This is a genomic window from Bradyrhizobium sp. LB11.1, from assembly GCF_040549385.1.
Lineage (GTDB): Bacteria > Pseudomonadota > Alphaproteobacteria > Rhizobiales > Xanthobacteraceae > Bradyrhizobium.
This window is the reverse complement of the sequence record NZ_JBEPTH010000010.1, coordinates 164,531-221,802: the sequence shown is the minus strand read 5'-3', so window position 1 is coordinate 221,802 and position 57,272 is coordinate 164,531. Positions and strand designations below refer to the sequence as shown.

55 protein-coding genes and 1 tRNA gene (2 of these 56 running past the window's edge) are annotated in these 57,272 nt (G+C 61.9%); 30 read left to right on the top strand and 26 right to left on the bottom strand.

Annotated elements, in window-relative coordinates; genetic code table 11:
• Positions 1-945, top strand: the 3' portion of a protein-coding gene (locus ABIA96_RS25435) for a CaiB/BaiF CoA transferase family protein (RefSeq protein ID WP_354139779.1). It extends 255 nt beyond the left edge of the window; the window shows 945 of its 1,200 coding nt (coding positions 256-1,200); its start codon lies beyond the left edge, outside the window; it ends in the stop codon at positions 943-945.
• 33 nt (positions 946-978) lie between these two features.
• On the opposite strand, the gene ABIA96_RS25430 is transcribed toward ABIA96_RS25435, so the two are convergent.
• Together ABIA96_RS25430 and ABIA96_RS25425 are read right to left on the bottom strand one after the other, a co-directional pair.
• On the bottom strand, positions 979-1,656 hold the full coding sequence (locus tag ABIA96_RS25430) for a glutathione S-transferase family protein (RefSeq protein WP_354139778.1): 678 nt from the start codon (positions 1,654-1,656) through the stop codon (positions 979-981).
• Position 1,657: 1 nt separating this feature from the next.
• Positions 1,658-2,401, bottom strand: a complete 744-nt coding sequence (locus tag ABIA96_RS25425; protein ID WP_354139777.1) for an SDR family NAD(P)-dependent oxidoreductase — start codon at positions 2,399-2,401, stop codon at positions 1,658-1,660.
• Positions 2,402-2,593: 192 nt separating this feature from the next.
• Between ABIA96_RS25425 and ABIA96_RS25420 the strand changes: the two genes are divergently transcribed.
• Genes ABIA96_RS25420 through ABIA96_RS25395 form a run of 6 tightly spaced genes read left to right on the top strand, consistent with a single transcriptional unit; the run spans position 2,594 to position 9,627 of the window.
• Complete coding sequence (locus tag ABIA96_RS25420) at positions 2,594-4,243, top strand: class I adenylate-forming enzyme family protein (RefSeq protein WP_354139816.1); 1,650 nt, start codon at positions 2,594-2,596, stop codon at positions 4,241-4,243.
• A 19-nt stretch (positions 4,244-4,262) separates the two neighbouring features.
• On the top strand, positions 4,263-5,000 hold the full coding sequence (locus tag ABIA96_RS25415; protein ID WP_354139776.1) for an SDR family oxidoreductase: 738 nt from the start codon (positions 4,263-4,265) through the stop codon (positions 4,998-5,000).
• 15 nt (positions 5,001-5,015) lie between these two features.
• The gene (locus tag ABIA96_RS25410; RefSeq protein WP_354139775.1) at positions 5,016-6,197 is read left to right on the top strand and encodes an acyl-CoA dehydrogenase family protein; all 1,182 of its coding nucleotides are present in this window, start codon (positions 5,016-5,018) and stop codon (positions 6,195-6,197) included.
• Positions 6,198-6,218: 21 nt separating this feature from the next.
• Entirely contained in the window at positions 6,219-7,349 is a 1,131-nt protein-coding gene (locus ABIA96_RS25405) for an acyl-CoA dehydrogenase family protein (protein ID WP_354139774.1), read from the top strand.
• A gap of 52 nt (positions 7,350-7,401) precedes the next feature.
• Complete coding sequence (locus tag ABIA96_RS25400) at positions 7,402-8,589, top strand: acetyl-CoA C-acyltransferase (RefSeq protein ID WP_354139773.1); 1,188 nt, start codon at positions 7,402-7,404, stop codon at positions 8,587-8,589.
• Positions 8,590-8,643: 54 nt separating this feature from the next.
• Positions 8,644-9,627: an NAD(P)H-dependent flavin oxidoreductase gene (locus tag ABIA96_RS25395; RefSeq protein WP_354139772.1), complete on the top strand. Its 984-nt coding sequence runs from the start codon at positions 8,644-8,646 to the stop codon at positions 9,625-9,627.
• A 32-nt stretch (positions 9,628-9,659) separates the two neighbouring features.
• On the opposite strand, the gene ABIA96_RS25390 is transcribed toward ABIA96_RS25395, so the two are convergent.
• The gene (locus ABIA96_RS25390; RefSeq protein WP_354139771.1) at positions 9,660-10,862 is read right to left on the bottom strand and encodes a multidrug effflux MFS transporter; all 1,203 of its coding nucleotides are present in this window, start codon (positions 10,860-10,862) and stop codon (positions 9,660-9,662) included.
• A 100-nt stretch (positions 10,863-10,962) separates the two neighbouring features.
• Positions 10,963-12,159 (bottom strand): acetyl-CoA C-acyltransferase, encoded by a 1,197-nt coding sequence (locus tag ABIA96_RS25385; protein ID WP_354139770.1) that lies wholly within the window; start codon positions 12,157-12,159, stop codon positions 10,963-10,965.
• Positions 12,160-12,826: 667 nt separating this feature from the next.
• On the opposite strand from ABIA96_RS25385, the gene ABIA96_RS25380 reads away from it, so the two are divergent.
• From ABIA96_RS25380 to ABIA96_RS25365, 4 genes are all read left to right on the top strand, one after another.
• On the top strand, positions 12,827-14,422 hold the full coding sequence (locus tag ABIA96_RS25380) for a class I adenylate-forming enzyme family protein (RefSeq protein WP_354139769.1): 1,596 nt from the start codon (positions 12,827-12,829) through the stop codon (positions 14,420-14,422).
• A 92-nt stretch (positions 14,423-14,514) separates the two neighbouring features.
• A complete protein-coding gene (locus tag ABIA96_RS25375) occupies positions 14,515-15,714 on the top strand; it encodes an ABC transporter substrate-binding protein (protein WP_354139768.1) in 1,200 nt (399 codons plus the stop codon).
• A 70-nt stretch (positions 15,715-15,784) separates the two neighbouring features.
• A complete protein-coding gene (locus ABIA96_RS25370) occupies positions 15,785-16,885 on the top strand; it encodes an NADH:flavin oxidoreductase (protein ID WP_354139767.1) in 1,101 nt (366 codons plus the stop codon).
• 190 nt (positions 16,886-17,075) lie between these two features.
• The gene (locus tag ABIA96_RS25365) at positions 17,076-17,867 is read left to right on the top strand and encodes a crotonase/enoyl-CoA hydratase family protein (protein WP_354139766.1); all 792 of its coding nucleotides are present in this window, start codon (positions 17,076-17,078) and stop codon (positions 17,865-17,867) included.
• Between the two features lie 197 nt (positions 17,868-18,064).
• Here ABIA96_RS25365 and ABIA96_RS25360 read toward each other — a convergent pair whose 3' ends face one another.
• The gene (locus tag ABIA96_RS25360) at positions 18,065-20,440 is read right to left on the bottom strand and encodes a glucose/quinate/shikimate family membrane-bound PQQ-dependent dehydrogenase (protein WP_354139765.1); all 2,376 of its coding nucleotides are present in this window, start codon (positions 20,438-20,440) and stop codon (positions 18,065-18,067) included.
• Positions 20,441-20,688: 248 nt separating this feature from the next.
• Between ABIA96_RS25360 and xylB the strand changes: the two genes are divergently transcribed.
• The 13 genes from xylB (at position 20,689) to ABIA96_RS25295 (ending at position 34,630) form a co-directional block, all read left to right on the top strand.
• Positions 20,689-22,134 (top strand): xylulokinase, encoded by a 1,446-nt coding sequence (xylB, locus tag ABIA96_RS25355; protein WP_354139764.1) that lies wholly within the window; start codon positions 20,689-20,691, stop codon positions 22,132-22,134.
• A gap of 126 nt (positions 22,135-22,260) precedes the next feature.
• Complete coding sequence (locus ABIA96_RS25350) at positions 22,261-23,784, top strand: sugar ABC transporter ATP-binding protein (RefSeq protein WP_354139763.1); 1,524 nt, start codon at positions 22,261-22,263, stop codon at positions 23,782-23,784.
• Positions 23,777-24,817 carry an ABC transporter permease subunit gene (locus ABIA96_RS25345; RefSeq protein ID WP_354139762.1) on the top strand — a complete coding sequence of 347 codons (1,041 nt, stop codon included), beginning with the start codon at positions 23,777-23,779 and terminating at the stop codon, positions 24,815-24,817. Before ABIA96_RS25350 ends, ABIA96_RS25345 begins: the two co-directional genes overlap by 8 nt.
• 101 nt (positions 24,818-24,918) lie before the next feature.
• Positions 24,919-25,866, top strand: coding sequence for an ABC transporter substrate-binding protein (locus ABIA96_RS25340; protein WP_354139761.1), 948 nt, complete (start codon positions 24,919-24,921; stop codon positions 25,864-25,866).
• A gap of 217 nt (positions 25,867-26,083) precedes the next feature.
• A complete protein-coding gene (gene fcl, locus ABIA96_RS25335) occupies positions 26,084-27,040 on the top strand; it encodes a GDP-L-fucose synthase (RefSeq protein ID WP_354139760.1) in 957 nt (318 codons plus the stop codon).
• Between the two features lie 63 nt (positions 27,041-27,103).
• Complete coding sequence (locus tag ABIA96_RS25330) at positions 27,104-27,556, top strand: DUF2231 domain-containing protein (protein WP_354139759.1); 453 nt, start codon at positions 27,104-27,106, stop codon at positions 27,554-27,556.
• Positions 27,553-28,887 (top strand): PQQ-dependent sugar dehydrogenase, encoded by a 1,335-nt coding sequence (locus ABIA96_RS25325; protein WP_354139758.1) that lies wholly within the window; start codon positions 27,553-27,555, stop codon positions 28,885-28,887. Before ABIA96_RS25330 ends, ABIA96_RS25325 begins: the two co-directional genes overlap by 4 nt.
• Before the next feature lie 285 nt (positions 28,888-29,172).
• Positions 29,173-30,000, top strand: a complete 828-nt coding sequence (locus ABIA96_RS25320) for a 3-oxoadipate:acetyl-CoA acetyltransferase (RefSeq protein WP_354139757.1) — start codon at positions 29,173-29,175, stop codon at positions 29,998-30,000.
• Positions 30,001-30,146: 146 nt separating this feature from the next.
• The gene (locus ABIA96_RS25315; protein ID WP_354139756.1) at positions 30,147-31,352 is read left to right on the top strand and encodes an MFS transporter; all 1,206 of its coding nucleotides are present in this window, start codon (positions 30,147-30,149) and stop codon (positions 31,350-31,352) included.
• A 168-nt stretch (positions 31,353-31,520) separates the two neighbouring features.
• Positions 31,521-32,216 (top strand): outer membrane protein, encoded by a 696-nt coding sequence (locus ABIA96_RS25310; RefSeq protein ID WP_354139755.1) that lies wholly within the window; start codon positions 31,521-31,523, stop codon positions 32,214-32,216.
• Positions 32,217-32,421: 205 nt separating this feature from the next.
• Positions 32,422-33,651, top strand: coding sequence for a CaiB/BaiF CoA transferase family protein (locus ABIA96_RS25305; protein ID WP_354139754.1), 1,230 nt, complete (start codon positions 32,422-32,424; stop codon positions 33,649-33,651).
• Between the two features lie 273 nt (positions 33,652-33,924).
• On the top strand, positions 33,925-34,140 hold the full coding sequence (locus ABIA96_RS25300) for a hypothetical protein (RefSeq protein WP_148778652.1): 216 nt from the start codon (positions 33,925-33,927) through the stop codon (positions 34,138-34,140).
• Between the two features lie 97 nt (positions 34,141-34,237).
• On the top strand, positions 34,238-34,630 hold the full coding sequence (locus ABIA96_RS25295; protein ID WP_354139753.1) for a RidA family protein: 393 nt from the start codon (positions 34,238-34,240) through the stop codon (positions 34,628-34,630).
• 4 nt (positions 34,631-34,634) lie between these two features.
• On the opposite strand, the gene ABIA96_RS25290 is transcribed toward ABIA96_RS25295, so the two are convergent.
• Entirely contained in the window at positions 34,635-35,297 is a 663-nt protein-coding gene (locus ABIA96_RS25290; RefSeq protein WP_354139752.1) for a TetR/AcrR family transcriptional regulator, read from the bottom strand.
• Positions 35,298-35,514: 217 nt separating this feature from the next.
• Here ABIA96_RS25290 and ABIA96_RS25285 point away from each other — a divergent pair, with 217 nt between their 5' ends.
• Together ABIA96_RS25285 and ABIA96_RS25280 are read left to right on the top strand one after the other, a co-directional pair.
• A complete protein-coding gene (locus ABIA96_RS25285) occupies positions 35,515-36,750 on the top strand; it encodes an acyl-CoA dehydrogenase family protein (RefSeq protein WP_354139751.1) in 1,236 nt (411 codons plus the stop codon).
• A gap of 124 nt (positions 36,751-36,874) precedes the next feature.
• Positions 36,875-37,933 (top strand): phosphotransferase family protein, encoded by a 1,059-nt coding sequence (locus tag ABIA96_RS25280; protein WP_354139750.1) that lies wholly within the window; start codon positions 36,875-36,877, stop codon positions 37,931-37,933.
• A gap of 292 nt (positions 37,934-38,225) precedes the next feature.
• On the opposite strand, the gene argE is transcribed toward ABIA96_RS25280, so the two are convergent.
• Together argE and ABIA96_RS25270 are read right to left on the bottom strand one after the other, a co-directional pair.
• Positions 38,226-39,413 carry an acetylornithine deacetylase gene (argE, locus tag ABIA96_RS25275; protein ID WP_354139749.1) on the bottom strand — a complete coding sequence of 396 codons (1,188 nt, stop codon included), beginning with the start codon at positions 39,411-39,413 and terminating at the stop codon, positions 38,226-38,228.
• A 496-nt stretch (positions 39,414-39,909) separates the two neighbouring features.
• Positions 39,910-40,695 carry an SDR family NAD(P)-dependent oxidoreductase gene (locus tag ABIA96_RS25270; protein WP_354139748.1) on the bottom strand — a complete coding sequence of 262 codons (786 nt, stop codon included), beginning with the start codon at positions 40,693-40,695 and terminating at the stop codon, positions 39,910-39,912.
• A gap of 134 nt (positions 40,696-40,829) precedes the next feature.
• On the opposite strand from ABIA96_RS25270, the gene ABIA96_RS25265 reads away from it, so the two are divergent.
• Complete coding sequence (locus ABIA96_RS25265) at positions 40,830-41,528, top strand: histidine phosphatase family protein (RefSeq protein WP_354139747.1); 699 nt, start codon at positions 40,830-40,832, stop codon at positions 41,526-41,528.
• A gap of 68 nt (positions 41,529-41,596) precedes the next feature.
• Positions 41,597-42,364, top strand: coding sequence for an SDR family NAD(P)-dependent oxidoreductase (locus tag ABIA96_RS25260; RefSeq protein WP_354139746.1), 768 nt, complete (start codon positions 41,597-41,599; stop codon positions 42,362-42,364).
• A gap of 80 nt (positions 42,365-42,444) precedes the next feature.
• Here the strand turns inward: ABIA96_RS25260 and ABIA96_RS25255 are convergent, their stop codons facing one another.
• On the bottom strand, positions 42,445-43,662 hold the full coding sequence (locus ABIA96_RS25255; RefSeq protein WP_354139745.1) for a serine hydrolase domain-containing protein: 1,218 nt from the start codon (positions 43,660-43,662) through the stop codon (positions 42,445-42,447).
• A gap of 166 nt (positions 43,663-43,828) precedes the next feature.
• On the opposite strand from ABIA96_RS25255, the gene ABIA96_RS25250 reads away from it, so the two are divergent.
• A tRNA-Trp gene (locus ABIA96_RS25250) sits at positions 43,829-43,904 on the top strand.
• Between the two features lie 21 nt (positions 43,905-43,925).
• On the opposite strand, the gene ABIA96_RS25245 is transcribed toward ABIA96_RS25250, so the two are convergent.
• The 6 genes from ABIA96_RS25245 to ABIA96_RS25220 form a co-directional block, all read right to left on the bottom strand.
• Positions 43,926-45,122, bottom strand: a complete 1,197-nt coding sequence (locus tag ABIA96_RS25245; protein WP_354139744.1) for a tyrosine-type recombinase/integrase — start codon at positions 45,120-45,122, stop codon at positions 43,926-43,928.
• A 476-nt stretch (positions 45,123-45,598) separates the two neighbouring features.
• Complete coding sequence (locus tag ABIA96_RS25240; RefSeq protein WP_354139743.1) at positions 45,599-47,338, bottom strand: AAA family ATPase; 1,740 nt, start codon at positions 47,336-47,338, stop codon at positions 45,599-45,601.
• 270 nt (positions 47,339-47,608) lie between these two features.
• Positions 47,609-47,995, bottom strand: coding sequence for a hypothetical protein (locus ABIA96_RS25235; protein WP_354139742.1), 387 nt, complete (start codon positions 47,993-47,995; stop codon positions 47,609-47,611).
• On the bottom strand, positions 47,996-48,379 hold the full coding sequence (locus ABIA96_RS25230) for a hypothetical protein (RefSeq protein WP_354139741.1): 384 nt from the start codon (positions 48,377-48,379) through the stop codon (positions 47,996-47,998). It lies immediately after the preceding gene.
• Positions 48,376-48,675, bottom strand: a complete 300-nt coding sequence (locus ABIA96_RS25225; RefSeq protein WP_354139740.1) for a hypothetical protein — start codon at positions 48,673-48,675, stop codon at positions 48,376-48,378. Before ABIA96_RS25225 ends, ABIA96_RS25230 begins: the two co-directional genes overlap by 4 nt.
• A 16-nt stretch (positions 48,676-48,691) precedes the next feature.
• Entirely contained in the window at positions 48,692-49,183 is a 492-nt protein-coding gene (locus tag ABIA96_RS25220; protein WP_354139739.1) for a hypothetical protein, read from the bottom strand.
• A 122-nt stretch (positions 49,184-49,305) separates the two neighbouring features.
• On the opposite strand from ABIA96_RS25220, the gene ABIA96_RS25215 reads away from it, so the two are divergent.
• Positions 49,306-49,830: a hypothetical protein gene (locus ABIA96_RS25215; RefSeq protein ID WP_354139738.1), complete on the top strand. Its 525-nt coding sequence runs from the start codon at positions 49,306-49,308 to the stop codon at positions 49,828-49,830.
• A 90-nt stretch (positions 49,831-49,920) separates the two neighbouring features.
• Here ABIA96_RS25215 and ABIA96_RS25210 read toward each other — a convergent pair whose 3' ends face one another.
• The 11 genes from ABIA96_RS25210 to ABIA96_RS25160 form a co-directional block, all read right to left on the bottom strand.
• A complete protein-coding gene (locus ABIA96_RS25210) occupies positions 49,921-50,619 on the bottom strand; it encodes a hypothetical protein (protein ID WP_354139737.1) in 699 nt (232 codons plus the stop codon).
• 53 nt (positions 50,620-50,672) lie between these two features.
• Positions 50,673-51,101, bottom strand: a complete 429-nt coding sequence (locus tag ABIA96_RS25205) for a Panacea domain-containing protein (RefSeq protein ID WP_354139736.1) — start codon at positions 51,099-51,101, stop codon at positions 50,673-50,675.
• Between the two features lie 187 nt (positions 51,102-51,288).
• A complete protein-coding gene (locus ABIA96_RS25200) occupies positions 51,289-52,914 on the bottom strand; it encodes a terminase large subunit (protein WP_354139735.1) in 1,626 nt (541 codons plus the stop codon).
• 3 nt (positions 52,915-52,917) lie between these two features.
• Entirely contained in the window at positions 52,918-53,253 is a 336-nt protein-coding gene (locus ABIA96_RS25195; RefSeq protein WP_354139734.1) for a phage head closure protein, read from the bottom strand.
• On the bottom strand, positions 53,253-53,669 hold the full coding sequence (locus ABIA96_RS25190; RefSeq protein ID WP_354139733.1) for a phage terminase small subunit P27 family: 417 nt from the start codon (positions 53,667-53,669) through the stop codon (positions 53,253-53,255). The genes ABIA96_RS25195 and ABIA96_RS25190 overlap by 1 nt, the downstream gene beginning before the upstream one ends.
• The gene (locus tag ABIA96_RS25185; RefSeq protein WP_354139732.1) at positions 53,666-53,980 is read right to left on the bottom strand and encodes a head-tail connector protein; all 315 of its coding nucleotides are present in this window, start codon (positions 53,978-53,980) and stop codon (positions 53,666-53,668) included. Before ABIA96_RS25185 ends, ABIA96_RS25190 begins: the two co-directional genes overlap by 4 nt.
• The gene (locus tag ABIA96_RS25180) at positions 53,980-54,261 is read right to left on the bottom strand and encodes a hypothetical protein (protein ID WP_354139731.1); all 282 of its coding nucleotides are present in this window, start codon (positions 54,259-54,261) and stop codon (positions 53,980-53,982) included. Before ABIA96_RS25180 ends, ABIA96_RS25185 begins: the two co-directional genes overlap by 1 nt.
• 366 nt (positions 54,262-54,627) lie before the next feature.
• A complete protein-coding gene (locus ABIA96_RS25175; RefSeq protein WP_354139730.1) occupies positions 54,628-54,972 on the bottom strand; it encodes an HNH endonuclease in 345 nt (114 codons plus the stop codon).
• Positions 54,973-55,112: 140 nt separating this feature from the next.
• Entirely contained in the window at positions 55,113-56,252 is a 1,140-nt protein-coding gene (locus ABIA96_RS25170; protein ID WP_354139729.1) for a phage major capsid protein, read from the bottom strand.
• 7 nt (positions 56,253-56,259) lie between these two features.
• Positions 56,260-56,793, bottom strand: coding sequence for an HK97 family phage prohead protease (locus ABIA96_RS25165; RefSeq protein ID WP_354139728.1), 534 nt, complete (start codon positions 56,791-56,793; stop codon positions 56,260-56,262).
• Positions 56,790-57,272, bottom strand: partial view of a phage portal protein gene (locus tag ABIA96_RS25160; RefSeq protein WP_354139727.1) — the 3' portion only. Its footprint extends 747 nt past the window's final position; the window shows 483 of its 1,230 coding nt (coding positions 748-1,230); the start codon falls outside the window, past its right edge; the stop codon is at positions 56,790-56,792. The genes ABIA96_RS25165 and ABIA96_RS25160 overlap by 4 nt, the downstream gene beginning before the upstream one ends.

The following is a 57,272-nucleotide window of genomic DNA, read 5'->3' as shown; positions in this document are numbered from 1 at the left end:
AAGCTGGTCGCGCAGGCCGATGTCCTGGTGCAGAATTTCAGGCCCGGCACGATGGATCGCCTCGGTCTTGGCGTCGATGCGTTGCGCCAGCGTCATCCGCGCATGATCTATGTCTCGATCAGCGGTGTCGGCGATACCGGACCGTATGTGAAGAAGCGCGTTTACGACCCAATCATTCAGGGCCTGTCGGGCTTCGCCGATATCCAGTCGCAGCCGGTCACCAACCGTCCGCAGATGATCCGCACCATCGTATGCGACAAGACCACCGCCGTATTCACCGCGCAGGCTGTGGCAGCGGCGCTCTATGCCCGCGAGAAGACGGGGCAGGGTGATCATATCCAGGTCGCGATGCTGGATGCGATGATCTCGTATCTATGGCCCGAAGGCATGATGCAATACACAGTCGTAGGTGCCGAGACCGCGGCGGCCGATCCTAACGATCGACCGGATCTCGTATTCAAGACCAGCGACGGATACATCACCGCCGGTACCATCTCGGATTCCGAATGGCAGGGGTTCTGCCGGGCCTCCGGCGATCCCGAGCTTGCCAAGGATCCCCGATTTGCGACGCCGTCGGCACGCTCGGTCAACGCTACGGCACGCATCAACAAGATGGCGGAATATATCGGCCAGCACACCACGGCCGAATGGCTGGAGCGCCTGGATGCCGCCGACGTCCCTTGCGCGCCGATCCTGCGGCGCGGCGAAATCATTCACAATGAACAGGTGGTGGCGCGCGGTATCATCGCGGAGTTCGATCAGCCAAAGGTCGGGCGGGTGCGGCAGCCGAAGCCGGCCGCACGGTTCGAGGTCAACGAGGCCGCAATTGGCGGGCCTGCTCCGAGGGTCGGCGAGCACTCGCGCGACGTGCTGCGCGAACTCGGTTACGACGACGGCGCCATCGACGAGATGGTCGCCGAACGCAGCGTCCGCGTAGCGGTCTAACTCAGATTTGCGTGCGCGAGCGGCGGGTGGATTCTAAAGTTTCGCCGGCGCCGGCGTGACCGGTGCCATCGGGACATTTGCCGCGACGGCGCGCTGAAAGGCGTCCCGTTTCCTGATGCGCTCGAGATAGGGCTGAGCGTTGTCGCAAATGCCGACGCCATAGGCGATGGCCCACTCAAGGCAGGTCGTAAGCAGGATGTCGGCGCTGGTAAACCGCTCGCCCATCAGGAATTGTCGGCCATCTGCGAGCGCGACTTCGACATGGCGCAACTGCTGGCGAAAATATTCGCCGGCCTTGGCAACGACCTCGGGCGCAATTCCATAGATCGGACCGAGCGCATCGGCCCGATGGCGGCGCATCACGTAGAGGCTGGTTGAATCCAGCTCTGCGACGATAAAGAAACACCACTCCAGCCAGGCGGCATAGTCGCGGTTGGTTTCCGGAATCAGCGAGCGTTCTGTCGTGGAATACATTCGCGACAAATAGGCAACGATCGCCGCGCTCTCGCCGATGCAGAAGTCGCCGTCCTGAAGCAGCGGAATCTTCTGGCGCGGATTGAGCTTGGTGTACTCGGTTGTCTTGGTCTCGCCCGTTCGCGGCCCAATGGGCTTTGTCTCGTAGACGAGGCCCAGTTCGTGCATGGCCCAATGCGGACGAATGGTGCGGCTTGTCCCGACGCCCCACAGGGTCAGGTTTGGTGTCGCGCTCATGCTACCACTTCTCCACGGACGGACGAAGATCGAGCTCGTGGGTCCAGCCATCCCTGCTTTGCTGGTGGGTGAACCAATAGGCATCGGCAATGGACGACGTTTTGGTCAGGCTATCTGCGGGAATTTCGCTTGCCTCGATCCCCTTCGCCGCTTTCATGCGCTGATGAATAGCTTCGCTGTCGACGCCGGCATCGATCAGGAGATGCACGACATGAATATTCTTCGGTCCGAGCTCGCGCGCCATTGCCTGAGCCACTGCGCGAAGGCCGAACTTCGCCGATGAAAATGCAGCAAACCCAGGCCCACCGCGCACACTGGCCGTCGCGCCCGTAAAGAAGATGGTGCCGTGTCCGCGCGGAAGCATGACGCGCGCAGCCTCACGTCCGACCAGGAATCCGCCGTAGCAAGCGAGTTCCCAGGCTTTGAAGAACAGCTTCTCTGTCGTGTCGAGCAGCGGCTTGTTGACGTTCGAGCCGGCATTGTAGAGGCAGACCTCGATGGGCCCGAGATCGTTCTCGATCCGTGCGAATATGCCTTGGACCTCAGCTTCCTGGCGGGCATCGACGCTGAATGCGTGAACGTCATGCCCCTCAGCCCTCAGCTCGGCGACAAGTCCCTGCGATTTGGACGCATCACGCCTGCAGATGCAGACCGTATAGCCGCCCTTGGCAAATCGGCGGGCGACCGCTGCCCCAATGGCGTCGCCAGCGCCCACAAGTATCGCTACACCGCGGTTCGCAGCCATTCCGTCTCTCCCATTCAAGTTCTTATTTGATACTATAATGCTAGCTGCCTCGTGGCGCATTGTAAACGATGGTCTTTGACGTCGAGCATACAAATATCAGGCAACTTAGTTGCCTCTTCGGGCCTTTGGAATCCGCGACGGTGAATTAGAGATTGACGAGTTCTAAAAAAGAACGTTATGTAATTGCTCAATGTGCCGCATTGCAGAAGCAGGCGCAATTGGGTCGGGAGGTCAGTCGTGGCGGAGCTTTCGGAGGCGATCAATCTCGACGCGATAGCTGTCGGCTTGCCGAGCCGAATCCATGAAGTATTGGCAGGACCTGTTGCCAAAGCTCCCGGGCGAGTAGCGCTGGTCGAGGACGGGGCTTCCTGGACCTATCGCGATCTGGAGCAGCGCGTCAGCGAGATCGCGATCGTCCTCTCGTCGCTGGGGATCAGGCCGGGCGATCGGATGATCATTGTCAGCGAAAACTGCATAGCACTTGCCGCCCTGCTGCTGGCGACGAGCCGGCTCAATGGCTGGGCTATCGTCGCTAACCCGCGATTGTCTGCTCGCGAGCTGGACCAGATCCGCGACCATAGCGGCGCCCGTCGAATGTTTTTCACGTCAGGTATTTCGAAGGACGCCGCGGCTCACGCCTCGCGCTATGGCGCGGCGACCCGGCAAATAGGCGCGCTGGGAGAGATTGGTGTCGGCCCGCTGAACGAAAGTTCGACCGTCGAGCCGGTCGAGGCCGATCCCGCAAAACAAATCGCGGTGTTGATCTACACGTCGGGGACGACGGGTACGCCGAAGGGCGTGATGCTTTCACATGACAACCTGCTGATCAGCGCAAAGACCACGGCGCATTTCCGCAGGATGAACGAGGACGACAAGATTTATCTGGTATTGCCGATCTCCCATATCGTCGGCATCTCGCTCCTGATCATGACGTTGATGGTCGGCGGCACGGTGCGGATGGTCAGCAAATACGATCCTGCCGCGACCGCCAAAGCGATCGCGGAGGAGGGTGTTACCATCCTCAATGGTGTGCCTGCCACCTATCAACGCCTGCTGGAATACAAGAACGTATCTGGTGCGGGGCAGCTCGCCCGAGGCTCGTTACGCTTGATCGCCGTCGCCGGTGCGCCTCTCGATCTGAATCTGAAATCGCGGGTCGAGGAAGAGTTCGGCCTTCCGTTACTCAACGGCTACGGGATCACCGAATGCTCGCCGGGAATTTCAGGCGTACGTTTCGATGCGCCACGCTCCGACCAGGCGGTCGGTACGCTACTGCCGGGCGTGGAGGCGCGGGTGCGAACACTCGACGGATTTCCGACGGCAAGAGGTGAAGTCGGCGAGCTGCATGTTCGCGGGCGCAACGTGATGCTGGGCTATTATCGCGCCCCCGAGCTTACCGCGAAGGTGATCGATAGTGAGGGCTGGTTCAACACCGGCGATCTCGCGCGTTTCGATGGCGATTGTCTGTACATCGTCGGCCGCACCAAGGAAATGATCATCCGTTCCGGTTTCAACGTCTATCCTGCGGAAGTCGAAGCGGTCCTCAGTTCACACAAGGACGTCGTTCAGTCTGCCGTGGTCGGTCGTGCCGCAGACGGCAATGAGGAGATCGTTGCTTTTGTGCAATTGCTGCCGGGATCCCGCACGACGCCGGAGGATCTGATGAGTTTCGTCCGATCTCAGCTTACGTCCTACAAGCGGCCGTCCGAAATCGTCATTCTTGATGCCTTGCCGGCGACCTCGACCGGCAAGATACTCAAGCACAAGCTCGCGGAGTCCTTGCGCGAAGGTGGCGCAACCCCTCCGGCGCAGACGCCCGAACTCCGCAGGCAACATATCTAACTTTACCGGGAGAACATCCTTGCAAAAGAGAAACGCAACCGTGGCCGTGATCGGCGCCGGAGATTATATCGGCGGCGAGATCGCCAAGAAATTCGCCTCAGAGGGCTTCACCGTGTTCGCCGGGCGCCGCAACGGCGCCAAACTCGAGCCGCTGGTCAAGGAAATCGAGGGAGCTGGAGGCGAAATCCACGCACGCTCCCTCGATGCACGCAAGGAAGAGGAGATCATCTCCTTCCTTGGCGACGCGGACAAGCATGCGCCGCTGGAGGTCTGCATCTTCAACATCGGCGCCAACGTCAATTTTCCGATTCTGGATACGACCGAGCGCGTGTTCCGCAAGGTTTGGGAAATGGCCTGCTATTCCGGCTTTCTCGCCGGCCGGGAAGCCGCGCGGCTGATGCTCCCCCGCGGCCAAGGCAATATCTTCTTCACCGGCGCAACCGCGAGCCTTCGCGGCGGGACGGGATATGCGGCTTTTGCCAGCGCCAAGTTCGGCCTGCGGGCCGTTGCGCAGGCGACGGCGCGTGAGTTGGGGCCCAAGAATATCCACGTGGCGCATCTCATCATCGATTCAGGCGTCGACACCGAATGGGTGCGTCAGCGGCGGATCGAGGCGCTGGGTCCCAATGCGCTTGATGATCCCGATCTGCTGATGCCCCCATCGTCGGTCGCAGAATCCTATTGGCTGCTCTATCAGCAGCCCAGAAGCGCCTGGACCTTTGAGTTGGAGATCCGTCCCTTCGGCGAGAAGTGGTAGCGGGAGTCTCTCACGATGGAGCTCAACCTTTCCGGCGAAGACGCCGCGTTTCGTGACGAGGTGCGCGCTTTCATTGCGGAGAATTATCCGCAGGAAATGCGCGTTCCAAACCCCGAGACCGATTTGACCAAGGAGCAGTCGCTGCTCTGGCACCGCATCCTGCACAAGAAGGGCTGGATTGCTCCGCTCTGGCCCAAGGAATACGGCGGTCCGGGCTGGTCGGTCACGCAGCGCTTCATCTTTGAACAGGAGACATCACGCGCCGGAACGCTGCCGCCGCTTGCGTTCAGCGTCACCATGGTCGGCCCGGTCATTTACACCTTCGGTACCGGTGCGCAAAAAAAGCAGTATCTCCCGCGAATCCTCTCCGGCGAGGACTGGTGGTGCCAGGGCTATTCGGAGCCGGGCTCCGGCTCCGACCTCGCTTCCGTTCGAACCAAGGCCGTGCGCGATGGCGATCACTACATCGTCAACGGCCACAAGACCTGGACGACGCTGGCCCAGCATGCCGACTGGATCTTCTGCCTGGTGCGGACCGACCCTTCGGCAAAGCCTCAGGCCGGCATCTCCTTCCTTTTGATCGACATGAAATCGCCCGGCGTCACGGTGCGGCCGATCATCACCATCGACGGATCGCACGAGGTCAACGACGTCTTTCTCGAGGACGTGCGGGTCCCCGCCGAGAATCTGATCGGCGAGGAAAACAAGGGCTGGACCTACGCGAAATTCCTGCTCGGCAACGAGCGCACGAGCATGGCCGGGATCGGCCGGTCGACACGGTATCTCGCGCGTCTCAAGCAAATCGTGAGAACCGAGGTCGGCGAGGACGATCCCGCGTTCGGGGAGTTCATCAGGGAGATCGCGCGCGTCGAACTCGATGTGCTTGCGCTGGAGGCGACAGAACTGCGCATCGTTGCGCAGATGGCACGCGGCATCGACCCGGGACCGGCCGCATCGCTGTTCAAGATCAGGGGCACCGAAATATTCCAGCGCATCACCGACCTGACACATCAGGCGATCGGCAATTACGGTCTGGCCGTACGCGAGCACCCGGTCACGGCGAACCGCATCATGCCGGGGCCGGACTATGGACACACCGCGTCGGAAAAATACCTGAACTCCCGAAAGCTCAGCATCTACGGCGGATCGAACGAGATCCAGCGCAACATCATCGCGAAAGCAGTCCTTGGTCTCTGACCACATCGCACGAGGTATCCGATGGATATTCAGTTGACCGAAGAACAGGAACTGCTCCGTTCCAGCATTCAACGGTTCCTGCGCGATCAGTACAATTTCGACGAGCGTCGAAAGATTGTGGCGACGGATGAAGGCTGGAGCCGCAAACACTGGAGCGCCTTTGCCGAGCTTGGGTTATGCGCGGCACCGTTTCAGGAGTGCTCTGGCGGTCTGGGTGGCGGATCGCTTGCGACAATGATCGTGATGCAGGAGTTCGGACGAAATTTGGTCGTTGAACCCTACTTCGAGACCATTGTTCTCGCAGGCGGCTTGATCGAAGACGTCGGCTCGCCCGAGCTGCGCGAGGCGCTCCTGCCGCAGATCATGGATGGCAGCGCCATATGGACGCTGGCCTGGGCCGAAGGGCGATCGCGTTACGACTTTAACAACGTCGCCACGACGGCAAGACGTCAGGGGGACAAGTATGTCTTGAGTGGATCCAAGGCGGCTGTGATCGGTGCGCCATGGGCCGACAAGCTGATCGTCTCGGCTCGCACGTTCGGAGGAGCCCGTGATCGCGACGGCGTAAGCCTGTTCGTCGTCGATCGTCATTCGGCCAATCTCCACTTGCAGGACTTCAAGACCATCGATGGCCGTCGCGCCGCCGAACTGACGCTGAGGGACGTGGAAGTGCCTGCCGACCAGCTGCTTGGTGTCGAAGGTGAAGGCGTAGCTGCGCTGGAAGCGTGCCGGGACCGTGCTATTGCGGCGCTCTGCGCGGAAGCGGTAGGCGCGATGTCGGTGTTGAACTCCGCGACGCTTGAATACAGCAAAGCGCGCAAGCAGTTCGGAGTCGCACTCGGGACCTTTCAGGTGTTGCAGCACCGCATGGTCGACATGTTCATCGCGCTCGAAGAGTCGATCTCGCTTATGCAGCATTTGAGCCTCAGCCTTGCGGCCAGGGGACCAAATGGATCGAAACTGGCATCTGGCGCGAAGTCCAAGGTTGGCTACGCCGCGCGCTTCGTCGCGGAGCAGGCCGTGCAGCTACATGGGGGCATGGGCATGAGCGACGAATTGAACGTCGGCCATTACTTCAAGCGAATAAGCTCCATCAACATCCAGTTTGGCGATCCCGCCTATCATCTCATGCGATACGCGGAGCAAAGCTGAGGTTCCGCCTGAGGCGGTAATCCGACTGTCGTATCCAACCAAAGGTAAAGCAATGACGGAAGCCGTGATCGTCTCGACCGCCCGCACCCCGATCGGCAAGGCATACAAGGGCGCGCTCAACCACACCGAGGGCGCCACCCTGTTGGGCCACGCGATCTCGTCGGCGTTGTCACGTGCCAAGATCGAGGGCGTCGAAGTAGAGGATGTGGTGATGGGTTGCGCCATGCAGCAGGGCACGACCGGCACCAACATCGCGCGCAAGGCGCTGTTGCGTGCCGGGCTTCCGGTGAGCGTGGCCGGAACGACCATCGATCGCCAATGTGCGTCCGGCCTTCAGGCGATTGCATTGGCTGCGCGTTCAGTGGTTTTCGACGGCGTGCCGGTGGCTATTGGAGGCGGCGGCGAGTCCATCAGCCTGGTCCAGAACAATCAGATGAACATGTTTCATGCCGTCGATCCCAAGCTGCTCGCCATGAAGGGAGACGCTTACATGGCGATGCTGGATACGGCCGAGATCGTGGCAAAGCGCTACGACATTTCGCGCGAACGTCAGGACGAATATAGCCTGGAGAGCCAGCGCCGGACCGCGGCGGCGCAGCAGGCCGGCCGCTTCAACGTAGAACTTGCGCCGATCGAGACCACGATGGCGGTCACCGACAAGGCGACCGGTGCGGTGTCATATCAGCAAGTGACTCTGTCGGTCGACGAGGGCCCGCGCCCCGATACCACCGCTGAGGCTCTCGCGGGCGTCAAGCCGGCCAAGGGGCCGGGCTTCACAATTACCGGCGGCAATGCGAGCCAGCTCTCCGACGGTGCTAGTGCCGCCGTCATCATGAGCGACAAGCTTGCGGCGCAGAAGGGACTAAAGCCGCTCGGTATCTTCCGCGGCTTTGTCTCGGCAGGCTGCGAGCCGGACGAGATGGGCGTAGGGCCCGTCTACGCCGTGCCTCGGCTACTCAAGCGTCATGGACTTACGGTTGACGATATCGATCTCTGGGAATTGAACGAGGCTTTCGCCGTGCAAGTCATCTATTGCCGCGACAAGCTCGGGATCGATCCGGACAAGCTCAACGTCAATGGTGGCTCGATCGCGGTAGGCCATCCCTACGGCATGACCGGAGCGCGGCTGACCGGCCACGCCTTGATCGAGGGGCGCCGGCGCAAGGCCAAGTACGCCGTCGTCACCATGTGCGTGGGCGGCGGCATGGGCGCCGCAGGGCTTCTCGAAATTGTCCAGTGACGAGCAACAAGGCCGGCTGGATGAGACATCTGTGAAATCACATCGGAGGCACGCGTGAAGACAGCGATCACGGAGATGTTCGGCATCGAACATCCGATCATCCAGGGCGGAATGCACTATGTGGGATTTGCCGAACTCGCGGCCGCAGTGTCGAACGCGGGTGGGCTTGGTATCATCACCGGTCTGACGCAGCGGACGCCGGAACTGCTCGCCAAGGAGATCGCGCGCTGCCGCGACATGACGGACAAGCCGTTCGGCGTGAACCTGACGTTCTTGCCGACCTTCAGCTCGCCGCCCTATCCGGAATACATCGCAGCAATCAGGGAAGGCGGGATCAAGGTCGTTGAAACCGCGGGTCGCAGCCCCGAGCAGTACATGCCGGCCCTGAAGGCGGGTGGTATCAAGGTCATTCACAAATGCACGTCCGTCCGGCACTCGCTGAAGGCCGAGCAGATCGGCTGCGACGCCGTCAGTGTCGATGGCTTCGAGTGCGGCGGTCATCCCGGCGAGGACGACATGCCCAACATGATCTTGTTGCCGCGCGCGGCGGAGGAACTGAAGATCCCGTTCGTGGCGTCAGGCGGCATGGCGGATGCACGCAGCCTGGTCGCGGCCCTTGCGATGGGGGCCGCCGGGATGAACATGGGAACGCGCTTTATCGCCACCAGGGAAGCGCCCGTGCACGACAACGTCAAGAATGCGCTGGTCAAGGCATCAGAGCTCGACACGCGTCTGGTCATGCGCGGGCTTCGGAATACCGAGCGCGTGTTGAACAACAAAGGCGTCGAGCACCTGCTCGAAATCGAACGCGAGAAGGGAAAGAGTCTCAAGATCGAGGATATCCACGATCAGGTGGCGGGCGTCTATCCCAAGGTGATGATCGACGGCGATATGGACGCTGGCGCGTGGAGTTGCGGCATGGTCGCGGGCCTCATTCGCGATATCCCGACGGTAAAGGAACTGATCGACCGCATCATGGCAGATGCCGAACGAATCATCCGGCAGCGCCTGACGGGCTTCCTCGACGCTGATGGGTGACTGAGAAGAAGCGCATGCGGAGTCACAAACCATCAAGATCCTGTGCCCCGCGCGTACAGGCCAAGAGCCAGCAGGGAAAACCCGCTCAGCACGACGCCCAGCGCGAACATTGCTTCATGCGACACCGTGGCGGCAAGCCATACGCCGATTGCGGCGGTCATCATCTGCCAGAAGCCCAGCAGCGCCGAGGCCGCCCCGGCCTTGTCCCCGAATGGAGAGAGCGCTCGCGCGGTGGCCAGTGGACTGACAATGCCCATGCCGAGGAGAAATACGCTCATCGCGCCCAGAAATGGCAAGAAGGTCGGATTGATTATCGAGATGAGCAGGATCGCAGCGCTGCTGGTGGCCGTCGCCAGCAGTCCTGCCCGGATCGGGCCATCGAGCCCGTAGCGTGGTGCCAATCTCGTCGCCAACATACCGGCGGCGAATACAATAAAGACGGTGCCGGCGAAGAAGAGGCCGAGTTGGATCGGCGTGAAGTGCAGCGCTTCGATGAATAAGCGCGGTGCAGCCGAAAACATGGAGAACAAGCCGCCTATGATGAGGCTTGAGGTCGCAGCCGGCATAACGAAACGACGATCGCCAATCAGGCCAGCATAAGTCCTGGCGATGGCGAGCGGATTGAGCGGCGTGCGGGTCGAATTGTGGGTTTCGCCGAGGACGATGCTGTAGGCAATGGCGCTAACCGCGGCAAAGGCCGCGACGAGTACGAATTCGGAGCGCCAGCCAAAGCTATGATCGAGTGCGCCACCAAGCAGCGGCGAGAATCCGGGAGCTGCCGACATCACGATCATGATGAGCGCCATTGCGCGTGCCAGCGCCGCGCCACTGAACATGTCGCGGGCGATAGCGCGAGACAGCACTGACGTCGCGCAAGCGCCGGCAGCCTGCACGATGCGGCCGGCCAAGAGATTGGGTAGGTCGTTTGCCAAACCGCACCAAACGCTGCCGCCGAAGAACACGCCAAATCCGATCAGGACCGGCCAGCGTCTTCCGTAGCGATCCGAAAGCGGTCCGACCAGGAGCTGACCCACCCCAAACACTGCAAGAAAGGCGGTGATGGCGGACGTGACCGCCGCGCTCGTGACATTCAATGAGATCGCAATTTGAGGCAGCGACGGCAGCAAGATGTTGGTCGCGAGCGTTCCCATGGCTGCCAGGACGGAAAGGACCGCGATCGGCAGGACGCTGGAGATGGGAACGTCCAGCGGCGCGGTCTTGATCTGGTCAGCCATGGCAACTTTCGCGCTGGTAGAGATGGGCAGGTTCCAAGACGGCGAGTGACGCGGTTCGCGCCGCTCGCCGTGTCCTTATCCTGTCGGACCGGCCGTGCTATCAGCGGACGACGCGCTCGATCGCGATGGCGGTGGCTTCACCGCCGCCGATGCAGAGGGCTGCAACGCCGCGTTTGAGGTTCTGCGCCTCCAGCGCATGCAGCAGCGTCACGATCAATCGCGCGCCGGTGGCGCCAATGGGATGGCCGAGCGCACAGGCGCCGCCATTGACATTCAGCTTTTCTCTCGGGATGCCGAGATCTTTCTGCGCTGCCATCGCCACCACGGCAAAGGCCTCGTTGATCTCGAACAGATCGACATCGCCGACGCTCCAGCCGATCTTGTCCAGCAGCTTGCGAATGGCCGGGATCGGTGCCGTGGTGAACCATTGCGGCTCCTGGCTATGGGTGGCGTGGCCCTTGATCTCGGCCAGCACGGGGAGCCCGTCGCGATCAGCGAGTGAACGCTTTGCCAGAATAAGCGCCGCAGCGCCGTCGGCATTTGCCGAGGAGGCGGCAGGCGTGATGGTGCCATTGGCGCGGAACGCGGCTTTCAGCCCGGGGATTTTGGCGGGATCGACCTTGAGCGGATGCTCGTCGTTGGCGATGATGCGTGGCCCGGCCTTTTCCGTCAACGTGATCGGAGCAATCTCAGCCCTGAATGCGCCGCCTTCGACCGCCTTGCGGGCGCGGGTCAAGGTCTCCATCGCGTAGGTGTCCTGGTCCTTGCGGCTGAATTGATACGCTTCCGCGGTGGCCTCGCCGAAATCACCCATCGAGCGGCCGGACTCGTAAGCGTCTTCCAGGCCGTCCATCATCATGTGGTCGATAATCCGGTCATGTCCCGCGCGATAACCGCCGCGTGCCTTGGCCAGCAGATAGGGCGCATTGCTCATGCTCTCCATGCCGCCGGACAGAACGATCTCGGCGGAGCCCGCATTGATGATGTCGTGAGCGAGCATAGTGGCCTTCATGCCGGAGCCGCAGACCTTGTTGATGGTCGTGGCGCCGGTAGCATCCGGCAATTTGGCGCCGCGGGCAGCTTGGCGCGCCGGCGCCTGACCTTGTCCGGCCGGCAGCACGTTGCCCATGAACACTTCGTCGATCCGCTCGGGCCCGAGCTTGGCCCGTTCCAGAGCAGCTCCGATCACGTGGGAGCCAAGCTTGTGTGCGCTGAGCGGCGAGAGCTCGCCCATGAAACGGCCGAGCGGTGTACGGGCGGCGGAAAGGATGACGACGGGATCGGAAGCGGCGGCCATAGCTAGTTCTCCTGCTGATCGCTGTTATTGTATGATGATAGTCATATAAGATAGTCGGCAATGCAATGAAATGTTGCCGGGCCTGCAAAAGCGCGGTTCCAAAGTTGCCGGGAGGGATGGGAACGGTTTGTACAGCCGACACCCAGGAGCTTGCGCGGAGGGGCGATGCGTTACGTGGAAGGCCATAGGCGCCAAACCCACAGTCGCATCGTTGAAAATGCCTCATACGGCTTATGCCAAAACCGCGCCGTGCGCGCTTCCAGCTCTGGCCGCCGATGTCGCTCTCACCGACGCCGCCGAGCGGCTGCAAATACCAGTTCGTCGGGTCTCGCCATCACGCAGCGCATTTGCAATGGCATGTCATGCCAAGTCCGGACTCGCACAAAGCGATGACCGCGACTGCGTTCGAACGAGCACTGCGCTCTTTCAAGTCAGTCTTACCTCACCGATTTCACCGAACGATCTACATCGAGAAATTCAATTCCAAATAGGAATTAAATATTTATGCCATTGGGGCCGGTGTTTTCAGGTCATATCATAGATCTTCGTATTGACAGTTCTATTTTAGAACTATTTAATCGATCAGCCGATGGAGTTAAGACGCGGACCCTCCCGTTTGAAGGAGGCCGCTCGGCGCTCGAAAAAACAAGGCACGAGGGAGGATGGCATGAGGAGCGTGGACGAGCTCACCGCAGCCGAATTGCTGGACGGCTTGCCGTCCAGAGTACATGAGGTCTATGCGCCGTTCGTGCGGGACATCCCGGATCACCCGGCCTTCGTGGAAGGAGGGCGTTCGTGGAGCTACCGGCAGTTCTCGGATGCTGTCGACGTCGCGACGAAAGATCTCGCCGAACTCGGGATCAGGCCTGGCGATCGCGTGATGATTGCCAGCGAGAACAGCGTGGCTCTGGGAGCGATGCTCTTCGCGGCGAGCAAGCTCGATGCGTGGGGTATTCCGGTTAATCCCCGCCTCTCGCCCAGGGAGATCGACCTGATCGGGACGCACAGCGGCGCCAGACGCATGCTGTTCAATTCAGCGCTCTCGAAGGAGGCGGCCGATCATGCCAGCCGCGTCGGCGCGAAAGTCGGCGCTGTGGGACCATTCGGCGGAATCGGCGTCGGTCCTCTCAATGCGGATGCGCAATCGGAGCCCGTCGAGAAGGACGGCGCCCGTCAGGTCGCGGGCCTTCTGTACACCTCGGGCACCACCGGTGCTCCGAAGGGAGTCATGCTGAGCCACAGCAACCTCCTCTTCACCGCAAAGACTTCGGGAATTCTTCGCCAAGGCGGTCCGGGCGACCGCATCTACGGCGTGCTGCCGATGTCGCACATCGTCGGCTATTCGATCCTGCTGATCGCCACGCTGATGCACGGCTGCACATTGCATGTCGTAGCCAAGGCCGATCCCGCTGCGCTGGCCCATGCCATAGCCGAGGAGGGGATTACGAGCCTGTTCGGTGTGCCCGCCACATATCAGCGTTTGCTCGAACACAAGGCGGTCAAGGGCATCCAGCGGCTCAAACGGGGAAGGCTGCGGATCATGGCCGTCGCCGGCGCTCCGCTCGACCTCGATCTGAAGAAGCGGATCGAGGACGAGTTTGGAATTCCGCTGTTGAACAACTACGGCATAACCGAATGTTCGCCCGGCTTGTCGGGTGTCCGCTCGGAACAGCCTGTCTCGGACGAGTCGGTCGGCCCCTTTCTTCCCGGCATCGAGCACAGGATCATGGACGGACAAGGCAGGAAGGCGGTGACCGGCGACGTGGGCGAATTGCACGTTCGAGGTCCCAACATCATGCTCGGCTACTATCGCGCGCCCGACCTGACGGCTGCGGCGATCGATAACGAAGGATGGTTCAACACCGGCGATCTCGCCCGCGTGAATGGCAAGGGCCATCTCTATATCGCTGGCCGCACCAAGGAGCTGATCATCCGCTCGGGCTTCAACGTTTACCCGGCCGAGGTGGAGGCCGTGCTGAACGCGCACGGCCAGGTCGTCCAATCAGCCGTGGTGGGACGATCGGTCGATGGCAACGAGGAGGTCGTCGCGTTCGTGCAGCTTCTCCCCGGCGCCAGCGTTAGCGCCGAAGACCTGAAGGCGTACACGGCCCAATTGCTCACGTCGTACAAGCGTCCGACCGAATTGATCGTGCTCGACGCTCTGCCCTCGGCTTCCACCGGCAAGATACTCAAGCACAAGCTGCGCGAGATGGCGATCGCACGGGCGGACGCAAAGACGTCAAACGCGGCGGCCGCCGGCTGACGGATGCCGGGATGACCAAGGCATTCGAAATCGAATTATGCCCGATCAAGGAAGAATGGTGAGCGACGGATTTGTCGCCAAGGGAGATGGCAATGTTCAGAAAGTCGATGATTGCAGCCGCGCTCGCGGCATCGATAGCTGGTGCGCCGGCGCGTGCGGAGACGCCGGGAGTCAGCGAACTCGAGGTGAAGATAGGAGCGACTTTCCCGTTTAGCGGTCCCGCTTCGCCGCTCAGCAATACCGGAAAAGGTCTGATCGCCTACGTCAATTCGATCAACGAGCGCGGCGGCATCAACGGACGGAAGATCAACCTCGTCACTTACGACGATGCTTACAGTCCTCCAAAGACGGTGGAGCAGACCAGGAAGCTCATCGAAAGCGACGAGGTGGCATTTCTGTTCGGTCCGCTCGGTACGCCTGGTATCAGCGCCACCATCAAGTACGTCAACGCGAAGAAAGTGCCGCATCTGTTCGTCGTGAGCGGGGTCACCAAGTTCACGAATTTCGCTGAGTATCCCATGACCACGACGGGATTACCGAGCTACGACACGGAGGGGCGAATCTACGCGAAATACATCACTCAGACCCGTCCGGACGCGAAAATAGCGATCCTGTATCAGAACGACGATTTGGGTAAGGACTTCGTCAATGCCTTCAAGGGCTACTTGAAGGACGATTTCGACAAGAAGGTCGTCGTGTCCTCCTACGAGGTGACGGAGCCGACGATCGATTCCCACGTCGTTTCGCTGAAGTCGTCTGGCGCAGAAGCTTTCCTGGTCGCGGGCACGCCAAAATTCGCAGCGCAGGCGATCAAGAAGGCCGACGAGATCGGCTGGAAGCCGCTATTCCTGATCAACTACGTTTCGAGCTCCGTGTCTTCGACCATCGTCCCCGCGGGACCGGAAAAGGCCGTAGGCATCGTCGCCGCGACGATCACCAAGGATCCGAACGACAAGAAGTGGGCCGACGATCCCGGCATCAAATGGTACCGCGATTATTTCGCCAAATACCTGCCGGGCGCCGATATCGGCGATAACAATTATCTGTTCGGTACCCAGCAGGGACAGATCCTGGAGCAGGTGCTCAAGCAGTGCGGCAATGATCTCTCGCGGGAGAACATCGTCAAGCAATCGCGGAGCATACGCGGGCTGTCGCTTCCGACGGCCATACCGGGTGTCATGATCAACACGGGCCCGGAAAGCAGCATGGCGTACACGCAACTGCAGTTGCAGCGTTGGAACGGGACCAGTTGGGAGCAATTCGGTAACGTAATCAGCGCCGAGGGCAAGTGAACTCGCCGTCGGAAGCTGCTATGCGGGTGATCTGAGCCCGCAAAGCCGCCAACTGAATCATGGAGGACTGATGTCCAGCGACGTACTTTTCCGGCCTTTCAGGCTGAAAGGGCTGAACTTGCCGAACCGGGTCGTGATGGCGCCGATGACGCGCTCATTCTCTCCTGGCGGCGTTCCGACCGAAGACGTCGCGCGGTATTACGCTCGCCGGGCCGAAGGAGCGGTCGGGTTGATCATATCGGAGGGTACGGGCGTGGATCGTCCGGCATCCCTGAACGATCCGAATGTTCCCCGCTTTCATGGCGAGAAGGAACTGGCCGGGTGGCGGCGTGTGGTTGACGAGGTGCACGCCGCGGGCGGCCTGATGGCACCGCAGCTATGGCATGTTGGAGCCGTTCGCACGCGCGCGCAGGATTGGTCTCCTCCCGGTGCTTACGACAGTCCGTCCGGTCTGTCACGACCGGAGAAGAAGTTCGGCGAGCCGATGAGCGAAGAGGATATCGCAGACGCCATTCGCGCTTTCGCCGATGCGGCGCTTGCGGCCAAGCGCCTGGGATTCGATGCCGTCGAATTGCATGGCGCGCACGGCTATCTGATCGATCAGTTCTTCTGGGAGGGTACCAATCGCCGGGAGGATGCCTATGGAGGCAGGGACCTGCCGGGCCGGGCGCGATTCGCCGCTGATATCGTCCAAGCGGTGCGCGAGTCAGTTGGAGCGGACTTTCCGATATTGCTCCGCATCAGCCAGTGGAAGCAGCAGGACTACGAAGTGAAGCTGGCCGATACGCCTCGCGCATTGGAAGCTTGGCTCAAGCCTCTGGTCGACGCCGGAGTCGATATCTTGCATTGCTCGCAACGGCGCTTCTGGGAGCCGGAGTTCGACGGCTCTGATTTGAATTTTGCCGGATGGGCGAAGAAGGTCACGGGTGTACCGACGATTTCGGTCGGGTCGGTCGGTCTGACCGGCGAATTCATCGCTGCGTACGGCGGAGAAAGCTCGCGTCCGGCGTCCCTCGACGAGTTGATCCGCCGCCTCGACCGCGAGGAGTTCGATCTTGTCGCGGTGGGGCGGGCGCTGCTTCAGGATCCGCAGTGGCTACTGAAGATACGCGACGGCCGGACAGAGGAATTGATGGCTTTCGAACGAACTGCGTTCGCAGCGCTGAGCTAATCCGAGCGATGAAGGGTATCGGGGCAGGGTTCGTCGCTACCGAATAAGGGCTATCCAAATGTTGGGTAGCCGGTGCTGCGGCGATCGGTCCAAGCCGGCTGGCAACGAATGATCGGCTGCGCGGCAGTCGACGACGGGAGGAGCCTGCGTGTCGTTGCGCAGTCGCCTGGAAGCAATTTGGAGACTGGCAATGAACGACACAAAAACCCAAGTCGGCCAAATCCGCACCGAGGTGCACGGGCATGTGTTCAAGATCATCATCGACAACGTTGCGAAGAAGAATTCGTTCAGTCCGCAGATGATGGCGCAGATGTCGGATGCGATGACGCTTCTCGACCGCACCGACGACTACTGGGTCGGGGTATTGTGCGCCGAGGGCCCGGATTTCACGGCCGGGTTGGATATGCCGAAATTCTTTGGGCCAAAGGCGGAGATCGCCGAGGACAAGCCCGGCAACATCGATGCGTTTGCGCTGAAGAGCCGATGCCGCAAGCCGATCGTGACGGCCGTACAGGGGATCTGCTTCACGATCGGCATTGAAATGATGCTGGCCGGCGACATCGTCGTGGCGGCCGACGACGCCCGGTTCTGTCAGATGGAATCCAAGCGCGGGATCGCGCCCCTTGGTGGTGCCCACTTCCGGTATTTGACGCGGGCCGGCTGGGGAGACGCGATGTATCACCTATTCTTGTGTGACGAGTTCGGCGCTGCCCGGGCCCACAAGATCGGGTTCGTTCAGGAAGTCGTTGCACCAGGCCAGCAGATCGCACGCGCAATGGAGATTGCGAATCTGATCGCCAGGAACGCGCCGATCGGCATCCAGGTGACCAAGCAAGCCGCGTTGAAATACATCGAGGCCGGCGAGAGAGCTGCGATCGATTACATTCCCGAGATCAAGGATCGCGTCTTCAGCAGCGAAGACATGAAAGAAGGCATCCAGTCTTTCGTGGAACGTCGGTCGGCAGTGTTCCGCGGAAAATAAAGATCCTCCGAACCGCATAGTAGAACTCGTCTCAGGACGCAGCGACAAATGCGGGGCCGGCCGACAGCCGCTGAAGAGTCCAAGACCGTTGCCAGAACGGGTGACAACGGCTGTTAGCTCGTGGGCCTCGGCGGCGACGACAATCGAAACGACTTTCTGAAGGTACTGGGCGCATCATGACGATGCTCCCGCCCCCCTCAGTCCTTCAACGCGTAGGCGATGATGTAGTCGCCACGCTTGGTGCCGAACGAGCCGTGGCCGCCGGCCGCGGTGACGACATATTGCTTGCCGTCGACCTCGTAGCTCATCGGCGTCGATTGGGCGCCGGCCGGCAAGCGATCTTCCCAGAGCACCTTGCCGTCGCGCACGTCGTAAGCCCGGATCGCGTATTCATAGGTCCCGGTGTAGAACGCGACCCCGCCGGCGGTCGTGATCGGCCCACCCAGCATCGGTACGCCCATCTTGAAAGGCAGGGGCAGCGGCGTGGTGTCCCGGATCGTGCCGTTGGGATGCTGCCAGACGATCTTCATCGTCTTCAGATCGATCGCGGCCATCGAGCCCCATGGCGGCCGGTAGCACGGCACGGAGAGGGGCGAGAGGAAGCTCCTGATATCCACCCCGAACGGCGTGCCATACATCGGCTGCGTCCCGACCTCGCTGCCCACCGGCTTGTCGGCTGTCGGCGCGGGAGGATTTTGGGGGCCGCGCGGAATGAGCTTTGATGCAAAGGGCAACGACATTGGATTGGCGATGGCGATCTGTCTCACCGGATCGACCGCGATGCCGCCCCATTCGAACATGCCGAGATTGCCCGGGAAGACGAGCGTGCCCTGCAACGACGGCGGCGTGAACGTGCCCTCGTAATGCAGCCGGTGAAACATGATCCGGCACAGCAGCTGGTCGAAGATCGTGCCGCCCCACATGTCCGCGCCGGTCAGCTTCGCCTCGGGGCGAAACGTCAGCTCGGAGAACGGCTGGGTCGGCGCGGTGCGGTCGCCCGGCGCGGCTCCTTGCGGGACGGGGCGCTCCGGCGCCGGAACGATCAGTTCGCCGGTCCTGCGATCGAGTACAAAGATATTGCCCACCTTGGTCGGCTGGATGATCGCGGGAATGACGCCCTTGGCCGTGGTCACGTCGACCAGGCTCGGTTGTGAGGGAACGTCCATGTCCCAGAGGTCGTGATGCACCGTCTGGTACGACCAGACGCGCTTGCCGGTGTTGACGTCCAGCGCAACGATCGAACTGGAGTAGCGCTCGACCAGTGCATTGCGATTGCCGCCCCAGATATCGGGCCCGTTATTGCCGGTGGGGATGTAGACGAGGTTCAATTTCGGATCGAATGAGGCTGCGATCCACGAATTCGGCGAACCATTGGTGTAGTGCCGCGTCGGCGACGGCAGCTCATTCTCGTCCGCCGCGCCGGAGTCCCAGACCCAAACCAGTCTGCCGGTGTAGACGTCGAAGCCGCGGATCACGCCCGAAGGCACTTCGACCGCATAATTGTCGATCACTGCAGCGGCGACGACCAGGATCTTGTCACTGACAACCGGCGGTGACGTCGGTTCGAAGAAGCCCGCGGTCTTGATTCCCATGCCTTGCTGGAGATCGAGGCTGCCGTGATCGCCAAAACTCTCGCACAGCTTGCCGGTGTCGGCATCGAGAGCGATCATGCGCCCGTCGTTGACCGGCAGGAAGATCCGCCGAGGGCATTCCGCGGGCGCGGGACTGCCGCTGCTGTCGACGGCGCCCGCCGCGGCTTCGTGGTAGGAGACTCCGCGGCAGGTCATGTGCTGGAACGTCTTGTTGAACACCAGCTTGGGATCGTATCGCCAGCGTTCCTTGCCGTTCCTGGCGTCGAGCGCAAACAGCACCTGGTGCTGTGAGCAGAGATAGAGCGTGTCGCGCACCTTGATCGGCGTGACTTCGAAGGTGGTCTCGCCGGAATCCTCTGGCGTCGGGACGTCGCCGGTGCGGAAGGTCCAGGCGACCTGGAGCTTGCCGACATTGTCGGGCGTGATCTGCTTCAGCGGCGAATAGCGCTGTCCGAATTGCGTGCGTCCATAAGCGCGCCAATCGGCATCAGGCTGAGGATCGGCTTCGCTTTGCGGCACGGCGGAAGCTTGCTCGACGACCCTGCCGTTGATGTCGTGATAGCTGGACAAAAGCGCGATGATGAGTACGGCGGAAGCTGCTGTAACGCCGATCCAGAGCGGCAGCGTCGCGCCTCGGTAAGACACCGGCTCGTCTCGCAGCAGCCCGCGAACGATCACCGGCGTGAGCAGCCAGAGCGCCATGGGGACGACGATGTCGCCGCGCGATGCGAGCGGCCACCAGTCGAATTGTACCTCGGAGACGGCCCACGCCAGCGTGACGACCAGCACGATCGCAAACAGCCACAGCGCCGAACGGCGCTGCGTCAGCAACAGCGCGCCGGTGGCGAGGATGCCGACACCGAGAACAACATAGAAGATGGACCCACCCAATGCGGCGAGCCAGAGGCCGCCGCCCGCGAGCACCAGGCCGATCAGAGCGTAGACGAGACCCGTGATAAAGACTGCCCTTGATCGCTGCATGGCTGCTCCGGCGCGGAAAAGAGATCGGGCCTGTCCGGCAAACGCAACTGAGGGCGCTCACTTTCGATCACTGTGGTCCAATCAACCACAACTCGCAACCTTCAACTGCTGCGCCAATGCAACATCCGCGCGCAAAAAGCTGCGATCCCTGTGCTAATGCTTTGTCCGGAATTGCGCGCTCATTGAATGCGAGCGCAGTTGCGGGTCGTGTCCGCAGTCGCCGCTAAACCTCGGGAACCCTATCCGCCATGTATCTCGGCATCGATCTCGGCACCTCGGCGGTCAAGACCGTTCTCGTTGATGGCGCGCAGCGCGTGATTGCGAGCGAGAGCCGGGCCTTGACGATTGCCTCGCCGCTATCCGGCTATTTCGAACAGGATCCCGCGCAATGGATCGAGGCGACCTTTGCCACGCTGGACGCCTTGAAGGCGTCGCATGGACGAGAGCTGGCAGCGGTCGAAGGCATCGGGCTGTCCGGCCAGATGCATGGCGCCACGCTGCTTGATGCGAGCGAAAAGCCATTGCGGCCTTGCATTCTCTGGAACGACGGACGCTCCGCCGCGGAGTGCCGCATCCTGGAGCAACGCTGGCCCGCCTTGCGTGCGACCACGGGCAATAAGGCGATGCCCGGATTCACCGCACCTAAACTGCTCTGGATCGCGACGCACGAGCCCGGGATTTTTGCGGCGACGACACGCGTCCTGATGCCGAAGGCCTATCTGCGGCTGGTCATGACCGGCGAGGCGATCGAGGACGTCTCGGACGCATCGGGATCGCTGTGGCTCGACGCGGCGCGCCGGGACTGGTCGGATGCGGCGCTGGCCGCGACCGGCCTGTCGCGCGCGCACATGCCGCGCCTGGTCGAGGGGTGCGCGCCCGCAGCCACATTGCGCAGCGAACTGGCGCAGCGCTGGGGCATGGCGAGGTGCCCGATGTTCGCGGGCGGCGCCGGCGACAATCCGGCGGGGGCCATCGGCATCGGCGCAATCAGGCCCGGAACCGCGTTCATTTCGCTCGGAACCTCGGGTGCCTTGCTGGCGCCGACCAGCCACATCGCCGCCAATCCGGACCGCGTGGTCCACACGTTCTGCCATGCAATTCCTGGCATGTGGATTCAGGCCGGGGCGATCCTCTCGGCGGCCTCGTGCCTGGCCTGGGCCGCGCGGCTGTTCGGCGTCGCCGAAGCCGAGCTGCTGGCGCCGCTGGGGGCGCGCCCGCAGGCGCCGGCTTCCGTGAGCTTTCTGCCTTATCTCGCCGGCGAGCGGACGCCGCATGACGACCCCGTCGTGCGCGGCATGCTCGATGGCTTGAGCCACGGCACCGACCGTGCGACGATCGTGCAGGCCGTGCTCGAGGGCGTCGCCTTCGCGCTCGCGGATTGCCGGGATGCGCTCGCCGATGCCGGCATTGCGGTCACGGAGGCCGATGTCATCGGCGGCGGTTCAAAATCCCGGTTCTGGCTGTCCGTGCTGGCCAACGTTCTGAATATTCCGATCCATCGCTTTGCGGACGGTGAGACCGGCGCGGCGTTCGGTGCGGCGAGATTGGGGCGGCTTGCTGTCACGGGCGAGGCAATCGAAACCATCTGCACGCCTCCGCAACGCGTCGAAACTTTCGAACCCGATCGCGCGCTGGTCGAATCCTATGCCGAACGGCTTCCCGCCTGGCGCCAACTGTATCGGCCGCGCAACTAGCATCGCTTTGGTTGCGCATTTCTGCCTGTTCGCTGTTGCCCTGTGCGATGGCCTTTTGTTTAATGGGTGAACCGCGCCTGGAAAACGAGATGCGGACAGGAAACGCATTGTGCGCCGGGAGGCACGATGAACGATCCGATCCTAGAGATGCGGGGAGTTTCAAAATCCTTCTTCGGCATCAAGGCGCTGCGCACGGTCGACCTGACCGTCTACGCCGGCGAGATCCATGCCTTGATGGGCGAGAACGGCGCCGGCAAATCGACCCTGATGAAAATCCTGTCCGGTGCCTACCGGCCCGATCCCGGCGGCGAGATCCGCATCGAGGGCAAGCCGGCGCGCATCGAAGGCCCGCTCGGCGGCCGTGCCGCGGGCATCTCGATCATCTACCAGGAACTGTCTTTGGCCCCCAATCTGAGCGTTGCGGAGAATATTTATCTCGGCCGCGAGATCTCGCGTTCAGGTTTGCTGGCACGTGGCGCCATGCGCGAGGGCGTTGGTCCGATCCTGGAGCGACTGGGGGCGGACTTCCTGCCGTCGACCTTGGTCGCGCATCTCTCCATGGGCCAGCGCCAGCTCGTCGAGATCGCGCGTGCGCTGCACGCGCGCTCGAAAATCCTGATCATGGACGAGCCAACCACGGCGTTGTCGGCCGGCGAGAGCGAGCGGCTGTTTGCGCTGATCCGTCAGCTCCGCGCCGAGGGGCTTGCCATCATCTACATCTCGCACCGCATGGACGAGGTCTATGCGCTCGGGGACCGCGTCACCGTGCTGCGCGACGGTCGCCTGGTCGGCTCGCTCGACAAGCAGGACATCCGCGCCGACGCCATCGTTCGTATGATGGTCGGGCGCGACGTCTCGTCCTTCTACAAGAAAGATCATGATCCCGAAGCCGGGAAGGGGCACCCCGTGCTCGGCGCTTTCGATATGGCCGACGGGTTACGCGTCAAGGGCTGCTCGCTCACGGTGCATGCGGGCGAGGTGGTGGGGCTTGCCGGCCTGATCGGCGCCGGCCGCACCGAGCTTGCGCATCTCATCATCGGCGCGGCGCCGCGAATTTCGGGCCGCCTCGAACTCGAAGGCCAGCCAATCGACATCCGCACCCCCGGCGAGGCGATCGAGGCCGGCATCGCCTACCTGACGGAAGACAGGAAGGCGCTCGGCCTGTTTCTCGACATGTCGTGTCTGGACAACATCAATCTCGCCGTGCTCGGGCGCGATGCCAAGCTCGGCTGTTTCCTGGATCGCGACAAGGCGCGCGGGCGTGCCGACAGGGCCTTCGCGGGGCTCAGCATCCGCGCCGCCAATGTCGGTGTCCCCGCCGGTGGCCTCTCCGGCGGCAACCAGCAGAAGGTGCTGTTGTCGCGGCTTCTCGCCATCGCGCCAAAGGTCCTGATCCTCGACGAGCCGACGCGCGGCGTCGACGTCGGCGCCAAGTCCGAGATTTATTCGATCATCGACAATCTTGCCAAGGCCGGTACCGCGATCCTCGTCATCTCGTCCGATCTCCCTGAAATCATCGGCATCTGCGACCGGGTCATCGTGATGCGGTCGGGACTTGTCGCGGGCGAGGTCAGGCGAACCGAGACGGCGCCATTAACACAGGAAGACATCATGGCCCTCGCCACGTGGACGGAGCATCTCGATGCCTGACAACGGATCGACGCAGGCGAAGGCCGCCACGGCAAACGGACTTGCCGCCGCGCAGGAGACCAAGCGCCAGCGCATCAGGCTTCTGATCCGCGCGGCCGGCATGCTGCCGGTGCTGCTGCTGCTCTGCGCCGGCTTTCACTATCTGTCGGACGGCCGTTTCTTCACCGGACAGAATCTCGGCATCGTCCTGCAGCAGGCTGCCGTCAACACGGTGCTCGCTGCGGGCATGACTTTCGTCATCCTGACCGGAGGCATCGATCTCTCGGTCGGCTCGATCCTGGCGGCGTCGGCCATGGCTGGCCTGACGATGTCGAAACTGCCCGACTTAGGTGCACTGTGGCTGCCGGCCGCGGTTCTTACCGGCCTCGGCTTCGGAATCGTCAATGGCGCGCTGATCGCGCTGCTGCGCCTGCCACCCTTCATCGTCACGCTGGGCTCGCTGACTGCCGTGCGCGGCCTGGCGCGGCTGCTCGGCGCCGACACCACGGTGTTCAATCCGTCGATTCCCTACGCCTTCATCGGCAACGGATCGCTGACGCTCGTGCCCGGCGTGGCGTCGATCCCATGGCTCTCGGTGATCGCTCTGCTCGTCATACTGGTCTCTTGGCTGGTGCTGCGCCGGACAGTGCTCGGCGTGCATATCTATGCGGTGGGCGGCAATGAGAGCGCGGCGCGGCTTGCCGGCATCAAGGTCTGGGCTGTCGTGATCTTCGTCTATGGCGTGTCGGGATTGCTCGCGGGATTGGGCGGCGCCATGCAGGCAGCGCGGCTCTACGCGGCAAACGGTCTGCAGCTCGGGCAAAGCTACGAGCTCGACGCCATCACCGCAGTCATTCTCGGCGGCACGTCCTTTGTCGGTGGCATCGGCTCGATCTGGGGGACGCTGGTCGGCGCGCTGATCATCGCCGTTCTCTCGAACGGCCTGATTCTCACAGGTGTTTCCGACATCTGGCAATATGTGATCAAGGGTCTGGTGATCATCGGCGCCGTGGCGCTGGATCGCTATCGGCTGCAAGGCTCTGCCAGAACCTGAAAGGGCTCCGCGCGCACCTGAATGCGCGCCGCGTGATGCGAAATTCCGTTACGGCAACTGGTCTGCCGTGCCGGATTAAGGACAGACCAGGGAGGAAGCCAATGTTGAAGATGACCATGCTCGCCGGCGCCGCGATGGCGCTTGCCCTGACCACCGCGCCGTCCTCTGCCAAGGAGCTCAAGTCGATCGGCGTTTCGCTGGGCTCGATGGGCAACCCGTTCTTCGTCGCGCTGTCAAAGGGCGCCGAGTTCGAGGCCAAGAAGACCAATCCCAATGTGAAGATCACCACCGTCGGCTTCGAATACGATCTCGGCAAGCAGGTCACCCAGATCGACAATTTCATCGCCGCCGGCGTCGACCTGATCCTGTTGAATCCCGGCGATCCCAAAGCGATCGGGCCTGCGATCAAGAAGGCGCAGGCGGCGGGTATCGTGGTCGTCGCGGTCGACACCGCGGCCGAGGGCGCCGATGCCACGGTGACCACGAACAACGTCCAGGCCGGCGAGATCTCGTGCCAGTACATCGTCGATAAGCTCGGCGGCAAAGGCGATGTCATCATCGAGAACGGGCCGCAGGTCTCCGCTGTGATCGACCGCGTCACCGGCTGCAAGAACGTCTTCGGCAAGAATCCCGGCATCAAGGTGTTGTCCAGCGACCAGGATGGGAAAGGCTCGCGCGAGGGTGGCCTCACCGTCGCGCAGGGCTATCTGACGCGCTTCTCCAAGATCGACGCCATCTTCGCCATCAACGATCCGCAGGCGATCGGCACCGACCTTGCGGCGCGCCAGCAAAATCGCAGCGGCATGATCATCACTTCGGTCGACGGCGCGCCCGATATCGAGGCCGCGCTCAAGGATCCGGCGTCGCCGCAGATCCAGGCGTCAGCGTCGCAGGACCCGTTCTTCATGGCGCGGCGCGCCGTGCAGATCGGCGTCGGCATTCTCAATGGGCAGAAGCCGGCCTCGACCGTCGAGCTGCTGCCGTCGAAGCTCGTGACTCGGGACAATATCAAGGATTACAAGGGCTGGACCTCGGACCGTTCGCAGTAATATTCCGCATTTTTGCTGATAACGGCCCAATTCGAAAGGGGCGTCCCGGGAAACAGGCCCGGGCGCGCCTGTGAGGTTGACCTCAGCGACCGATATGTCAAAGAAAGGAGAGTTTCGTGCTCGCCACTGGCGAGACGCGCTCGGAAGCTGACCTTTGCGCGCCTCTTCGAAGAGATGATGGCGAGCGATCTGACTGATGCCAAACGGGATATCGCAAATGGCAAACGCACCGTTTGAGCTGAAGGGCAAAAGCGTCTACGTCGCCGGCCATCGCGGCATGGTCGGTGCCGCGCTGGTGCGCCGGCTGGCGCGGGAGGACGTGAGGCTTGTCACGGTGGACCGGCGCGAGGTCGATCTCTGCAACCAGTCCGCCGTGTTCGACTGGTTCGCGCGGGTGCGGCCGCAGGTGATCTTTCTTGCCGCAGCAAAAGTCGGCGGCATCGTCGCCAACAACACGCTGCGCGCCGAGTTCATCTACGACAACATCGCGATCGCCGCGAACGTGATTCAGGCCGCGCATCAAAATAACGCCGAGAAGCTGATGTTCCTCGGCTCGTCCTGCATCTATCCAAAGCTGGCAGCCCAACCCTTGCGTGAAGATTCCGTGCTGACCGGCCCGCTCGAGCCAACCAACGAGCCCTATGCCATTGCCAAGATCGCCGGCATCAAGATGGCGGAGGCCTATCGCAGCCAGTATGGCAGCGACTTCATCAGCGTGATGCCGACCAACCTCTACGGCCCAGGCGATAATTATCACCCCGAGTTGAGCCACGTCGTCGCCGCCCTGATCCGGCGCTTTCACGAAGCAAAGGTGTCCGGCGCCAAGAGCGTCGTCGTCTGGGGCACCGGCACGCCGCGGCGCGAGTTCCTCTATGTCGACGACATGGCGGATGCCTGCGTGCACCTGATGAAGACGTATTCCGGCGCGGATCTGATCAACATCGGCATCGGCGAGGACATCGCCATCGCCGAGTTCGCCCGCGTGGTCGCCGACATCGTCGGCTATCGCGGCGAGATCAGTTACGACACCTCACGCCCTGACGGCACGCCGCGCAAACTGCTCGACGTCAGCCGGCTCTCCAAGCTCGGCTGGCGCGCCACGACGTCGCTTCACGATGGCTTGAGGCGCGCTTACGAGGCGTATCAGGAGACCGCACTGGTTCACGAGCAATAGGAACCATCATCGCGAGCACGAGTTGGCCGTTCGGGTAGGGCGACACGCCATACGAGGCCAACCGTGCAAGACATCGTGCGCGTGCGTTCGACAGCGCAAATCGCGGGCCATCCGATTCATCCGATGCTGGTGCCGATCCCGATCGCGTGCTTCATCGGCGCGCTGCTGACCGACATCGCCTATCTCGTCTCCGCCGAAATCATGTGGGCGAATTTCTCCGCCTGGCTTCTGGTTGTCGGCGTCATCTTCGGCGTGCTGGCGGCGATCGCGGGGCTCACCGATTTCCTCGGCAATCGCCTGGTGCGCGCGCAGGCGCCGGCCTGGCCGCATCTGATCGGCAACGTTGTCGCGATGATTCTCGCGATCATTAATGCGGCTATCCACACCCGTGATGCCTGGACCTCGGTGTGGCCGTGGGGCCTTGTTCTTTCGGTGCTCACCGTTCTGATCCTGTCGGTGACCGGCTGGCTCGGCTGGGCCATGGTGTACCGCCACGGCGTAGGAGTTGCGCGATGAAGTCCTTCCTTACTCGCGCGCTGCTATGCGTTTCGCTCCTCAGCCTCGCCGGCTGCAATGACGGCAGCGGCGATCCCAAGGCGCAGATCGGTGCCAATCCAAAGCTGCCCGACATCCAGCAATATCTGCTGCCGCCAATGCACATCGCCCGCATCGTTGGCTGGAAGAAGGACGAGACGCCGACGGTTGCGCAGGGCCTGCAGGCCAAGGCATTCGCCACCGGCCTGCAGCATCCGCGCTCGCTCTATGTGCTGCCCAATGGCGACGTGCTGGTGGTGGAATCCAAGGCGCCGAAGGCCGCCGCGATCAAGCGGCCCAAGGAGATCGTGATGGGCTACATCGAGTCCTGGGCGACCTCCGGCGGCGATACCGGCGAGAGCAACCGCATCACGCTGCTGCGCGATACCAATGGCGACGGCGTGCCTGACACGCAGAGCGTCTTCCTCGATCACCTCAACTCGCCGTTCGGCGTCGCGCTGGTCGGCAACGATCTCTATGTCGCCAACACCGACGCGATCGTGAAATATCCCTACACCGAAGGCGATACCAAGATCACCGCGCCGGGCACGGTCCTGACGCAGTTGCCGGGCGGTCCGATCGACCACCACTGGACCAAGAGCCTGGTCGCAAGCCCGGACGGCTCAAAACTCTATGCCGGTGTCGGCTCCAACAGCAACATCACCGAGAACGGGATGGAGGCCGAGCACAATCGCGCCAACATTCTCGAGATCGATCGCGCCAGCGGCCGCTGGCGCATCTTTGCAAGCGGTCTGCGCAATCCGAACGGCCTCAGCTTCGAGCCGCATACCGGTGCGCTGTGGACTGTGGTGAACGAGCGCGACGAACTCGGCCCAGATCTCGTGCCTGATTACATGACCTCGGTAAAGGACGGCGCCTTCTATGGCTGGCCCTACAGCTATTACGGCCAACATGTCGATCCCCGGGTCAAGCCGCAGCGGCCGGATCTGGTCGCCAAGGCGATCGTGCCCGATTATGCGCTGAGCTCGCATGTCGCGCCGTTGGGGCTCGCCTTCTCCACCGGCAGCAGCCTGCCGGGCGCCTATCGCGGCGGCGCCTTCGTCGGTGAGCACGGCAGTTGGAACCGTCAGGTCTTGAACGGCTACAAGGTTGTCTATGTGCCGTTCACGGATGGCAAGCCGAGCGGGCCGGCGCAGGACGTCGTCACCGGCTTCCTCAACAGCGACAACCAGGCACGCGGACGTCCGGTCGGCGTAGCCCTCGACAAGACCGGCGCGCTGCTGGTCGCCGACGACAGCGGCAACACGGTGTGGCGGGTGACGGCGGCGCATCCGCGGGTCACGCAGCGGTAGGAGAGGGATGATGGGCCTTGCCCAATACGCGATCGTGCCGGTCCACGACGAGTGGGGCGTGCTGCACGACAGCAATATCAGCGGCAAACATGCCACCAAGGAATCGGCATTTTGAATCGGCCATCGCCGCCGCCTCGGCGAGCGGTGCGGCTGCAATTCCGAGCTAATAGGCGTAAGGAAGCTATGCCGCTGCGGTCGATGATTTGCTGCGGCAGGGCTCGACGCGTTACGCGACTACCTATTCGAACTCTATGCGCGTGAGCGCGATCATCATGAGGTCAAGGGATGAACCCCGTTGTCGTTGCTGTCGCTATCACCGGCTCCGTTCCGCGCAAGAAGGACAATCCGGCGGTGCCTATCTTGCCGCCCGAACAGATCGAGTCGACCCACCAAGCCTTCGAGGCCGGTGCCACGCTGGCCCATATCCATGTGCGCAACGATGACGAGACGCCGTCTTCCGACCCGGAGCGCTTTGCCCTGGTGCAGCAGGGGATCAGGAAGCATTGTCCTGACATGATCGTGCAGTTCTCGACCGGCGGGCGGGGTCGCGATCCCTCGGCGCGGGGATCATCGCTCTATCTGAAGCCGGACATGGCCTCGCTGTCCACCGGGTCGGTGAACTTTCCGACGATTGTCTATGAGAACAGCGCCGCCCTGGTCGAGACGCTCGCGACCGGCATGAAGGCAGCCGGTATCCGTCCGGAAATCGAGATCTTCGATCTGTCGCATCTGCATGGCGCTCGACGCCTGGTCGAGGCAGGGTTGATCGACCCGCGTCCGCACGTGCAGTTCGTCATGGGCGTCAAGAACGCGATGCCAGCCGACGAGCATGTCCTCGACATTCTGTTGGGCGAGCTCAGGCGGCTGATCCCGAAGGCGACATGGACCGCGGCCGGCATCGGACGCCATCAAGCCGAAGTCATGGACTGGGCGCTGGCGCGGGGCGCCGACGCGGTTCGCACCGGGCTCGAGGACAATATCAGGATCGGCAAGACGCGCCTGGCCGCCAGCAACGCGGAGCTTGTGACCATCGCCGCCGAAGCGGTCACGCGCCATGGCCGGCGCGTCGCGACCGCGGCCGAGGCGCGATCCTTGCTCGGGCTCACAGGGTAGGGACAGCCATCGTCCGCCTGACATGCTTCCGGCCGCCTTCTGCCATTCGGCGGCTGGCGTTCCGCGTCGCCACGACTCGCGCTATCAAAGCTTCCGCTACGACGTGTCTGTACGCAGGCATGCAGCTGGGGCAGGCGACGACCGGAATGCGGTTCTTGAAATCTGACAGCAGGCTCATCGGGGTCCTGCTGGTGCTTGCAATCACCCAGCTCATTGGATGGGGTACGATCGGCCTTCCGGCCGTGGTCGGCCGCGACCTCGGAGCCGATCTCGGCCTGAGCCTGCCGGCGGTGTTTGCGGGCAGTTCGGTGCTTTATGTCACCATGGGCCTGTGCGCGCCCTGGCTTGCCAGGGCCTTTGCGCGGCACGGTGCGCGCAAGGTGATGATGGTGGGCACTGTCGTCTCCGTGCCGGGCTACGTCGTTCTGTTTTTCGCGCACGAGCCGATGCTCTATTTCGCCGGCTGGGTCATTCTCGGCATGGGCGGCAGCGCCACGTTGTCGACCGGCGCCTATATCATGCTGAACGAGGTCGCCGGACGGGGTGCCAAGAATGCCATTGGCGGGCTGATGCTGGTGACGGGTCTCTCCAGCAGCATCTTCTGGCCGACCACGTCGTTCCTCAGCGGTTGGCTCGGCTGGCGCGGGACCTGTCTCGTCTATGCGGCGATGATGCTCGCCATCAACCTTCCGCTCTTTGCGTTTCTCACGCCGCGCAGAAAAATTGCAACGGACGATCGTGGCGAGGCCGTCAAGGCTGCGCCGCCGCCTGCAATTCCAAGAAGCACCTTCGGTCTCGTCGTCTGCGTGATCACGATGAACGCCTTCGTCAATTTCGGCATCGGCGCCATCCTGATCGAGCTGTTGCGAGCGGAGGGCCTGGCGCCGGCGCAGGCCCTTGTATTCGGCTCGATGCTCGGCGTGATCCAGGTCAGTGCGCGCGGCCTCGATTTCCTCGGCGGCGGACGATGGGACGGAATCACGACCGGGCTTGTCGCCGGCACCGCGCTCCCTGTCGCCATGGTGCTGCTGATGCTGAGCGAGGGCGCGACCTGGGCTGTCGCGGCCTTCATCCTGCTCTATGGCGCCGGCAGCGGTGCGATGGCGGTGGCGCGGGCGACGATCCCTCTGGTGTTCTATGACCAAGCCGAATTCGCCAAGGCGATGTCGATGATCGCACTGCCGCTCAATCTGGCCTCCGCGATCTCGCCGCCGCTCCTCGCCGGCCTGCTCACCCAGTTCGGCAGCCGCGGCGCGCTCGGGCTCACCTTGGCCTTTTCCTGCGCAACGGTGCTGATCCTGGTCCTGCTCGGGCGGCGCCGGCCGCGGGTGGCCGCGGCCGGTGTGGTGTGAGGCCCATGCTTGGCTACGCCGATGGGCATTCGGCGGTGCTCGCTTCCATCGCTATTGGTTGCGTGAATCCTTGTCGTCGTTTTCAGCGAGTGTCGCCCGGCCGCAACAGCAAATGTGCGGGGAATTCGCTAGGGTTGAGTCCTCACTCCCGCCGGGCTGGAATTCCCAATGAATCGCACGTTAGTTTGCCTCGCCGCGCTGGCCTGCTCCGCGGCCGCGGCGCATGCTGCCGACTTGCCCGTGAAGGCAACGCGTCCTGTCGTCGCGCCGCCTCTCAGCTGGACCGGCTTCTACGCGGGCGTCCAGGGTGGCTACGAATGGGGCCGCGACCGCACCACGGAGTTTAATCTCGGCGGGCCGCCGACCGGCTTCAGCCATGGTTTCAGGCCGAGTGGCGGGTTCGGCGGCGTGCATGTGGGTTACAATCATCAGTTTGACAGGCTCGTGGTCGGCATCGAGGGCGATGTGGACATCGGCCGGACCAGGGACGATTTCTCCCTTGGTAGCGGTTTCGCGTTCAACGCCCGCAAGGACTGGGAAGCCTCCGTTCGCGGGCGGCTGGGCGTGACGCCGATCGACCGCCTGCTGCTGTATGTTACAGGCGGTGTCGCGTTCACCGAATTGAAGTATCACTGGGAATCGGTTGTCCCCCTGGTAACTCCAGTGGACGCCAATATCGCGAAGACCGGATGGACCGTGGGCGCCGGTGGCGAGGCGGCGCTGACCAGTCGCGTCACGGCGCGGCTGGAATATCGCTACAGCGATTTCGGCACCACCCGCTTTGATTGGCCCTCCGTCCTTGGAACTTACGAGCAGCATCCGCGCTTTCAGTCAGTGCGTGGCGGAGTGAGCGTCCGGTTCTAGTGCCCCATTGCTCGGCCGCTGCGATATCCGCCACGCGGAAATCCGACGCTGTCGCCTGATCGTCGCTGTCGGGCGGGGATGGCCGTATGCCGCCAGTGCAGTGCTCAGCGCCCGAAAATGGTGTATCCGCAGGGAGCGCGGCCAAGGCTGAAGTTCAAGGCTAGAGCCGCCGCGCCAAATTCCAGTTCCCCCGGAGGAAATCGACATGTCGGCCCTGCCGCTCTCAGGCATCAAGATCCTTGATCTCACGCGTGTGCTCGCCGGGCCCTTGTCGGCCCAGATGCTGGGCGATCTCGGCGCCGAGGTGATCAAGATCGAGCGGCCTGGCACCGGCGACGACGCGCGCGCCTTCGGCCCGCCCTATCTGGCCGATCCCGAGGGCAAGGCGAACAACAACAATTCGTTCTACCTCTGCGCCAACCGCAACAAGAAATCGGTCACCGTCAACATCGCCAAGCCCGAGGGGCAGGCGATCATCCGCGAGCTCGCGAAAGACGTCGACGTCTTCATGGAGAACTACAAGGTCGGCGACCTCAAGCGCTACGGCCTCGACTACGAGACGATCAAGGCGATCAACCCAAGGATCATCTATTGCTCGGTAACCGGTTTCGGCCAAACCGGCCCCTACGCGCCGCGCGCCGGCTATGACGCGATCCTCCAGGCGATGGGTGGCCTGATGAGCGTTACCGGCCATATCGACGGCGAGCCTGGCGAAGGCCCGATGAAGGTCGGCCCGTCGATCGTCGACTACATGACCGGCATGAACACCTCGATCGGGCTGCTCTCGGCGCTCTACCATCGTGACGTCCATGGCGGGCAGGGCCAGCACATCGACGTCTGCCTGTTCGACACCGTCATCGCGTCGTTGTCGCACTGGCTCCAGATCTATCTCGTCAACGGCAAGACGCCGCCCCGCCGCGGCACATGGGGCAATGGCGGCATGCCTGCCGGCGTGTTCCGCTGCACCGACGGCGAATTGATGCTGGTGGTCGGCAATGACGGCCAGTTCCAGCGCACCTGCGCCGTACTCGGCCAGCCCGAGCTCGCCAATGACAAGCGCTTTATCAAGAACAACGATCGCGTCGTACACGGCAAGGAGATCATGGCGATCTTCGCCGGCCTGTTCCTGACGAAGCCGGTGGCATATTGGCTGGACAAGCTGGAGGAGGCCGGTGTGCCGTCGGGGCCGATCAACAATTTCGAGCAGGTGTTTTCCGATCCGCACGTTCAGTCGCGCGGCATGCGGGTGAAGGTCGACCATCCCTTCGAGCCCGATCTGTCGCTGATCCGCAACGCGCTGACCTTCTCGGAGACCCCGATCAAGAATTACCGCGCGCCGCCGCTGCTCGGCGAGCACACCCAGGAGGTACTCGGCGGCAAGCTTGGCTATGATGCGGGGAAGATCGAGGAGCTGAAGAAGCAGGGGATCATCTAGCCCTGTCTTCGCCTCTCCTCGCAAGCGGGGCGACCCCACAAAGCCCGAGCAGTCGGCGTGCCGCCCATCACGCCCGAGATCGCGACGTCAATGCGGGAAGCGGCCAAAGCCGGGGCCGCCGCGCATAGGCTGGTGACGGAAGCATGACGATCTTGCGGCCTTGCGCGAGCCTTGCGCGCAATCCCCAGATTAACCCGGTCCGTATTCACAAAGGCTTCCGCTTCGCCCGCGACTCAGATTCGATCCTCCCACTTGAGTTCGGGAGGGAAGTGCATGTCCTATACGATCGGGTTCCAGGCGAAGGACCAGAAGGCAATTCTGGCGACTGAGGCGGCGACGGCCAACCAGGCTGTCGCGATCATTGCCGCGCTGCGGCAAAGTGCCGAAGAGATCAAGTTCATCCGCTCGCCGCAGGAAGGCGACATGGGCATCGAGATGCTGCTGTTGCTCGCCAAGGAAGAGGCTGAGGAGATGCCGCAGCGGGCCTAGCCCGCGCACGCGATCACACTTCGATCAGAAGCGAAACATGCCGGCTGCAACATAATGTAGTCAGGCACCAGTCTTGCTTGTGCTGAAGGTGACCGCCATGAAACGCGAAGCGCTCCGCGTCGAACCGATCTCGTCTTATCTCGACCGCTGGAAAGCGCCGGCCTCGCCGGTGACGCGGGGCGGCAACATGATCTTCGTTGCCGGCCTGCCGCCGTTCGACCCCGAAACGGGCGAACTCGTGCCGATGCCGATCGAGCGGCAGAGCGAGATCATCATGGAGCAGATGAAGCTCTGCCTGGAGACGGCCGGCGCGGCGCTGGACAACGTCATGAAGTGCAATGTGTATTGCACCTCGACAAAACATTTCGCCGCCTTCAATGCGGTCTATGCGCGCTACTTCCCGGTCGATCCGCCCGCGCGGATTTTCGTCTGCACGCCCGAATGGTTCGGCCCCTTCGACGTCGAGATCGACTGTATCGCGATGATGTGAGGGACTACCGCGCGGCGAGCCGTGACGGCGTCTTTGCCTCGACCTTGCCGGCCGTCAGCGCCATCGTCGCGACGCTGACAACGCGCGCGACCACGTCCTCGACATCGTCGAGGTCGCATTGGCCTTCCGACAGCTTGGTCAGGCGCTCGCTCTCGCGGATGGTGTGGTGCGCCATCGCGAGCGCGAAGTTCAGCCCCCAGTAGATATCGATGTCGCGGCGGTCGGGCAGGGACCTTCGCATTGCGCCTGCGAACTTTCGCAGATGGTCGATCTCGCGGTTCTTGATGCGGCGGATCGGCGGCACGGATTCGATCGAGGCGCGGATCATGAAGCGGGCCGCGGTGGAGCGCTGGTTCTCGGGGCCGAGGCAGCCGCGCAGCGTCGGTCCCACCAGCGCGCGCAGGATTACCTCGATCGGCGCGCGGCCGCCGCCGGCTTCCTCCGCCGCCTTCAGCTCGCGCAAGCGCTCGCGGTTGGTCGCGATCGAGCGGGTGACAAATAATTCCGCGATCAGCTCATCCTTCGAGCCGAAATGATAGTTCACCGCGGCCAGATTGACGTTGGCCTCCGCGACGATGTCGCGCAGCGTGACGTCGCCAAAACCGCGATCGGCATAGAGCCGTTCGGCGGCGGCGAGAATGGCAGACCTAGTATGATCGCTGGCCATGGATGCCCTCAGGGGAGGGAGTTGCAATTCAAACACTTGTATGAAACTATCGTTTGAAGGCCGGAAAAAGTCAATCCGCATGATGGAATTGCGTCGCTGTTAAAAGCGGTGCGGGTTCCGGGACCCGCGATCCGCCGAATGGCGCTTGCGGGCGACCCATCGCGGGAGGACAGTCCAGCGCAAAACAGGATTTCAAAGAGAGACCGAGGAGCGTCCCATGGATTTCGATCTGTCCCCCAAGCAGAAGGAATGGCTCGACCGCGTGCAGTCCTTCATGACCAAGCACGTGCGTCCGGCGGTGCCGATCTATAACGAGCAGGATCACAGCGGCGAGCGCTGGAAGGTGATTCCGGTCCTCGAAGACCTCAAGAAGAAGGCGAAGGCCGAAGGCCTCTGGAACATGTTCATGCCGCCGAACCAGCATGAGGATGATGAATTCCGTGGAGCGGGATTGACCAATCTCGAATACGCGCTGCTGTCGGAAGAAATGGGCCGCATCACCTGGGCCTCGGAAGTCTTCAACTGCTCCGCGCCCGATACCGGCAACATGGAAGTGTTCATGCGCTATGGCTCCAAGGAGCAGAAGCGCAAATGGCTGCGCCCGCTGATGGACGGCGAGATCCGCTCGGCCTTCCTGATGACGGAGCCGGCGGTGGCTTCGTCGGATGCCACCAACATCGAGACCAGCATCAAGAAGGACGGCGATCACTACATCATCAACGGCCGCAAATGGTGGTCGTCCGGCGTGGGCGATCCCCGCTGCAAGATCGCGATCCTGATGGGCAAGACCGATTTCAATGCGGCCAAGCATCAGCAGCAGTCGCAGATCCTGGTTCCGCTCGACACCCCCGGCATCAAGGTCGAGAAGATGCTGCCGGTGTTCGGCTTCGACGACGCGCCGCACGGCCATGCCCAGGTGCTGCTCGAGAACGTGCGCGTGCCCAAGGAGAACATCCTGCTCGGCGAGGGCCGCGGCTTCGAGATCGCGCAGGGTCGTCTCGGACCTGGCCGTATTCACCACTGCATGCGCACCATCGGCAAGGCCGAGGAAGCGCTGGAGAAGATGGTGAGGCGGCTCTCCTCGCGCACCGCGTTCGGCAAGAAGATCGTCGAGCATTCAGTCTGGGAGCAGCGCATTGGCGATGCCCGCACCAACATCGAGATGACGCGGCTGCTGTGCCTCAAGGCCGCCGACATGATGGACAAGGTCGGCAACAAGACCGCGCAGGCCGAGATCGCCATGATCAAGGTCGCAGCCCCCAACATGGCGCTGAAGATCATCGACGAGGCGATCCAGTCGTTTGGTGGCGCTGGCGTCTCCGACGAAGCCGGTCTTGCCAAGGACTACGCCCACATCCGCACGCTGCGGCTCGCCGACGGTCCGGACGAGGTGCACAATCGCGCCATTGCACGGCTCGAAGTTCGGAAGTATGCCAACTCTCCCAAGCATTAAGCGGGGAGCCCTGTGGCGCTCCTGACTTGAAGAAACGACAGGACGTGATTGGGTAACCGCTTGACGCAAGTGCGTCAGCGGTTACCGATTAGGATCATGTTCGGACTGAAGAGGGAGCGTCACCGTGGCTGACGGCGTCAGGAAAGACGAAGAGTTCTCGGGCACCAAGCCGGTCGAGGAGCGTCATCGCATCGACGAGATGCGGCTCGAAGCCTGGCTGCGCGATAACGTCGAAGGCTATGAGGGACCGCTGGTCGTCCTCCAGTTCAAGGGCGGCCAGTCCAATCCGACCTACCGGCTCGATACGCCGAAGCGTTCCTATGTGATGCGCCGGAAGCCGTTCGGCAAATTGCTGCCGTCCGCACATGCAGTCGATCGCGAATATCGCGTCATCGCGGCCCTTGGAAAACAAGGTTTTCCCGTCGCGCACGCCTACGCGCTCTGTCAGGACGACAGCATCATCGGCTCCGCCTTCTACATCATGTCGATGGAAGACGGCCGCGTGTTCTGGGATCCGACGCTGCCGAGCCAGGCGCCGGAAGATCGCCGCAAGATCTTCACCAGCAAGATCGAGACGCTGGCCAAACTGCACATGTACGATCCCGTCGCGATCGGCCTCGGCGAGTTCGGCAAGCCCGGCAACTATTTCGCGCGTCAGATCGATCGCTGGACCAAGCAGTATCGGGCCTCCGAGACCCAGCACATTCCGGAGTTCGAGAAGGTCGCCGAATGGCTGCCGAAGACGGTGCCGGAGCAGGCGCGCGTCTCGATCGTCCACGGCGACTACCGCCTCGACAACATGATTTTCCATGCGACAGAACCGCGCGTGCAGGCCGTGCTGGACTGGGAGCTGTCGACGCTCGGCGATCCCATGGCCGACTTCACTTATCTCCTGATGCAGTGGATCATGCCGGGTCTGCATGGCGCCGACCTCAAGGCGCTCAACATCCCGAGCGTGGAAGAAGCCGCACAGATCTATTGCAACGTCACCAAGATGACGGTGCCGGACCTCAACTGGTACTTCGCCTACAATCTGTTCCGCCTCGCCGGCATCACCCAGGGCATCGCCGGCCGCGTCCGCGACGGCACGGCCGCCAACGCCAAGGCGCTGGAATCCGCCAAGCGCACCGTGCCGCTGTCAAAGGCGTCATGGGAGTACGCGCAGAAGGCGGGCGCGGTATAGGAGACACGAGCGCGCGGCTGACGGCCGCGCCTTTTTGTTTGTGGTTCGCGATGCCTCAACAGTCTCCGTCATTGCGAGCAAAGCGAAGCAATCCAGACTATTTTCCGCGGCGGCAGCCTGGATTGCTTCGTCGCAAGAGCTCCTCGCAATGGCGAGGAGGCGGGCTGCGAGCCTCCTCATTGACAGCTCTCGTAGGGTGGGCAAAAGCGCGTAGCGCTGTGCCCACCATCTGTCCGCGATCACGTTGAATTGGTGGGCACGCTTCGCTTTGCGCACCCTACTGCAGTGGCGGCTATTCCTTCGCGCAATGCGCGATCAGCTTCTCGACAAACCCCGCGCACTTCTCCAGCTCGGCCATCGTCACGAACTCATCCGGCGTATGCGCCTGCGCGATCGAGCCGGGGCCGATCACCACCGACGGGATGTCGGCGATGCTGGCAAACAAACTCGCTTCAGTGCCGAAGGCGACCTTGGCGTGGTCATTGCGCCCGGCTAGCTGCTTTGCGAGCGTGACGATGGCGGCATCGGGCGTGGTGTCGAGGGCGGGGTAGTCGAGGATCTCCTCGAAATCGATGCCGCACTCGGCATGCTTCGCCCTCATCGCGGGCTCGAGCTCGGCCTTGGCCCAGGCGACGATTGCATCCGTCACTTCCCTGGACTCGGTGATACCGATGCCGCGGCATTCGAAGTCTACGGTGCAGGTGTCGGGCACGATGTTCAGCGCTGCACCGCCATGCACGATGCTTGTCAGCAACGTCGAGTGCGGCACGTCGTAGAGGCTGTTGCGCTCGGTTTCGCTTGCAAGCTTTACCGCACGGCGGCGGATCTCGGTGATCATTTCGGCGGCATATTCGATGGCGTTGACGCCGTCGGGCGCAATCGAGGAGTGGCGAGCAAGGCCGTGGAACGTGGCGCGCACGCCGTGCTTGCCCTTGTGGCCGATGATGACCTTCATCTCGGTCGGCTCGCCGATGAAGGCGCCGAGCGGCTTGACCTTCTTCTTCGCGACTTCGGCAAGCATCGGTCGCACGCCGACGCAGCCGATCTCCTCGTCATAGGAGATCGCCAGATGGATCGGCGTCGTCAGTTTCGCCTCGAGCATCTCCGGCACCATGGCGAGGCACACCGCGACAAAACCCTTCATGTCGGTGGTGCCGCGGCCATAGAGCTTGCCGTCGCGCTCGACGAGCTTGAACGGGTCGTGGCTCCAGTCCTGGCCGATGACGGGCACGACGTCGGTATGGCCTGACAGCACGAGGCCGGGGCGATCCTCCGGACCGATCGTGACCCAGAGCGATGCCTTCCTCCCTGTTACGTCGGTGATGCGTTCGCCCTTGACGCCGAGGAAGGCGAGATAGCTCTCGATATGCGCGATCAAGGGCAGGTTGGTGCGATCGCTGATCGTGTCGAAGCCGACGAGGTCGGCAAGAAGGTGGCGAATGCGCTCGGGTCGTGAGCTCGGGAAAATCGGGTTGGGCATTGTCATTTCTTGTCGGAGGAAGATGGAGGCTGAGGTGTTTGCACGAACCATACCAACGTGGCGGCCGATGGGGCAAATCAACTCGGCCCGTAGCCCGGATGGAGCGAAGCGCAATCCGGGGCGGCTGTGTATGCGCGGTTAGAACCCCGGATTACGCTTCGCTCCATCCGGGCTACGAAACCTTGTTGTCCGACGGGCAAAACACCCAAGCTGCCGGTCAATACGCGCCCGCAAAAATATTCCACTTTACCGAAATTCGGAAACGGCGTATTTATCGCGCAACCCGGCCCAAGGAAGAGGGGCGTATCGCGATCGTCACGAACGCGGGCCGGACGGCGGTGCTATCACCGTCACCCTGAGGCGCCCGCGCAGCGGGCCTCGAAGGGCGACGGCCCGGCTGTATCTCGGCCGATTCATCCTTCGAGGCTCGGCTTGCGATGCTGTCGCATCACAAGCCGAGCACCTCAGGATGACGGAGCGATATTGGAAGCGCTGGCTAAACCGGCTTCCCCGCATACGGCATCGATGCCGTCAGGCCGCCGTCCACCGGGAACGCCTGACCGTTGACATACGACGCTTCGTCGCTGGCCAGGAACAATCCCATCGCGGCGAGCTCGTGCGGCTGGCCGGGGCGCTTGAGGGGGTTGAGCTGGCCGATCTTGTCGGCGGTGCCGCGCTCCTTGGCGCGGTCGAAGATCGGCTTGGTCATGCCTGTTTCGATCAGGCCCGGGCAGACCGCGTTGATGCGCACGCCCGTGCCAGTGAGCGAATAGGCGGTGGTCTGCACCAGAGAGATCACGCCGGCCTTGCTCGCGGCATAGGGGTGCCCGCTCGCGCCGGCCTTGAGGCCCGCGACGGACGCGGTGAGCACGATCGCGCCGGACTGCTGCTTCACCATGTGCGGCATCGCATGCTTCACCGCGAGGAACGGTCCGATCAGATTGACGCGCAGCACTTCCTGCCACTGTTCCACGGTCTGCTCGCCGAGCGGAACGAGCCCGCCGCTGACGCCCGCATTGGCCCAGATCACGTCGAGCCGGCCGTGCGTCTTCACGGCCTTGTCGATGACGGCGATGACGTCCTGCTCGGAGCCGGCGTCGGCGATCATTGCTTCGGCGACACCGCCGGCCTTCTTCACCTCGTCGACGGTCTCCTTCACCGCCTCGGTGCGATCGACCGCGATCAGCTTGGCGCCTTCCCTGGTGAACAGCAGCGCAGCCGCGCGGCCGATGCCGCTGCCGGCGCCGGTGATGATGACGGATTTGCCTTGCAGACGGCCCATGCGTTTCTCCCTTTGGTGTGTCGTGCGACGCTTGCCGCGCGACGGAATTTCAAACAGAATTTCAAACGGTAAAGTGTCTTGAGACACGTTCACACCTGACGTACAGCGACAACACACGGGATGGAAGGGCTTCAATGGCAACCGCAGACAAGCCGAATGTGGTCACGACACGCTGGTGGTGGGTTCGGCATGCGCCGGTGCGCAATGACGGCGGCAATATCTACGGACAGAGCGATCTCGCCTGCGACACCAGCGACACCTACGTGTTCAATGCTGTTGCCAAGGTGCTGCCACGCAAGGCGGTCTGGTATTCGAGCAATCTGATGCGCACGCATCAAACGGCCGAAGCGATCTGGGAGGCGGGCTATCCGCGGCCTGCGTCGATGAAATGGGAAGCGGATCTTGCCGAGCAGCATCTCGGCCGCTGGCAGGGCATGAACCGCGCCGAGTTCATTGCCAGCCGTCCCGTCGGTTCGAGCTGGTTTGCCGACATCAACGAGCCCGCGCCCGGCGGCGAAAGCTTCATGGATCTCTACAACCGCACGCGCCGCACCGTCGAGCGGATCATCAAGGAGGCCGGCGGGCAGGACATCGTCGCGGTCGCACATGGCGGCACCATCAAGGCGGCGATTGGCCTTGCGCTCGACGGGCAAGTGGAGCGGGCGCTGTCGTTCGACATCGACAACGTCTCGATCACGCGGCTCGATTATTTCGCAAGCCCCGAGCGCTCGGTCTGGCGGCTGCCGATGGTGAACCAGCAGCCGTGGATCGCCGACGATGCGCATGCCGAGATGCATCAGCTGGCGGGACCGGAAGTCAAAAAGCTCGCCTGATCTATTGTCCGTTCGCGCGGGCGCGGCGTAAGCTTCAGCCAAATCAAATCGTACCCTGGGAGAGAAGCATGACCTTGTTCGACATGAAGGGCAAAGTTGCCGTCATCACCGGCTCGACGCGCGGCATCGGGCTTGCGATTGCCGAGCGCATGGCCGAGCACGGCGCCAAGGTCGTGATCTCCTCGCGCAAGGCCGATGTCTGCGACGAAGTGGCGAAGGGCATCAACGACAAGTTCGGCAAAGGCACCGCGGTCGCGATCGCGGCCAACATCTCCTCAAAAGAGAATCTGCAAAACCTCGTCGACGAAAGCAACCGCGCCTTCGGCAAGGTCGACGTGCTGGTCTGCAATGCCGCGTCGAACCCGTATTACGGTCCGCTCGCCGGCATCTCCGACGATCAGTTCAGAAAAATTCTCGACAACAACATCGTCGCCAACAACTGGCTGATCTCGATGGTGGTGCCGCAGATGATCGAGCGCAAGGACGGCTCGGTGATCATCGTCTCCTCGATCGGCGGCCTGAAGGGCTCGACCATCCTCGGCGCCTACGCGATCTCGAAAGCCGCCGACATGCAGCTCGCGCGTAACCTCGCCTGCGAATACGGCAAGCACAACATCCGCGTGAACTGCATCGCGCCCGGCTTGATCAAGACCGATTTCGCGAAAGCGCTGTGGGACAATCCGGAGAATTTGAAGGCCTCGACCGCGCGCTCGCCGCTGCTGCGCATCGGCATCCCCGACGAGATCGCGGGTGCGGCCGTGTTCCTGGGATCCGCGGCCGGTGACTTCATGACCGGCCAGACCATGGTGATCGACGGCGGCGCGACGATCAGCTGAGTTTGAAGATTAGCTGAGTGTCTCGTGTCCCGGCTCTGCGCAGCAACGCTAAGGGCGTTGCAGCGCGTCCGGGCACAGCCTCAATCCACCGCCGCGTAAACCAGATCCCTTACCAGCGTGCGGGTAAAATCGCGCTGGCCCGGGCCCTGGCTCATGAACACCGTGAACAGATCCTCCTTCGGATCGATCCAGAAGAACGTGCCGGCGATGCCGCTCCAGAAATACTGGCCGATGCTGCCGGGGAAGGGCGCGATGCCGGCCTCGCGGCGCACGGCGAAGCCGAGACCGAAACCGTGGCCGGGCGAGAGCAGCGTGCCGTTGGTCACGACGTGCGGCCCGAGGTGATCGGACGCCATCAGTTCCAGTGTCTTGCGGCCGATGATCCTGTTGCCGTCGAGCGTGCCGCCATTGCGCAGCATCAGCGCGAAGCGAGCGTAGTCCATCGTGGTCGAGACCAGACCGCCGCCGCCGGACTCCATGATCGGCTGCTCGAGCATGTTGAACATCGCGACCTTGTCGCCGGTCCAGGGATCGGCTTCGAACGGCTGGGCGAGCCTGTTGGCATTGGCGTCCGAGGTCGAGAAAGCGGTCTCGGTCATCTGCAGCGGCGCGAGGATGCGCTCGGTGAGGAAAGCGCCCAGCGTTTTTCCACTGACGACCTCGATGATGCGACCGAGGATGTCGGTGGAGCGGCTGTAGTTGAACTCGTCGCCGGGGTGGCAAACGAGCGGGAAGCTCGCCACCAGCGCGGCGTGCTCGGCATTGGTAATCTTGCGGCTGCGAACGCGTGACTCCTGGTAGAGCTTGTGCACGGGGCCGTCGCCCTGGTGCTCATAAGTGAGACCCGAGGTGTGGCGGAGCAAGTCCTGCACTGTCATCGGGCGCTTCGGCGGAACCAGTTCCAGTCTGCCGCCGCTGACGACGCCGACCTTCTGGTTGGCGAACTCCGGAATGAACTTGGCGACGGGATCGCCGAGGAGGAGGTGACCGTCCTCAACCAGCGCCATGATGCCGACCGACACGATCGGCTTGGTCATCGAGAAGATCCGGAAGATCGAATCAAGCGCCATCGCCGGGCCCGCCGGGCTCTGCTTGCCGAGCGCCTCGAACCAGCCGACCTGGCCGCGCCGTGCCACCAGCACAGTCACGCCGGGGACGGTTCCCTTGTCGATCTCGCGCCTGAAGGCGCCCGACATCGCCTGGAGGCGGGGCCGCGACAGGCCCAGTGTTTCCGGCTTGGCCTCGGGGAGAGGCGGGGCTTTTGGCGTGATCGCGGCTTGGGCGACTGTGGCGGTCATAGGCACTCCCGGTTGTTCTTGATTATCTGGAACGGAGAGTGGCCCAGAAGCCGTTGCACAAACAAGCGAAGCCAGCGCGCTTCACCCTTGCAATCCGTCCTTGCAAACCAGCCGCCCCCTGTGCTTGAAAGCGGCCCTGATCCAAAGCGGCGACGCGAGGGTCCGTAGGAGTGTAGCTCAATTGGTAGAGCACCGGTCTCCAAAACCGGGGGTCGCAGGTTCGAGCCCTGCCACTCCTGCCACGTCTTTTCTAAGCGTTTGATTTAACTTGATTTTTGGGCATGTGCGACAACCGCATCGGGCTCGGTGCGACAATCTTCGTTCACAATACGGTCCAACGAGATCAGGCCCATCGCCCCTCCAGCGAGTCGCTTCTGTTCGGCCTTGCGGGTGTAGACCTCAGCCATCCGGGGCGACGACCAATCGAACATGGCCATCAGTTCGTGAACGGTGGCCCGGTTCTCGGCAGCGATCGTGGCGCCGGCCTTCTTCAGGCCGTGAGCGGTGCATTGCTGGAGGTCCGCCTCGTCGCAGCGGTCGCGGAACCAGTTGCCGAATCCGGCCGCGGTGAAGGGCTTACCCTGCTCGGTGATCAGGAAGGTCATGGCGCCGAGGATGTCCCACGACTCCGTGATGATCTTTTTCAGCACCGGCAGAAGCGGCTTCTGGACCATGGTCCGGCGCTTCTTGATCGTCTTTTTGGGAACGTAGCTTATCCAGTCGCCAATCTGGTCGGGCACGGAACCGCGGCAGTGCTGCTTGCCGAGCGTCACCATGTCCTGACGACGCGAGCCGGAGAACAGCAGCAGGCCGAGAGCTAGACGCGCCTTGCGCGAGCGCCGAGCCGCACCGGAGTGGAAGGCCAGAAACTGCTGCACGTCCGGGATCTGCCACGTGTAGTAGCCATCGGTGGCCTCAGCGCGGCCGGACTTGATGTCCCGCACCGGGTTAGATGGCAGGTGGTTGTTCTCGACACCCCATGCACAGAGCGCGGAGAGGTGCTTGCGGCGGTTGGTCCGCGCGCCGGGACCGTCCGCAGCCTCGATCATGCGCTTCATCTTCTGGCCCGAGAGATATTTGAACGGGCAAAAGCCCATATGCTCCGGGTCGTCGTCACTAAGGGCGACCGTGAAGCAATCCTTCTCAAGACTGTTGCGGCGGGCTCGTCGTGAATCGTTGTCGAGGGACATGAACTCGTCTTTGCCGCGCGAGGCGAAGTACTGCACGCCCAGCCAGCCCAGCGTGCCCTTGGGATAGACCGGCAGGTCACTGGTGGGCTTGCGGCGTTTGCTGGGCGGCTCGCCAAGGCTCTCAACGGCTTCAGCATAGGCCCGCGCGAAGGCTGGCGTGCCCTCTGGCTCGTGTATCCGAATGCGCCTGCCATTCCGGCGCACGAAGACGACCGGCGTGCCGTGCCGGTTCTCCTCGCGGCTGATAAACGGGAGTTTGGTCTCTGCCACGGTCAGCCCCTGACGTCTTCCCACTTGCTGCGGGATTTGACGTTATCATTAGCCGGAGTTAGCGACGATACGTCGAAGGGCTCGTTTCCAACAATCAGCGTGCCATCCGGGCGGACCCCAATGACGAACTTGCCAGCGCTCTCAACGGCCAGGATGGCCCGCCGGAGGGATGCTTGGGTATAGGGCAGGGATTTTGTCACCCGCAGTCTCCGTCGATCCAGTCCGGTGTCATTCTCGGCTTCCCTTTTTTCAATGCCCGTGGTGCCGCGCTCCCTCAGAGCGCGCGCCAAAGGGCGCTAGGGGGTATGGGGGTTTGGTAGGAACACCCTTGGAAGTGCTTGGTAGTCAATGATTTCAATGGCTTGCGAGGGGGGCGGTAGGTTTGGAAGTGAGTTTGGTGCAACTAATGAAATCAATGACTTAGCAAGGGGATGGAAGGGCTTGGAAGGCCCGAAAATGGGGTTGGAAGAGACACCTCAATCGTCCGGCCCGAAGCACTCTGCTGATACCTTCAGCCGCTTCCGCGATTTCGAGGGCGGGCCTTCCTCAACCACCCTAATCAAACCGGCATCGAGCAACCTCTGCATTGCAGTTTCGAGGTCACTCATCTTTATGCCGCGAGCCTCCGGGTGCTTCATCATCAGCTTTGGAGCATAGGCCGCGCCCTTCGTGATACCGCAGTCCTGACGCTGCCGGCTCATCTTCGACAGCACGGCCAGGAACACCTTATCGGTGCGGCCGTTGAGCAATGCGTCAGTGATTACGGGCCTAGCCGGATCATGCAAAACGAATGCACCATCCTTCCACTCCAGCATGATCTCCTCGCCGATCTTCCCGTAGTTCGATTTGACGGTCTTGAGGATGCGAACGTCGCCTTCGCCGCTGGTCAGGTACAAGCGTGAACGAACTGAGTTATTCCAGGCCGTCGAGCCGCTGTATCCGCTGCCGGACTCCATACCAGCGCGAGAGGGATGTGCGAGCAAGAGCACGGCGCAGTCACGCTGAATCGCCATAGTACGAAGCATCGCGACGAAATGCCGAACCTCAGCGCGCTTTACCTCATCGCCGCCGAAGAGGTCAGCTGCAGTGTCAAGCACGACTAGCCCAGGATTCCACTCCTTCACAAACCGGTCGACGCGCGCCCAAAGAGGCGTGTGCTTCATGCCTCCCTTATCAGGTGTTGATAGGAGCGCATCCTGATCCGCGAGCGGAAGGATACGGAGGTGGGTCAGGTCAGACATCTGCGCACCGTGCGCCGTGCAGATGTCCTCCAGACGGCGATGGAATTCCTCTGCCTCATCCTCCGCGCCGAGATATAACACCCGGCCCGGTTGCGGTTGTAACCCTAGCGTTTCAATCGCCAGGGCCGACGCTGCGCCGATCTGCAAACCAAAGAGAGACTTGCCGACGCCACCATCACCCGATAGCAGCGTCACCTGCCGGTGCGGGACAAGGCCGGTCAGAAACCACTGGCGCACTTGCGCGACAGTGCCATGCCACTTGGAGGGGTCGACGAGCGGAAATGGTGCTGTTGGCGTAATAGGCGCGATGCCACCGCCGTCCCAAGCGAACTTCGGCAATCCATCGAGCACGCCCATAAAGACGTCGCCATGGTGCCCCTCGACTACGGCATCGGCGATGCGCCAGAACGGCCCGGAAGACAGCGCGCGGAACGCGACGTCATCAAAGACAAGCTCACCACGCTCACCGGGTAGCAACTGCTCGCGCTGGAATTTCTCCAGATATTCGCGCTCTTCGTCTGCCGTCAATTTCGGCTCGGTACTGACCGGCTTGGCTGCGGCAGGGTCGTTATCGTTCGCGGCCTTGGGCTCAACCTTCGGAGGGGAATACTTGACACCACCTCCAAGCGCAGCGCGAGTGAGGTCTTCAATGATGAACGCGCCGTCTTCCTCGGTGCCCTGCAACTGTTTATGCAGAACAGTGTCGCCGTCCTCAGACGGCCAAGAGATAAAGACGTTATTGTGATTGCGAACGCGACGGTCCTTGCAGTGCCAATCGCCGGTGTAGATCACGCCGCGAGAGATATCCTCGCCTGCTTCCTCACGCCGCAGCAATGCAACGATGTTTTCCAAGGTCACCGTGGCGGGGTCGAAATCTGCAACCTTCGGAACGAGGATGTCGCCATACAGTCGAAGCTCCAACTGCTCGACCATGTCGGCGCGGGAGAGTTCGAATTTAGCTTGCGATGCAGTCAAGGCATGCGCCTCCGGTAAGGGATTTCGATATTTCCGTGATCACATTGCGATCGAACGCAGCATTGCGAGCATAGGCGCGGTGCGAACCGTCACCCGCTTGAACAATTTTGACGTCGAACAATCGCACTCCCGGTGCGACCTCTATTTCGGCATAGCCGATCGTTCCGCCACCGGAGGGTGCCGGTCGATAATTTAGGATTCTCATAGTGATCTCGGGTGGGTTTTGGTCGGGGTAGTTCGCCCCGGGTAGAGCCGAGGCGATGGGGTTATTCAGCGTTGTGCAACCTCTCCAGCGGCAAGGCGCGCGTCGGTGGCCAGAACCGTCAACACCTCGTCAATGCCCTTTGGATGCCAGCCGAATCCGATTGATCCGAGAGAAGTGCTTACCTTCGGTTCAAATGGGGGCGGATTCGAATCAAACTCAACGCCCCTGCACCTCTCATCGTATTCGACGATGGCATCGTTTAGTGCCTTCACCGCCAGGGGTGAAGGCGTTTGACCTAACAGATTGTTTATCAGGTCGACCGCCTTGGCATTCCGTGTGTCGTGCGGAAATTTTTCGCTGCTCTCTTGTCGATAACGAGCGACTTCATTGAGCCGGTGGATTAATCCGAATTCGTCGTAGGCAGAGTAAACTTCAAGCGTAATTCTAGTCATTTATGCAACCCCCATATCGTCGCCGTGGCCCCAGCGCTGAAACCGGCCAGCGTGATGTCCTGTCAGATCACTCCGATGCAGACCATGCATCTGTTGATCAAGGCGTAGTCGCTCGCGCTCACGTTTTCGGTCGCGCTTGCGGTCCAGTTCTTCGTTGATACGCTCAGCGTCCCACGTAGCGAGGATACAGACCTTCATGGCCTTCCTGAATGCGCCACGTGCGCGGCGCAATTCCTTCTTGCAAGCCTCCTGATCAGAGTAATGGTACCGGATCTTGGCCTTGAGCCATTCGGCCTCGACGCGGCCCATGTCCAGGAACGCGGCCTCGGCAGCGCTCTCAGCTTCGGTGACGGCCTCCGCCGCTCTCTTGCGACGGGTGATCACGCTGCGTCCCTCTCTGATGGCTTATCACCGCCCATGGTCAGGTAGACCTGATACAGGTCGGCGGCCAACTGCTGCGACCACTCCGACTCGCAATCCCACTGGATGCCCACGTCGACATCCTTCTTCGATGGGGCGAATGCGAGAAATCTCCCATCCGTGCGCCGGTAGGCGAGCATGACTCCTTCCACCGTCGCCTCGATTTCAGGCAACCCGATCTTGGCGTAAGCAATAACGGGAACCTCGATTGACCATTTAGTGTTGCGCCGCACGGATAGCGCGTTGATCTGGTACTTCACCGCGATGCCTCCGTGCTCAGTTATCGCAATCAGGGTTGGCGATAAGGGTGATCTCGGTATGCGGCATGAGCCGGGCCGTGCCGACGAGGTTGTGGTCACCGAAATAATCAAGCCCCCAGTTGCGCCGATCAATCCCGTGCGCGCTCTCGATCCACGCGGCGAGGCCCGCAACTCGCTGCTGAATGCGCAGCTGCGCCGCGTCCCTGATGAAGTCGGTTGTGGCGCTCACGACTGAGTCGAGATCGGTGTAGATCAGAATGGCAGCCGCCAGCGCCTCAGCGGGGGCATGCGGCGGGAAGGAAGCGAGTGTGTCGGCCATATCGCTCGCAGCAAGGGTGGCCCGACCGGCTCGACTGGGGCAACCGCGCTCTGCCAGGAATCGCTCAGTGCCGACCGCCCTGTGGAGGTGCTTCAACATCTCGCTACCGAGGGAGATCGGAGGAGCAGCGGCACCTTGCACTGGCGCGCTGCGCTTAACGTCGGTCTTGGCGAGTTTGGCTTTCGTCATGCTGTTAGCTCCATGTTCATGCTATAATTTGTATTTAGCGCGAAAAACATAATAAGCAAGACAGAAAATGCATTTTGCGCGAAAAAAGATTATGCTAAAAGCGATTGAAGCGGAGACCTAGTGTGGCAACACCGAAACAACTAGTTGAAAAAATTGCAGAATTAACGGGTGTGCCGCTCGGTTCGGTAACGCTTCATGATCGCAATCTCCTAGTTGCTGGCCTGCGCAGCGAGGGGCAACGGGGGCGCGGCAAGTCGGTGGTGACGTTCGAGGGTGCCGCGAATCTCCTCATTGCGGTAGCCGGCAGCCGCAACGTGCGGGACAGCGCGGACACGGTTCGGCTCTACGCGCCGCTGCCGGCGGACGAGCCGTTGACCTTTGGAGAAGAGGTTCGGGGAAGGACGTTCGGCGATGCGCTGGCGGCGCTTATCGAGGCACCGGCGTCAGGTCCGTTCAAGGTCGAGTTGCTGGCGCCATGGCCGCTTGCCGGCATCAGCTTCAGGAGCAACCCTCGCCGGGATATCAGCTATAGGCCGGCGCAATTCGATCCGGAAATGTTGAGCGAGCGCAGCGGCGCAATGCTGAAATGGACCTCGTGGTTTACAGACGCGACGGTGTATCCGATCGGCGATTTGCTGCGCGGCTAGACCAATGGGCCGCACGTCAGCCCGACAAGCCATCGCGCTCGGAGGCGATTAGGCGGTTGGTGGATTTGGGGCTGAAGAGGGACAAATAAATCAAGCGGACGGTGGTTGCGGTGGTCCGGGGATATCCTCGGCAGCGCCGCCGGATTGAATATCGTCCCGCCATTTACGCAAGGCCGACCATGCACTTTCGATAGCCTGGAGGTGTTCGTCGATTTCGTCGGTCGGAAGACTTCTAGCAGCCATCGCCCCGGTAGAGTCGCGCTCCATTGTGGCAATCCGAACGGGGCCGGCGACACCACCGGGATTCACATCAATCACGTGCTGGACTGTCCACGCGGCCAAGAAAATACCCTCACGGACAGTCGGCCTTCCGTTCGGACAGAAGACGTCGGTCAAAAATCGCAGGAACGGATCAGCTGAAAGCTTTCCTGAGCCATGTGCGGCATAATAGTGGTGTTCGTCCAACAGTCTCGGCTGAAACGCCCCTTCGAACACGCAACACTGATGCTCGCCAGAATGGAGATAGGCCAAGACAGGGTTTGCGCTGATCGCGTTGTTAATCCCCGTCGCAATGAACTGCTGCATCATCGCCTGCGTTAGACCCAGCGGAAAATCGATGGGATGCTGCGTCGTCGCGATCTGGGCGTGAGATCCTTCGGCCATGATCCTGACCCGAGCGTTCTGACCGATGTCGCCTGCTATGGCAAAAATCTGCGGTCCCGGCAGGATTGAGATTTTTTGGCCGTGGTGATGCCCTACGTTGAGACCACCTACGTTCGGTGTGATCATGCTATCCGCAGCGATCACCACACCGTCAGAGCAATGAAATGTGACAACAACCGTCATCCGCGAAAGACGCTATTCACCTTCATGTCTGGATATCGATTGTAAATCGACGCTACCAGTTGCTCGAAGGTTAGCCGCCTCACCCAGTTGGCTACATCGGAAACATAGCTCTTGGCATTTCCGGAAAACTTATCGAGCGCTTTCGATCCCTCCTGAAAGCCCTCCTGCGACAAGCCGTATACCCTGTATCGACCAGTGCTTTGTACGATCGTCAAATCGTTTTTGGCCAGTCCATCAAGTTCATCGTAAACTGCACGGTCGAAGGGTCCATAATCATGGGGCGCAAACTGGAAATATGGTCCGCCCAACAGGTGCGCTGCTTCCTTGTCGAGCAGGAAGAAAAGCTTCTGGACCTGCACAGGCGTAAAGGTGGCATTTTGGCCCGCGGCTGCCAAAGCGGCGAGTACCATCTCACTTCTTGTCATGTTCAAACTCCGTGAGATCGAATCGGCTACCTGTCGCGTTTTTACGTCACAGCATAACAGGTTAACACATATATAATGGACGAAACCACGAACTGGTTCGAGGCCGCTATTCCAGCATGCGGTGCGACAGCAGTTCCAAACCCAACCGCTTTTTACAGTGAAATAGGGCTCAATCATCAGATTTCACTCAATTAAACCCCGCCAAAGCCTTCTCCCATTCCGGATCATCGTACAGCGAGCTAACAGCCGCGCTTCCGCCAGCGCTGGCTCTGTTGACGCTCATGGCGCTACTCACGGCGCCATCTATGCTCAGCCACTTTTTCTGCTTCGTGAATCGCACGATGTGCCCGGCTGCGTTGGTTTCCGCCTCGACGTTAGCGAAACAGAACCGCAACACCGGATGACCGCCGTGCTTGAACTTCCGCCCGATGATCGCACGCTGCAATTCAGCGATAGCCGGCATCATGCTGAGGCTACCCTGCCTGTGCTCGATTGCCGGGAGTCCATCCTCCAGCAAGTTGTTGAGCAGGTTGCGTGCCATCGCAGGGTCGCACGCGATCTCTTGCACCGAGTAGGTCTCGCATAATTCGCGAATGCGCTCTTCAACGCGGCGGAAGTCAATGACGTTGCCAGGCGTAGCCTCGATCAGCCCACGCGCAGCCCAGTCTAAATAAGTCGCGCCGGTCGCCTCTTGCCGTTCGCGCAAGTTATCGGCCGGGCAGAAGAAGAAGGGCAGCGCTGTGTAGTCGTCGCCATCACGGAAGCAGGCGACGATTACGCTAAGGTCGACACTGCTGGAGAGGTCGACGCCCAGCCAACACGGCTCGCCCTCCAGCGCAGCCATATCGATCTCGCCAGCGCCTTCGTCATATGTGAGCATGTCGACGAACGGACTCGAACTGCTGTCTTCCCAAATATTCAACTTGTACCGCTTCAGACTGCTGCGCTCGGTCGGATTGTCCTGAGCGCGCTTTACGTGGCGCCGAAAGCCTTCGATCGAGGGATAGCCGTGCGCGCTGCCTGGGTTGACGCGCCGCCAAACCTCTTCGCTGGTGTAATCACAGTCCGGCTCGGTTTCGAACAACACCGGAAGCACAGTCGGGTCAACAATCTCACCGCGGGCAATCTTGCGTGCCCGGTCGATGATCTCAAAGCCGATGTTGTCGGTGCCGCGGCCGGCGGTGGTGGTCACAACCAGCAAGCTGTTGTCGATCTTGTCCAGGCCGTTGGTTAGAACGGTCCACAGATCCTTGCCGCGCCAGATATGGGTTTCGTCCGCGAGCACAAAGGCTGGCGTGCGGCCTTCAGATGATGGCGCGTCGGCGCTGATGATCTCAAGCTCAACGCTGTCCTTCGGATAGGCGATCTTCTTTGCGCTGTTAAAGGCGTCATAGACCTTCGTGGCCTTCACGAGCCGCTTGTCGGCTTGCACGATTCCGCGGGCTTCCTTGAATGCTATGCCGGCCTGCTTACGGTCGCTCGCGCTAAAAATAACCTCACTGCCGGGCATCCGCTCAGGGCCGATCGTATGCAGCAAGGCGAGGGCGGCGCCGGTCGACGTCTTGCGATTGCCGCGAGGCAACAGCATTACAACGGCGTTGACGATGCGCCGACCGTCATCATGTCGCGGGCCATATATGCGCCGGACAACCCGCTCTTGCCAGGGATCAAGCTGAAATGCCTTGCCGGGCAGGGTGGATTTCGGATGCTTCAGGCGGCGCAGGAACGTGACAGCGCGCTCGCCTGAACCGAGGGGATCTGGGATTGCCGAGCCGTCATATATCCACGCCGGATAGGTGCTTTTGCCGGTCACGGATTACAGTTCATCCGTCTCGCAAAGAATATCGACCCACTGCAGCCGTTGGTCCGGTGTGATCGCGCGTACATTGTACTGCTTTCCGGTTCGCATATTGAGCAAACGCGACGTGCTATCGGCGGTAGCCAACGCGGCCTGATAGCGCACCGTCGCGACCAAGGTTTGTGTGCCCTGAATGCGGCCAGCCATAACCGCTTCGCCAGCCTTGAGCACCTTGATCTCGGCGCGTGCGGTTAGCTGCGGCTCCCAACTCGTCGTGCTGCCGCCGGCACCGTCAGGCACCGTTACCAATGCGAGCAACTGCACTTTCTCGGTGAGATTTCCTGCCGCAGTCATCAGTTCACCGCCAAAGGGTTGTCATCACCGTCGTCGCCGTCTTCGTGAACGCCTGCCCGACTGCGACTCGATGGCGACAGGCCCAGCTCCGCAGCCCATCTTCGGCTCTCAGCCGTGGCCTCGCGCAGGGTCGCGAACGCGGGATTGCGCTTCAGTTCGCCCAGCCGGTTCTCTACGTATGCACCATACTGAGCGATCGCCGCGCGCGCGTCGACGATATCAGCGGCGGCTTCACAGAAGCGCTCGACCGCATGAAGGTCTGCGACTGACAGAACGCGGCGCTCGACAAGTACGGGCATCACCCGTTTCCACTCCGCCTTCGCAGCCGGCGGGAAGTGCTTAGGCGGCTGCGGGACGGTGCGGATCGCGTCAGCGATCGGCTGCGGTGTGGCCTTGCGGCCAGCCTGGTGCTTCATCCGAACACCCAGCCACGAAGCTGGTTCAGCAGTTGGTGCGCGCCGTACGGAATTTCTTCCGGCAACAGGCTGCCGCGCGAAGTGTTCACGACGCTCTCCCGGTTTTGGTACCAGGCCGCAGCGATCAACAGGGTCGCGTGGTTCACCGTGTCCGGCACGGGCGAAGGCGGGTCGTCGGCCTCCGGGTCATGATCGAGGAAACCGCGGACATACTCCTCCGCAGCGTCTAGGTAGTGCTGCAGCAGATCGTCGTCATCGGCGAAGGCGGTGCTGACCTGCGCCTTGAGTTGATCGAGGGTTGCGTATGCCATTATGGCCACCTATTCGTATGCACTGGCGTCGGGGCTGCTGCCTGTTGGGGTTCATCCAGAGGCTCACCACCGTTGGCGCCTTCCAGGGCAGTAACGAAGGTTTCGATCTCGTCGACGATGGCGGCCTTGCCATCAATCTTGGCGTGGCCCTTGGCAAGGGCTGCCTCGCCGCGCGCCTCCACAGCCTCGACCTTGGAGAGTAGGATGCTGGCACCATCCTCAAGGTTATGCTCCAGCATCGCCATCGCCTTCGCGAGGCCCTGTAGTTTCGGCGTAGCCATTGGTATTATGATCCTAATTTAAAGAATGCCCCAATTGTGGGCTATCTTGCGCGTTGGATGGCCGCCGGTAACCTGGCGTTCGGCTAAAGTCTGCGACCACCCGGGGGAGGGCATCGTGCCGTTGCAGCCGTTGCGCGTGGTGCGATGAACCGAACGGGACGCAACGCGGTGCCATCAATCCAGACACGCATCAGTGAGCCTGCACGCGCCTCACGTCGGACACGCGCATCAGCGTAGTCATGCCATCATCGTCTTCGAATGACACCACGAAGCGCGGCGTCTCATCATCGCCGACGACGCCATGCACGACGCACGGTATCCACTCGCGTCCGCACCTGATCTCTGCGTCAAACTGTTCGATTGGTATCAACTCAACTTCCTTCCAAAGCTTCCATCCTCACGCGCTGTCTTGCGCGAGTGACATGAGTGGCAACGACTGGCCAAGTTTGTTACATCCAGCCGACGGTGAGGAGCACGACGTATGGACACCACATGGTCAACGTCGGTTGCAGCATCTCCACAATCAACGCAGTATGGATGTGCTGCCAAATGCTTGGCACGGAGCGACTTCCAGTCGGAGTCGTATCCACGTTGCGGCGCTGTAGGTCGCAGGCGGTCACGTTCTGCCTTCCTCTTGACTGCACAGGCGCACCGCTTACCCGCGGGAACAACGCGGCCACAGGTGCATAGACGTGGCGCTGCGAACGGCATGGATGGACTCCGAGAAACTGGTGGCGCAGCGTTGTTGTGGGAGACGACACACAACGCTGCGCCAAGGGTGCGCCGCCGTACATCCAGGCGGACGGCACCAAGGCTGCGCGGTTTCAGCGTCCGCGCAGCCATATCAGTTGTTAAGCGTGAACCTTCAGACCAATCAGCGCCTCGGGCTGCACCAGCTTGCCGCCCATTCGCCGACGAGCGTGATAGCGTACCTGCCCGTTGGAGGCCTGCGTCAAGCGGTCGGGCAGAACCGACATTCCGATCCGGTCCAGCACGCGGAAGCCACGGAACCAATCACCGAACACGGCGACAACCGCGCCTGCTGCAGGGTCCTGCAGCGCCGGGATTTCCACCACAGGCTTGCCGAGGAACGTCGGCGGCTGACCGTCAGCGAGCGACTCCTGCCACAGATATTCGCCAACGGACGACTTGAACTTGCGAACAGTGGCAATCGTCTTTCGATTCATGCCCCAAGCGCCGTTCTTGCTGTACGCCGTCTTGACGCCGTAATACAGGTCGATCAGGTCGTCAGCCGTAATCGTAGTGCTTGCAGAGGTCGCGGTGACGAAGTCGGTATCATTGAGCAGACCAAGCGGCTCGGTGGTGCCGGCGCCGTTGAAGAAAAGGTCGCCCTCTTTCTCGCCGAAGGACTCGCCAAGATCCGCGCCGATTTCGGCACCGAGATCGAACGCGCTATCTTCAATCAGCTGGTTGCTGATATCGACATGCTCGCGGATTTCGAAGACAGGCACTGACCACTGACCGTAGGTCGAAGACGAACCGGTATCCGCAGCGGTCTCCGCCTTGACACCGACAGTAGGCTTCGTGAGACGACGCGGGAGAATGACGGGCGAGCCACCGACCTGCGTGATGCGCGCAAGCTCGCGCATCGGCGAGAACTGCGTGATGGTCTTGATGATCTCGGCGACGAAGGTCTGCGGGACAGTATAACCACCATCCGCGTTGGAGCCGGCCGACATGGCCTTGACTTCATCGGCATTGAATTCGCCGGTGCCATACTTGCGGAAATAGTGGTCGAGCGCCTTGGATTCCAGTTCCTTGGCCTCGTCAGTGTTGACCTTGGTGTGGATCGCAGGCCGCGCAAGCTTCGCTTCGGCCGCTGCGAGACGCTTTTCGAGGTCGGCAACCGGTGCGGTCTTCGCGTTGACGTCCTTAGTCAGGTTGTCGAGGGCGGTCTTGATCTCGGTCACGCCAGCCTCGTCGGAAAGCTCGGTGGCCGACTTGGTCTCAAGAGCAGTATGGAAAGTCATATGTATGTTAGTCCTTCAGAGAATCGCGCGCAGAGTTGATGGCGTCGACAAGCGCGCTGAATTGCGTCTGGCCATTGTGTTTGACCGCATGAACGGTCGCTGCCGGCAGCATCGGGAATGTCACGACGCTGATTTCATGAAGCTCGACTTCATCGAGCATGCGCACGCCTTTGGCTTTATCCAAACGTGCGGATTTCGTCCGGTATCCGATCGACAGGCCGTCGAGCGCGCCAGCCTTCAAGAGCGCGTGCGTTTCGCGACCCTTCACGGTGTCCAGCACAAGCTTGCCGGAAACGGCGAGGCCAGTGGCGTCTTCGGCAATCGAAGTCCAGACTCCGATCGGCTCGGCCTGGTCATGCTCGCGCAACATGCGGACACGCGATGCAGGCCGCGAGCCGAGCGATTTCGTAAACGCCCCCTTGCTGACCACATCCTTGCCAAGGTCGGTTACGCCGAACAGCGAGGCATATCCGCTAAACGTGCCATCCTCTTGGATGCTCTTAACGTCTAGTCGCGCGTGACCGTGCTCAAGTGTCTTCAAGCCGCAACATCCTTTTGGGGTTGGTTATCATTCGCAGGCGACTGCACATGCGGGCTGGACAGCGTGTTGCCGTCTGGGAGCGGCGGGAGATTCAACTCGCGCCGAACGTCGTTGGCGGTCATCGCGCCTGCCGCGCGATACTGCACGAAGGCTGCAGCACGAGCGGCAGGGTCGGCCATCAGCAACTGCGACAGATCGAACTCGAAATGCATCGAGGAGCGCTCTTCAGGCGTCAACAAGCAACGTGAGTAACCATCGCACCAGGCGCGGAGGAGGGGCTGGAGGCCGTATTTTACGAACTGAAGATCAAGCTGAGTGCTGTTGCTCCAGGTCGCGCGAGACATGTCCGCCAAGAGCGTCGGCGGCACTCTCGTTAACCTCGAAATTTCGTTTACCGCATACGCCCGCTGCTCAATCATCTGCGAGTCAACGCTGGTGAAGTTGATAGGGGTGTAAGTTGCGTCGTTATCCATGATGGA

Coding starts and splice junctions, on each gene's coding strand:
- ABIA96_RS25315 (WP_354139756.1), top strand. CDS start 30,147: ATGCGGTTCTTGAAATCTGACAGCAGGCTCATCGGGGTCCTGCTGGTG.
- ABIA96_RS25175 (WP_354139730.1), bottom strand. CDS start 54,972: ATGCCGTTCGCAGCGCCACGTCTATGCACCTGTGGCCGCGTTGTTCCC.
- ABIA96_RS25170 (WP_354139729.1), bottom strand. CDS start 56,252: ATGACTTTCCATACTGCTCTTGAGACCAAGTCGGCCACCGAGCTTTCC.
- ABIA96_RS25405 (WP_354139774.1), top strand. CDS start 6,219: ATGGATATTCAGTTGACCGAAGAACAGGAACTGCTCCGTTCCAGCATT.
- ABIA96_RS25370 (WP_354139767.1), top strand. CDS start 15,785: ATGTCCAGCGACGTACTTTTCCGGCCTTTCAGGCTGAAAGGGCTGAAC.
- ABIA96_RS25185 (WP_354139732.1), bottom strand. CDS start 53,980: ATGGCATACGCAACCCTCGATCAACTCAAGGCGCAGGTCAGCACCGCC.
- ABIA96_RS25425 (WP_354139777.1), bottom strand. CDS start 2,401: ATGGCTGCGAACCGCGGTGTAGCGATACTTGTGGGCGCTGGCGACGCC.
- argE (WP_354139749.1), bottom strand. CDS start 39,413: ATGCCCAACCCGATTTTCCCGAGCTCACGACCCGAGCGCATTCGCCAC.
- ABIA96_RS25210 (WP_354139737.1), bottom strand. CDS start 50,619: ATGATCACACCGAACGTAGGTGGTCTCAACGTAGGGCATCACCACGGC.
- ABIA96_RS25325 (WP_354139758.1), top strand. CDS start 27,553: ATGAAGTCCTTCCTTACTCGCGCGCTGCTATGCGTTTCGCTCCTCAGC.
- ABIA96_RS25365 (WP_354139766.1), top strand. CDS start 17,076: ATGAACGACACAAAAACCCAAGTCGGCCAAATCCGCACCGAGGTGCAC.
- xylB (WP_354139764.1), top strand. CDS start 20,689: ATGTATCTCGGCATCGATCTCGGCACCTCGGCGGTCAAGACCGTTCTC.
- ABIA96_RS25265 (WP_354139747.1), top strand. CDS start 40,830: ATGGCAACCGCAGACAAGCCGAATGTGGTCACGACACGCTGGTGGTGG.
- ABIA96_RS25180 (WP_354139731.1), bottom strand. CDS start 54,261: ATGGCTACGCCGAAACTACAGGGCCTCGCGAAGGCGATGGCGATGCTG.
- ABIA96_RS25350 (WP_354139763.1), top strand. CDS start 22,261: ATGAACGATCCGATCCTAGAGATGCGGGGAGTTTCAAAATCCTTCTTC.
- ABIA96_RS25255 (WP_354139745.1), bottom strand. CDS start 43,662: ATGACCGCCACAGTCGCCCAAGCCGCGATCACGCCAAAAGCCCCGCCT.
- ABIA96_RS25360 (WP_354139765.1), bottom strand. CDS start 20,440: ATGCAGCGATCAAGGGCAGTCTTTATCACGGGTCTCGTCTACGCTCTG.
- ABIA96_RS25295 (WP_354139753.1), top strand. CDS start 34,238: ATGAAACGCGAAGCGCTCCGCGTCGAACCGATCTCGTCTTATCTCGAC.
- ABIA96_RS25400 (WP_354139773.1), top strand. CDS start 7,402: ATGACGGAAGCCGTGATCGTCTCGACCGCCCGCACCCCGATCGGCAAG.
- ABIA96_RS25300 (WP_148778652.1), top strand. CDS start 33,925: ATGTCCTATACGATCGGGTTCCAGGCGAAGGACCAGAAGGCAATTCTG.
- ABIA96_RS25310 (WP_354139755.1), top strand. CDS start 31,521: ATGAATCGCACGTTAGTTTGCCTCGCCGCGCTGGCCTGCTCCGCGGCC.
- ABIA96_RS25285 (WP_354139751.1), top strand. CDS start 35,515: ATGGATTTCGATCTGTCCCCCAAGCAGAAGGAATGGCTCGACCGCGTG.
- ABIA96_RS25320 (WP_354139757.1), top strand. CDS start 29,173: ATGAACCCCGTTGTCGTTGCTGTCGCTATCACCGGCTCCGTTCCGCGC.
- ABIA96_RS25305 (WP_354139754.1), top strand. CDS start 32,422: ATGTCGGCCCTGCCGCTCTCAGGCATCAAGATCCTTGATCTCACGCGT.
- ABIA96_RS25375 (WP_354139768.1), top strand. CDS start 14,515: ATGTTCAGAAAGTCGATGATTGCAGCCGCGCTCGCGGCATCGATAGCT.
- ABIA96_RS25410 (WP_354139775.1), top strand. CDS start 5,016: ATGGAGCTCAACCTTTCCGGCGAAGACGCCGCGTTTCGTGACGAGGTG.
- ABIA96_RS25290 (WP_354139752.1), bottom strand. CDS start 35,297: ATGGCCAGCGATCATACTAGGTCTGCCATTCTCGCCGCCGCCGAACGG.
- ABIA96_RS25270 (WP_354139748.1), bottom strand. CDS start 40,695: ATGGGCCGTCTGCAAGGCAAATCCGTCATCATCACCGGCGCCGGCAGC.
- ABIA96_RS25235 (WP_354139742.1), bottom strand. CDS start 47,995: ATGACTAGAATTACGCTTGAAGTTTACTCTGCCTACGACGAATTCGGA.
- ABIA96_RS25205 (WP_354139736.1), bottom strand. CDS start 51,101: ATGACAAGAAGTGAGATGGTACTCGCCGCTTTGGCAGCCGCGGGCCAA.
- ABIA96_RS25220 (WP_354139739.1), bottom strand. CDS start 49,183: ATGACGAAAGCCAAACTCGCCAAGACCGACGTTAAGCGCAGCGCGCCA.
- ABIA96_RS25385 (WP_354139770.1), bottom strand. CDS start 12,159: ATGGCCGCCGCTTCCGATCCCGTCGTCATCCTTTCCGCCGCCCGTACA.
- ABIA96_RS25390 (WP_354139771.1), bottom strand. CDS start 10,862: ATGGCTGACCAGATCAAGACCGCGCCGCTGGACGTTCCCATCTCCAGC.
- ABIA96_RS25190 (WP_354139733.1), bottom strand. CDS start 53,669: ATGAAGCACCAGGCTGGCCGCAAGGCCACACCGCAGCCGATCGCTGAC.
- ABIA96_RS25380 (WP_354139769.1), top strand. CDS start 12,827: ATGAGGAGCGTGGACGAGCTCACCGCAGCCGAATTGCTGGACGGCTTG.
- ABIA96_RS25260 (WP_354139746.1), top strand. CDS start 41,597: ATGACCTTGTTCGACATGAAGGGCAAAGTTGCCGTCATCACCGGCTCG.
- ABIA96_RS25195 (WP_354139734.1), bottom strand. CDS start 53,253: ATGACTGCGGCAGGAAATCTCACCGAGAAAGTGCAGTTGCTCGCATTG.
- fcl (WP_354139760.1), top strand. CDS start 26,084: ATGGCAAACGCACCGTTTGAGCTGAAGGGCAAAAGCGTCTACGTCGCC.
- ABIA96_RS25340 (WP_354139761.1), top strand. CDS start 24,919: ATGTTGAAGATGACCATGCTCGCCGGCGCCGCGATGGCGCTTGCCCTG.
- ABIA96_RS25345 (WP_354139762.1), top strand. CDS start 23,777: ATGCCTGACAACGGATCGACGCAGGCGAAGGCCGCCACGGCAAACGGA.
- ABIA96_RS25430 (WP_354139778.1), bottom strand. CDS start 1,656: ATGAGCGCGACACCAAACCTGACCCTGTGGGGCGTCGGGACAAGCCGC.